General features: G+C 42.0%; 41 protein-coding genes (1 of these 41 running past the window's edge). 19 read left to right on the top strand and 22 right to left on the bottom strand.

Features of this window, described 5'->3' with window-relative positions; all coding sequences use genetic code 11:
• The 5 genes from QA601_12725 to QA601_12705 form a co-directional block, all read right to left on the bottom strand.
• Positions 1-1,039, bottom strand: the beginning of a protein-coding gene (locus tag QA601_12725) for a phosphoribosylformylglycinamidine synthase (GenBank protein ID MDG5815948.1). 2,741 nt of this gene lie to the left of the window's left edge; the window shows 1,039 of its 3,780 coding nt (coding positions 1-1,039); it begins with the start codon at positions 1,037-1,039; its stop codon lies off the left edge, out of view.
• Positions 1,040-1,307: 268 nt separating this feature from the next.
• A complete protein-coding gene (locus QA601_12720) occupies positions 1,308-2,018 on the bottom strand; it encodes a hypothetical protein (protein MDG5815947.1) in 711 nt (236 codons plus the stop codon).
• Complete coding sequence (locus QA601_12715; protein MDG5815946.1) at positions 2,011-2,562, bottom strand: hypothetical protein; 552 nt, start codon at positions 2,560-2,562, stop codon at positions 2,011-2,013. Before QA601_12715 ends, QA601_12720 begins: the two co-directional genes overlap by 8 nt.
• A 94-nt stretch (positions 2,563-2,656) precedes the next feature.
• The gene (locus QA601_12710) at positions 2,657-3,142 is read right to left on the bottom strand and encodes a hypothetical protein (protein MDG5815945.1); all 486 of its coding nucleotides are present in this window, start codon (positions 3,140-3,142) and stop codon (positions 2,657-2,659) included.
• A 132-nt stretch (positions 3,143-3,274) separates the two neighbouring features.
• On the bottom strand, positions 3,275-4,303 hold the full coding sequence (locus tag QA601_12705) for a hypothetical protein (GenBank protein ID MDG5815944.1): 1,029 nt from the start codon (positions 4,301-4,303) through the stop codon (positions 3,275-3,277).
• Between the two features lie 229 nt (positions 4,304-4,532).
• On the opposite strand from QA601_12705, the gene QA601_12700 reads away from it, so the two are divergent.
• The 13 genes from QA601_12700 (at position 4,533) to QA601_12640 (ending at position 20,021) form a co-directional block, all read left to right on the top strand.
• A complete protein-coding gene (locus tag QA601_12700) occupies positions 4,533-5,858 on the top strand; it encodes a CCA tRNA nucleotidyltransferase (GenBank protein ID MDG5815943.1) in 1,326 nt (441 codons plus the stop codon).
• A 153-nt stretch (positions 5,859-6,011) separates the two neighbouring features.
• On the top strand, positions 6,012-6,473 hold the full coding sequence (gene rimP / locus QA601_12695; GenBank protein MDG5815942.1) for a ribosome maturation factor RimP: 462 nt from the start codon (positions 6,012-6,014) through the stop codon (positions 6,471-6,473).
• A 23-nt stretch (positions 6,474-6,496) separates the two neighbouring features.
• On the top strand, positions 6,497-7,876 hold the full coding sequence (gene nusA / locus QA601_12690; GenBank protein MDG5815941.1) for a transcription termination factor NusA: 1,380 nt from the start codon (positions 6,497-6,499) through the stop codon (positions 7,874-7,876).
• Between the two features lie 170 nt (positions 7,877-8,046).
• On the top strand, positions 8,047-10,509 hold the full coding sequence (gene infB, locus QA601_12685; GenBank protein ID MDG5815940.1) for a translation initiation factor IF-2: 2,463 nt from the start codon (positions 8,047-8,049) through the stop codon (positions 10,507-10,509).
• Between the two features lie 62 nt (positions 10,510-10,571).
• A complete protein-coding gene (rbfA, locus tag QA601_12680) occupies positions 10,572-10,931 on the top strand; it encodes a 30S ribosome-binding factor RbfA (GenBank protein MDG5815939.1) in 360 nt (119 codons plus the stop codon).
• Positions 10,918-11,871 (top strand): bifunctional oligoribonuclease/PAP phosphatase NrnA, encoded by a 954-nt coding sequence (locus tag QA601_12675; GenBank protein MDG5815938.1) that lies wholly within the window; start codon positions 10,918-10,920, stop codon positions 11,869-11,871. Before rbfA ends, QA601_12675 begins: the two co-directional genes overlap by 14 nt.
• 4 nt (positions 11,872-11,875) lie before the next feature.
• Positions 11,876-12,751, top strand: coding sequence for a tRNA pseudouridine(55) synthase TruB (truB, locus tag QA601_12670; GenBank protein ID MDG5815937.1), 876 nt, complete (start codon positions 11,876-11,878; stop codon positions 12,749-12,751).
• Between the two features lie 8 nt (positions 12,752-12,759).
• A complete protein-coding gene (gene ribF / locus QA601_12665; GenBank protein MDG5815936.1) occupies positions 12,760-13,710 on the top strand; it encodes a riboflavin biosynthesis protein RibF in 951 nt (316 codons plus the stop codon).
• Positions 13,701-13,970, top strand: coding sequence for a 30S ribosomal protein S15 (gene rpsO / locus QA601_12660; GenBank protein MDG5815935.1), 270 nt, complete (start codon positions 13,701-13,703; stop codon positions 13,968-13,970). The genes ribF and rpsO overlap by 10 nt, the downstream gene beginning before the upstream one ends.
• Positions 13,971-14,166: 196 nt before the next feature.
• On the top strand, positions 14,167-16,236 hold the full coding sequence (locus QA601_12655) for a polyribonucleotide nucleotidyltransferase (protein MDG5815934.1): 2,070 nt from the start codon (positions 14,167-14,169) through the stop codon (positions 16,234-16,236).
• 103 nt (positions 16,237-16,339) lie between these two features.
• On the top strand, positions 16,340-16,792 hold the full coding sequence (gene dut, locus QA601_12650; GenBank protein ID MDG5815933.1) for a dUTP diphosphatase: 453 nt from the start codon (positions 16,340-16,342) through the stop codon (positions 16,790-16,792).
• An 18-nt stretch (positions 16,793-16,810) separates the two neighbouring features.
• Complete coding sequence (locus QA601_12645; protein MDG5815932.1) at positions 16,811-18,721, top strand: ABC-F family ATP-binding cassette domain-containing protein; 1,911 nt, start codon at positions 16,811-16,813, stop codon at positions 18,719-18,721.
• Between the two features lie 91 nt (positions 18,722-18,812).
• Entirely contained in the window at positions 18,813-20,021 is a 1,209-nt protein-coding gene (locus QA601_12640; GenBank protein ID MDG5815931.1) for an SPASM domain-containing protein, read from the top strand.
• A 432-nt stretch (positions 20,022-20,453) separates the two neighbouring features.
• On the opposite strand, the gene QA601_12635 is transcribed toward QA601_12640, so the two are convergent.
• From QA601_12635 to QA601_12600, 8 genes are all read right to left on the bottom strand, one after another.
• Positions 20,454-21,221: a hypothetical protein gene (locus QA601_12635; protein ID MDG5815930.1), complete on the bottom strand. Its 768-nt coding sequence runs from the start codon at positions 21,219-21,221 to the stop codon at positions 20,454-20,456.
• Between the two features lie 182 nt (positions 21,222-21,403).
• A complete protein-coding gene (locus tag QA601_12630; GenBank protein ID MDG5815929.1) occupies positions 21,404-22,879 on the bottom strand; it encodes a hypothetical protein in 1,476 nt (491 codons plus the stop codon).
• A gap of 13 nt (positions 22,880-22,892) precedes the next feature.
• Entirely contained in the window at positions 22,893-25,190 is a 2,298-nt protein-coding gene (locus QA601_12625; GenBank protein ID MDG5815928.1) for a hypothetical protein, read from the bottom strand.
• A gap of 25 nt (positions 25,191-25,215) precedes the next feature.
• A complete protein-coding gene (locus QA601_12620) occupies positions 25,216-28,461 on the bottom strand; it encodes a hypothetical protein (GenBank protein ID MDG5815927.1) in 3,246 nt (1,081 codons plus the stop codon).
• Positions 28,458-31,103, bottom strand: coding sequence for a hypothetical protein (locus QA601_12615; GenBank protein MDG5815926.1), 2,646 nt, complete (start codon positions 31,101-31,103; stop codon positions 28,458-28,460). The genes QA601_12620 and QA601_12615 overlap by 4 nt, the downstream gene beginning before the upstream one ends.
• 652 nt (positions 31,104-31,755) lie before the next feature.
• Positions 31,756-34,377 (bottom strand): hypothetical protein, encoded by a 2,622-nt coding sequence (locus QA601_12610; protein ID MDG5815925.1) that lies wholly within the window; start codon positions 34,375-34,377, stop codon positions 31,756-31,758.
• Between the two features lie 459 nt (positions 34,378-34,836).
• Entirely contained in the window at positions 34,837-35,121 is a 285-nt protein-coding gene (locus tag QA601_12605) for a hypothetical protein (GenBank protein MDG5815924.1), read from the bottom strand.
• Positions 35,122-35,864: 743 nt separating this feature from the next.
• Positions 35,865-39,878 (bottom strand): BspA family leucine-rich repeat surface protein, encoded by a 4,014-nt coding sequence (locus QA601_12600; protein ID MDG5815923.1) that lies wholly within the window; start codon positions 39,876-39,878, stop codon positions 35,865-35,867.
• A gap of 745 nt (positions 39,879-40,623) precedes the next feature.
• On the opposite strand from QA601_12600, the gene QA601_12595 reads away from it, so the two are divergent.
• The 6 genes from QA601_12595 to QA601_12570 all read left to right on the top strand — a co-directional run bounded on the left by QA601_12595 (position 40,624) and on the right by QA601_12570 (position 47,007).
• Positions 40,624-41,421 carry a hypothetical protein gene (locus tag QA601_12595; GenBank protein MDG5815922.1) on the top strand — a complete coding sequence of 266 codons (798 nt, stop codon included), beginning with the start codon at positions 40,624-40,626 and terminating at the stop codon, positions 41,419-41,421.
• The gene (locus QA601_12590; GenBank protein ID MDG5815921.1) at positions 41,418-43,685 is read left to right on the top strand and encodes a hypothetical protein; all 2,268 of its coding nucleotides are present in this window, start codon (positions 41,418-41,420) and stop codon (positions 43,683-43,685) included. Before QA601_12595 ends, QA601_12590 begins: the two co-directional genes overlap by 4 nt.
• 10 nt (positions 43,686-43,695) lie before the next feature.
• Positions 43,696-44,592, top strand: coding sequence for a hypothetical protein (locus tag QA601_12585; protein ID MDG5815920.1), 897 nt, complete (start codon positions 43,696-43,698; stop codon positions 44,590-44,592).
• A gap of 11 nt (positions 44,593-44,603) precedes the next feature.
• The gene (locus QA601_12580; protein ID MDG5815919.1) at positions 44,604-44,894 is read left to right on the top strand and encodes a hypothetical protein; all 291 of its coding nucleotides are present in this window, start codon (positions 44,604-44,606) and stop codon (positions 44,892-44,894) included.
• A gap of 10 nt (positions 44,895-44,904) precedes the next feature.
• A complete protein-coding gene (locus tag QA601_12575; GenBank protein ID MDG5815918.1) occupies positions 44,905-45,801 on the top strand; it encodes a hypothetical protein in 897 nt (298 codons plus the stop codon).
• Positions 45,802-46,104: 303 nt separating this feature from the next.
• Entirely contained in the window at positions 46,105-47,007 is a 903-nt protein-coding gene (locus tag QA601_12570) for a hypothetical protein (protein ID MDG5815917.1), read from the top strand.
• A 392-nt stretch (positions 47,008-47,399) separates the two neighbouring features.
• Here the strand turns inward: QA601_12570 and QA601_12565 are convergent, their stop codons facing one another.
• From QA601_12565 to QA601_12525, 9 genes are read right to left on the bottom strand one after another with little or no spacing between them, the layout of a single operon-like run.
• The gene (locus QA601_12565; protein ID MDG5815916.1) at positions 47,400-48,605 is read right to left on the bottom strand and encodes a hypothetical protein; all 1,206 of its coding nucleotides are present in this window, start codon (positions 48,603-48,605) and stop codon (positions 47,400-47,402) included.
• 13 nt (positions 48,606-48,618) lie between these two features.
• Positions 48,619-49,701 carry a glycosyl hydrolase gene (locus QA601_12560; protein ID MDG5815915.1) on the bottom strand — a complete coding sequence of 361 codons (1,083 nt, stop codon included), beginning with the start codon at positions 49,699-49,701 and terminating at the stop codon, positions 48,619-48,621.
• Positions 49,694-51,274 (bottom strand): glycosyltransferase family 2 protein, encoded by a 1,581-nt coding sequence (locus tag QA601_12555; GenBank protein MDG5815914.1) that lies wholly within the window; start codon positions 51,272-51,274, stop codon positions 49,694-49,696. The genes QA601_12560 and QA601_12555 overlap by 8 nt, the downstream gene beginning before the upstream one ends.
• Positions 51,267-51,569 (bottom strand): hypothetical protein, encoded by a 303-nt coding sequence (locus QA601_12550; GenBank protein ID MDG5815913.1) that lies wholly within the window; start codon positions 51,567-51,569, stop codon positions 51,267-51,269. Before QA601_12550 ends, QA601_12555 begins: the two co-directional genes overlap by 8 nt.
• An 11-nt stretch (positions 51,570-51,580) precedes the next feature.
• A complete protein-coding gene (locus QA601_12545; protein ID MDG5815912.1) occupies positions 51,581-52,393 on the bottom strand; it encodes a tetratricopeptide repeat protein in 813 nt (270 codons plus the stop codon).
• Between the two features lie 21 nt (positions 52,394-52,414).
• Positions 52,415-53,644 (bottom strand): hypothetical protein, encoded by a 1,230-nt coding sequence (locus QA601_12540; protein ID MDG5815911.1) that lies wholly within the window; start codon positions 53,642-53,644, stop codon positions 52,415-52,417.
• Positions 53,644-54,549 carry an NAD(P)-dependent oxidoreductase gene (locus tag QA601_12535; protein MDG5815910.1) on the bottom strand — a complete coding sequence of 302 codons (906 nt, stop codon included), beginning with the start codon at positions 54,547-54,549 and terminating at the stop codon, positions 53,644-53,646. The genes QA601_12540 and QA601_12535 overlap by 1 nt, the downstream gene beginning before the upstream one ends.
• Complete coding sequence (gene rfbG / locus QA601_12530) at positions 54,534-55,652, bottom strand: CDP-glucose 4,6-dehydratase (protein MDG5815909.1); 1,119 nt, start codon at positions 55,650-55,652, stop codon at positions 54,534-54,536. The genes QA601_12535 and rfbG overlap by 16 nt, the downstream gene beginning before the upstream one ends.
• Positions 55,653-55,654: 2 nt before the next feature.
• Complete coding sequence (locus QA601_12525) at positions 55,655-56,494, bottom strand: glucose-1-phosphate cytidylyltransferase (GenBank protein ID MDG5815908.1); 840 nt, start codon at positions 56,492-56,494, stop codon at positions 55,655-55,657.
• Positions 56,495-57,671: the final 1,177 nt, after the last annotated feature.

The raw sequence follows: 57,671 nt of genomic DNA, 5'->3' as shown, positions 1-57,671 counted from the left end.
CTAAACAGGTGGCAGCACCTCCAAAGGGTTCAATTTCGGTGGGATGGTTGTGAGTCTCATTTTTAAACATCACAAGCCACTCCTCTGTTCGCCCATCAATTTCAACCGGCACCGAAATGCTGCAGGCATTTATCTCCTCTGAAGCATCCAGATTATCAAGAACACCACGCTTTCTAAGCTCTTTCATGCCGATAGTTGCAATATCCATAAGGCAAATATCTTTATTCTTCTGCCCATACATATACGTTCTTGAGCTTTTGTAGGCTTCAAGGGCACTGCTGAGCGGTTGGTTAAATTTTCCCTGCTCAATGTGCATTTCATCTATTCGGGTAAGAAATGTGGTATGGCGACAATGATCGGACCAGTAGGTATCAAGCATCCTTACTTCAGTTATGGTCGGATCACGCTTTTCTGTATCCCTGAAGTACTGCTGGCAAAATTTAACATCCTCATCCTTCATTGCCAGTCCAAGATCAGTACGCAATTCACTCAGTTTTTCATCATCCATGGAGATAAATCCGCTGACCGTTTGGACATCAGGGGGAGTTTCAGCACAGGTTTTAAGTGATGCTGGTTTATCCAGTAAAGCTTCTCTGGAATCGACCGGATTGATACAATAGCTCTTTATCGTTTTGAACTGCTGATCTGATAGTTTCCCACTAAGCACTATCACCTGAGCGGTATTTATGGCGGGTCTGTTTCCATGAGTGAGCAACTGGATACACTGCGATGCGCTGTCAGCCCTCTGATCATACTGCCCGGGAAGGTACTCAACGGCAAACTTCCTCTCTCCCGGTGCGGTTTCAAATGTCTCATCATAAACCGTATCCACAGGTGGCTCAGAGAAAATCGACTCACGCGCTACTGAATACTCCTGATCTGAAATCCCCTCAATATCGTAGCGATTGAGAACACGTACATCTTTAAGCCCATCGATTCTTAGGTTTTCTTTTAGATCACGGTAAAGATTATCTGCGAATATGTCGTAACCTTTTTTCTTCTCTACAAAGATACGCCTGACAGTTTCATTCAAAGACATCCTGAAATCCCTTCAATTCAAATTCCAAAAAACCTTCTGATTCGTTCCGGTATGTGCAGTTATGATAAGGTGTTATATATAACTATTAACCTATCGCCCATCCACTTCAAAAAGAGGGCGAACAGCTGTGGTATACCGCAAAAGAGAGTAAAAATAAGTATTTCCCTCAATAGATAGTGCTAAATAAAGGATGATCTTAGGTCTTTAGGTATGGTGCTATAAAGAAACGGTGCAAATGGCCCTCTAAAAAGAGGGGCAGCTTTAAGCATTAAAGGCCCTGCATACGAATCAGATCCATCTGTCTGTTCACTTCTCTCTCAAGATCCAGGGAAACGGCAGAGAGTTTATAATCGAAGCGTTGCTGAGGGGCGGCTATATTAATAGAGAAGATAACCCGTGTTTTGGGAAAGTCCCATCTGGCATAAGCAGCAGTGACTATTCTCTGATAAAAGGCATAGGGGTGATATCTAAGATTCCACTGCTCCTGTCTGAGATAGGCATCAAGGCGGGTAAAAGCCAACCGCGGATCGAGGCCTCTGAAAATTGGTTTTCTTTTTCCATATTTTTTTCTTAGAAGCGAGTAGATGTCCTGGGTAAAGAGAAGTGAAGTATTTCGTATGGCGTTATAATATTCATTTACGCTTCGGTATACGTTGAAATTATAATCGAAATTTTCAAGCTCTTCAAATTCAAATACAACGGTCGCCTGGAAAAATTGCTGCTGGTAGAAATAGTAACGTACATTTGCGGGGTACCCGGCCACTTCGTTATCTACGCTAAAAACCTCGATCTCCATCTGTTGGGGAAATTCATCTGCAACAGGGTCGGGCTGCCACTGGGGTATCTGAGCGATCTGCTGAACCTCCTCCGGGGTACTTCCCCAGGGTACATCATTAAAGCCCTGGGGCGTGTTTTGTGCCTGCGGAGCATACATATTGGCAACAAGGAGAAGTATGGTGATCAGTTGAAACTTACTCATCAATTCGCCCCTTTATACTACCACTGTGAATTTCCAGCTCTCTGGCATGAGTCCCGGGTACAGAAGCAGTTCTGACATAAAACTCTTCCAGTTCAATCATTCCACCTGGTTTTGGCTGAAATGTATTTATTTTAGCCTGAATGATATTTTCCGATACCTGAGGGTAGGATGGATGTACTGTGTAAGTAGCGTTTGTGTTATGATATCTGGCCATATGCAACAGTATATGGTCATTTCCAATGATTGAACCTTCAACACCGGGCCATATATCAATCCGTAGCAGATCGCCGGAGCGCATGGTGTTTTCTTCAGAGAAGGAATCGCAGAAAAAATAGAGACGGACGGTGTCACCGGAAAGCTCAGAAGTGTTGGGCCAGCGGCAATTTCCATTAAACTCTTTGTAATACCCGTTGATATAACCGCTGAAAATTGCCGGTGGCTTGTAGAAACACAAGCTATTGGGCCCAAGGCCGTTACAGGTCCACAGAAAAGTTACTGTGGTAATAAAAATAATTGTTTTTTTATCTGATCCAGTCACGTTCATTCAGTCCAAAGCAGCCGTTATTCAATGATTTATTCTCTATATCGGCTTTTCGAACTGTTTTCTTTAGAAAGTAAGTGGATATTCAGACCCGGTTTCAGGACTTCTTTTTGCTCCCCATCTTTCTGAACTGAACAATTTTATCTTCAGTATTTTCTTCAGCACCGGTTGTTGGAGTCTCTTTTATCTCACCCTTACTAACGGTGGAAGTTTGTAAGGCATTTTGGATGCCCACTTTAACGATTCTGATTTCTCTGCTTCTGTCGGGATTTTGGAATCTCCCTTTGACTACATGCGGTGGTTGCAGTTTGATCACCTGTTGCTCGGGAGGGAAATTTTGCAGAGAGACAAAGTGCATCCAGAGCCACTTCCCTGCTGGTTTTGCATCTTCATCCAGGGTGTAGCCTGTGCAGAGGCCATAGCCACCAAATCCCCAGCCCTCTTCCTCAGACAACACCTTTTCCTCTGTTGTTTCCCGGATGAGAAGACAGAACAGATCTCCTTCATGTGGAAAATCGGTAGCTTCATCCGCTGGTATGTAGCGGGCTGCCAGATCGATAATCTCTTCTTTGGATAAACCCATATATATTCCTGTTTTTAGAGTGATAATTTTTTTAAGAAGGAAGATTTTCTAAACAATGCTTACTGCATAACAGTTGCGAGGGAAGAGGCAGACCAGAGAGTCTGGTCTGCCCTTTTTTGTGTTACTTATGTACTATCTGAAATACTTTGCTGAATAATGGTTACCATTTTCATAAGTGAGCTTCTTGATTGGTGCGCGAGGTCTTGGGAAAGTTAATGTGTACTGTTCCTCTCTCTCCTGTTTTACAAAATCGGGTTCCATCTTCATTGCCCTTGCCTTATACTCTCTTCCATCGGTATCAACCAGTGCGAAATGAGGAGCACGCATACGCAGCGGGTTATAGGAGTAGTTATAGATATTAACCATAGCAACGGTGTTGTTCCCTCTGTTCTGAATTGCAGGAACAGCCAGCAGAATATCATACTCATTCACACTTCTAAAAAGCAGTGTATCGGTATAGTGAGTGATAACGCTGGGATAGGCAGAGTAGAAGGAGATGTTTTCCTTTCTGACATCACTAAGTAGTTTTTCTGCATCGGATAAAGTACTGTCAAAATAAAGAGCAGCCTGAACATAATACTCAGCTCTTATAAGAGCCCTTTCATCTTCGTCCTTTTTACCCTGCTCAAAGTACATTTTTGCCATATCCAGATTTTCTCTGGCTACCTCACCGATGATGTTGCTTCTTTTCTGCTCTATGGGAGCGGTGTTGCTGGCAACACTCAATGCGTTATCGATGTATTCGAGTGCAAAGTTGTATTGTTCTTTTGCTATAGATGAATCAGCCATCTGCATGATAAACATAGCATAATCTTGCCTAAGCTCTGGTTCAACGTCATCTTTAAGCTGTGCTTCGATATCTTCCATGAGCAAAGGAATAGCATCAAAGTCCATTCCACCTTCAGTAAGAACCATTTGAGCACGTATCAAAGCCATCTCAATGAATCTGTTTCTTAGTCGTGTGCTTACATTGTCCGGGTTTTCCTGAATAGCCCTGCGAAAACTCATGAATGCTACCTTTTCGTGCTCCATTTGTTCTGCACCCTGAGTTCTTTGGGCCTGATTATAAGCCCTGTTTCCTCTGGACTCATGGGGCGAACCACACCCGATTAAAAGTGTCAAAGCGGTTAAACCAAGGATAAGTGAGTTAAAAAGTTTCATGACCCCTCCGTTTGCTGTATAAAATAATAGTAATTATGCCTGATTTTTGCAGGATAAATCTAAAGATGCATTTTTCGCTATGGCAATGTCAATAACTATAATATATTATTTGCCCACCCCAGTTTAGCTTAATGGTGGTATTTAGTTATAAACGGTTCGCTATGCATTAAATTTGATACAATTGCCCTTTAAAAAAGGGGTTTAAACAGTTAGAAAGAGTCCGCATTTTATGAAAAACTACTCTGCTGATGAGCAGCTCCAAGCCGCAACCCATATTTTAACCACACTTATCGAGCATGGCTATCAGGCACTGATTGCAGGAGGATATGTACGGGACCTGGTAATGCAGCAGGGTGAAAAAAGTGATATCGATATAGCCACGGATGCAACGCCGGCAACGATTACCGGCCTCTTTTCTCAGACCATAGCAGTAGGGGAACAATTTGGCGTCATAGTGGTTATTCAAAACGGTATTCCCTTTGAAGTAGCTACGTTTCGTTCAGATGTGGGTATAAAGGATGGCCGCCACCCTGTGAATGTGGTTTTTACTGACGCACAAACCGACGCACAACGACGCGACTTCACCCTTAATGGTATGTTTTACAACCCCTTCACCCAACAGATTATTGATTACGTGGATGGTAGAAGCGACATATCCCATGGACTTATACGGGCCATAGGCGATCCACCAAGTCGTTTCAGGGAAGATTATCTACGTCCCTTACGAGCCATACGCTTTGCGGCCCGTTTTTCATTTACCATAGAGGATAACACCTGGCAAGCGCTTAGGGATGCAGCTTCAGGTGTCGATTCAATCTCCCCGGAGAGAGTTTTCTCTGAAGTGGATAAAATGCTCAGGCAGCCAAATCCGCACCTCTCAGTTAAACTGCTCTATGAAAGTGGCCTCCTGGCACATATTCTTCCTGAAGTTGAATCGCTTTGGGGCATAGAGCAACCGCCCCAGTTTCATCCCGAAGGAGATGTTTTTGCTCACACGTTAAAAGCACTCAGCCTTATGCCCCCAAAACCCTCTTCAACACTTGCATGGGCTGTTCTTCTCCATGATATCGGTAAACCACCAACTATGAGTGTAAGTGATCGAATACGCTTTAATAACCATCACCATGTAGGGGCACAGATGAGCCACAAAGTGCTAAAACGTCTAAGGGCCCCCAATGTACTAATTGAGCAGGTCAGTACTATGGTCGAAAACCACATGAATTTCATGAATGTAACCAAAATGCGCCTCTCTACCTTAAAAAAGTTTCTTTCCCGGCCAACAATCACCGAAGAGCTTGAGCTTCATAGGGTCGACTGTCTTTCCAGCCATGGAGATCTGTCCAACTACTTTTTTATAAAAGAGAAGCTTTCGGACTTTGAGGTGCAGCAGATAAAACCACCCGCTCTTCTTTCCGGCAAAGATCTCATTGAGCTTGGACTGAAGCCCGGCCCCCTGTTTGGAGAGATTCTTGGGGAGCTATATGATATGCAACTGGAGGAACAACTCTTCTCTAAACAACAGGCCCTTGAAATCGTAAGGGAAAAGTGGGGTTAAGCAGATATAGTATTTGACTTTATTTCCAAACTTAATATTGTTAAATTTAGTAGCAGCTATTATTTTTCATAGATTACAGAGTTTTTCGACTCAAATCGGGCTTTTATGCCCGTTTTTGTTATCAGGTCACTTTTTTGCATCAAGGTTTTAGTTTTGGAAACAGTTGAACGCATTACTCCATTAGTTACGAGTAAGCTTGAAGAGCTTGGACTTGAGCTTTATGAGCTGCGTTTTTTCCATGCTGGCAAACGTTCGATTCTTCGAGTCACTATAGACAGCCCTGAGGGGGTAAAGATACGTGACTGTGAGCAGGTAAGCAGAGAGCTTTCAGAGCTTCTTGATGCAAACAACTTCTCTGCCAACCGGCCCTATAACCTTGAGGTCTCCTCGCCTGGTATCGATCGTCCTTTAAAAACTGAGCGGGATTTTAACAGGATTAAAGGCAGAGATGTAGTAGTGCATGTGAGCCAGCCTATTGAAGGGAAAAAGAGTATTAGGGGAAAAGTTATTGGCTGTGAGGGCAACAAATTGGTGTTGGAAAACGAACATAATACCATGGTGGAAATTCCTCTCTGCGATATATTGAGCGGCAGAGAAGAGATCCGATTCAAGTAAATTGGAAGGATGTCTGGTTTAAAATGAAAAAGAAAAGCAGAAATGAGGCTCTGAAAGCCTCCGACATTGTAAACTCAATCAGTGTGGTAACCAAAGAGAAAAGTATCAGCATGGATTTGGTTCTGGATACCATGAAAGATGCACTTGCCACCGCAGCCAAACGATATCTTGGCAAGCCTGCAAATGTCGAGGTTAAGATCGATAAGGATAAGGGGACAATAGAAGTTTTTACACGGCAGACAGTGGTAGATTTTGTCGAAGATCCTGAATTTGAGATTGGTCTTGAAGAGGCACGTAACATAGATTCTGTTCTTGAGATCGGTGATGAGCTGATTCAGGATCTTGATGTAGATCTTTTTGGTAGAACTGCTATTCAGACTGCAAAACAGGTGATTGTGCAAAGGGTTCGTGAAGCTGAGCGGGAGAAGGTGTACGCCGATTACAGTGAACGACTGGGTGAACTGGTTACCGGTACTGTTCAGCAGATTGAGAGAGGAAATATTTTAGTCAATCTTGGAAGAACCGAAGCGTTATTACCATATAGAGAGCAGATCAGAAAAGAGCATTATCGTCAGGGAGAAAATATTCGTGCCTGCATTGTAGAGGTTAAAAATAACATTAAAGGACCTCAGGTTATCATCTCCCGCACCAGCCCCGAATTTCTCGCCAGACTCTTTGAGCTTGAAGTTCCCGAAATTTATGACAAGACAGTTAGAATCATTAAGGTTGTGCGAGATCCGGGACATCGTTCAAAGATTGCTGTTACTACCAATGACAGCAGAGTGGACCCTGTTGGTGCCTGTGTAGGGATGCGTGGTAACAGAGTGCAGGCTATTGTTCGTGAACTCTCAAACGAGCGCATAGACATTATTAGCTGGACCGAGGAAATTTCACTTCTGGTTAGAAGAGTGTTTGCACCTGCGGAAGTAAAAAGGGTAATTCCGGTAGGTGATCATAAAATTGTGGTGGTTATAAGAGAAGAAGACCTTGCTCAGGCTATAGGACGTGAGGGGCAAAACATCCGTCTTGCGTCAAAAATGCTTGACCGGGAAATTGATGTCTTTGGGGATCAGGAGTTTGCGTCTCTGACAGAAGAGCAGAAAGAGGAAGCGCTTAGTGAAACCCCCTCTGCTCCTGTTGATCAAATGGGTGAGGAGGTAGAGACCGATCTACCAATTAACGAACCAGATGAAGAGGTTACCTACGACGAAGCGTATGACGATATGCGTGAGGAGGCACGCGGAGAACGGTTCGAGCAAAATGATAATGAAGAGAATCCAACTCAGGATACTATAATAGAAGGTGCTGTAAGTTCACTGTCTGAGTCAGACGAGGACGCCGATTCAGCAATTGATGAAGCAAGCGAGAACAAGGAAGGTAATGAAGCCGGCTCTTCCCTGTAATAACGATTTGCAGATGTTTAGATATGCGTGTTGTCTATACCGGCTCGCTTAACAGTTTAAAAGTGCAGGAACTGAAGCTTATGTAATTAAAAAGCAATCTGTTACGAAAAAGATGCCCGATAATTACTATTCAGACTTGCCGGCGGTCAAAAGATGAGAGGTTAAAAGGAATGGCTAAAGAGAAAGTTTACAAACTTGCACAAGAATTCAAGGTCTCAAGCGAGGCTCTGGTACAGATGTTACGAGGAATGGGAATAGCTGTAAAAAGCCACATGAGTACTGTGGATGAGAGTTTGCGTGATGAGGTAAAGAAAAAATTTGAGCAAGAACGTGCAGAAATAAAAAAACAGTACGAACGAAAAAAGAAGCTCCTTACCAAAGCAAAGGAAGAGCTGGCTGAAAAGCAGCAGGAACAGGAAAAGAAAAAGGAAGCTGCTGAGGCAAAGGCAAAAAAAGCTAAAGAAACGGCTGTAAAGAAAACCAAACCAGCTCCAGCTAAACCCTTTTCACAAAAACGGGAAAAAGATGAGCAAGCGGACAAAAGAGCCCAGACTCAACAAAAACCCCGTATTAGAAAGTATCACGAAAAAGAATCCTGGGCTAAAGGAAAATTTACCCCTTCTCCGGCCCCAGCTGCAGAGAAAGGTAAAACTGAAGTACCGGGAGTTACTAATGCACCGCCCAGTGCAAAACCTGATACTGCTAAAAAGGATAAAGGAAAGAAAAAATCCAAAAGAAGGGGTGAACGTCCCGAAATTAAAGAAGGTGAACTGAAAGCTAATGTTAAAAAGACGCTTGCGCGTATAGGCTCCGGAGCATCTAAAAAGAAATATAAAAAGGAAGAAGCACTAAAACCGGAAGCTGTGCTGCAGGAAGAGCGTCCGATTTTAAATGTTGCAGAGTTTGTTACTGCTAATGAGCTTTCGAACATGATGAATGTGCAGCCTTCTGATGTCATTGCTAAGTGCCTTGAACTCGGCCTTTTTGTGACTATCAACCAGCGCCTTGACTTTGAAACTATAGAGCTTGTTGCAGATGAGTTTGGCTACAATGCTCAACTTATGAGTGAGTATGCGGCGGAAACTGAGCTCGAAGAGGAAGCTGATAATCCCGAAGATAGAGAACCCCGTGCTCCTATAGTCACCGTAATGGGGCATGTTGACCATGGAAAGACTTCCCTACTTGATTACATTCGTAAGGAAAATGTGATTTCGGGTGAAGCCGGAGGTATTACACAACATATTGCAGCTTACGAAGTTCATACCAAAAATGGTTCTGTAACATTCCTTGATACTCCTGGTCATGAAGCCTTTACTGCTATGCGTGCACGTGGTTCACAAATAACCGATGTCATTGTTCTGGTGGTTGCTGCAGATTCAGCCGTTATGCCTCAAACAAGAGAGGCTATCGATCATGCCAAAGCGGCTAATGTACCTATCGTGATAGCAATTAACAAAACTGACCTGGCCTCAGCTAATGTGGAAAAAATCAAATCTGAACTCGCTCAGTATAACGTAATAGTCGAAGAATACGGTGGGCAGACATCGTGTATAGAGATCTCCGCAAAAACCGGTAAGGGAATCGATAAGCTTCTGGAAGTTCTTGCCCTCGAAACAGAGATACTCGAACTTAAAGCTAACCCTAAAGGCAAGGCACATGGTGTTGTGATTGAATCAGAACTAGACAGAGGAAAAGGTCCTATTGCTACAATACTGATTCAGCGGGGTACACTAAAAAAAGGTGATGCTTTCGTTACAGGAATCCACAACGGGAGAGTACGTGAGTTGTATAACGAACGTGGTAAACCTGTTGAAAAAGCGACACCAAGCCAACCAGTTCTTGTACTTGGTTTAACCGGAACACCTCAGGCTGGTGACTCCTTCAGAGTGGTGGAGGATGAAAAGGAAGCGCGTGAAATCAGCGGACGTCGTCGTCTGGCACAGAAAGAACGAGAATTAAGAAAAATTGGCTCCGTCTCATTGGATCATCTCTATGAGCAAATTAAGGCCGGGGATGTCCAGAACTTAAACCTGATTATTAAAGGTGACGTGGATGGGTCTGTTGAAGCACTTGCCGCCTCTCTTGAAAGATTAAGTACCGAAGAGATTAAGGTGAGAGTTATTCACAAAAGTGTGGGTGCCATAAAAGAAACCGACATCCTTCTGGCAGCTGCTTCAAATGCACTTATTATTGGCTTTCACCTGAGCCCTAATACAAAAATTCGTGAAATGGCTAAACGTGAAGGTGTTGAAATCAGAACCTACAGAATTATCTACGAAGTTGTGGATGATGTACATAATGCCATGGAGGGTATGCTTAAACCCGAAATTAAGGAAAACATCCTTTCTGAAGTTGAAATCAGAAAAGTGTTTAAGATATCGAAACTCGGTACTATTGCAGGGTGTTATGTTGAATCGGGAACCGTGATACGTGGAGCTAAAGCTCGCCTTATTAGGGACGATGTAGAAGTCGCAGAAAGTCGAATCGCAAGCCTTAAGAGAATTCAGGAGGATGTACGCGAAGTAAACAGCGGCTACGAATGTGGTATTACCCTTGAAAAAGTCTCTGATTATCGTGAAGGTGATAGAATTGTAACCTACGAAGAAGTGGAGATCGCCAGAAAACTTTCGTAGCACCCTGTAGCGCTCAATCTTTTTTAACCGGCTTTTTAGGGTACTATTGAAAGGAGATAATCATGGCTGCGCCTAATTTTCATAATCAAAGAATTAAAGAAGTACTTCACAGAGAAATCGGTACTGTCATTGCTCACAATCTGCGGGATCCCCGTATTCCGCAGATTGTTACCATTACCGATATAAAACTTGCACAGGACAACCGAAATGCAACTGTTCTGGTAAGTATAATGGATGAAGAGGTGGACAGGTCTGAAGCTGTAGCTGCACTTAATAAAGCTGCTCCGTTTATACAGCGCACCGTTGCCTCACGGGTAACCATGAAGAATTTTCCAAAACTTTATTTTAAAATTGACACATCTATTGAACACAGTCAGCATATCAATATGTTATTAAAAGAAATACAAGATGACCTGGAATAAACTGAATGAAACGATTGAGAGAAATTCAACCTTTTTGATTTCTTCTCACTTAAGTCTCGATGGTGATTGTGTTGGATCACAACTGGCATTTTACTGGTATTTAAACAGTATAGGAAAAACGGTGAAGATGTATTGTTCCGATCCGGTTCCATCCAAGTTTTTGTTTCTACAAAACAGCCGGTTAATTGAAGATCATAAACCAGATGATAGCTTTGATGTATTGATGATTCTTGACTGTTCTAATCCTGCTCGTACCGGATGGCAAGGACAGGAGAAGATTGCCGATACTATCATAAACATAGATCACCATAGAGACAATACACATTTTGGCGCGATTAATCATGTGAATGTAAATGCAGCTGCTACAGGGGAAATCATCTATGATTTCTTTAAAGATAACGGTATCCACTATCCACCGTTTGTCGCCCAGGCTCTTTACACAGCAATAATGACCGATACAGGAGGTTTTCGGTTTTCCAATACCTCCAGTCGTATCCTTCGCAAATGCGCCGACATTTCAGACCAGGGAGCAGATTGTTCTAAAATCTATGAACTGGTCTACTCCTCTCACTCTCAGCAGGGGCTTTTGCTTCAATCAAAAATCTGGTCCACTCTCTCTTTTCACCTTGAAGGTAAGGTGTGTAGTATGAATATGCCTCTAAAGGCAATTGAGGAGACCGGGGCCCTTTACAGTGACTCTGAAGGTATGTCTGATTATACGATCACCGCTAAGGGGGTTGAAGTGGGGATGTTATGTAAACACACTCCTTCTGAGACTCATTTCAGCCTTCGTTCGAAGGGGAAAATAGACGTTGGGCGTATTGCTCAAAAAGTTCCTGGCGGAGGTGGGCACAGTTGTGCTGCAGGGTGTACAATCAAACGTCCTTTTAAGGCTGCACTGGACTACATGCTCTCCATTCTTGAACAGGAGTTAGACTAAGAAGTTGGAAGGTTTTCTTTGTATAGACAAACCCCTCGGTCCGTCATCTTTTGCTGTAACCGCTACAGTTAAAAGAGCATTACAGCTAAAGAAGGTAGGGCACTGCGGAACACTGGACCCCTATGCATCAGGGCTGCTGGTGTTAACTCTTGAGGAGAGTACAAAACTGCTTCAGTATCTACCTTCAGACCCCAAGGTGTATGTGTTTGGGCTAAAGTTTGGTTATACAACCGACACACTGGATCTTCAGGGTAAAGAGACCGGACGAAATGATATAATCCCTCAGGAAAGTGCGCTTTTTTCATCCCTGCCCCATTTTACCGGAACAATTCTTCAAACCCCTCCCCTGTTTAGTGCAATTAAGTATAAGGGTAAACGCGCCTACAAACTTGCACGGGAGGGAGAAGATATTACCCTGCCTCCCAGAGAAGTTGAGATCTTTTCTTTAGAAGTACTTAACTATGACAGGGAGAATGGTGAAGCGCTCATTAAAACCAGTTGCTCCGGTGGGACCTATGTTCGTTCTCTGGCCCGGGATATAGCACAATCACTTGGTACCATTGGTGTAGTATCACAATTGCGTAGAATACAATCAGGTGATTTTACCATAAAAAACGCCATAAAATTAGAATCAATCCAGGATGCGCAAAACTATATTATTCCTACCAGGAGAGTGTTCAGTGATCATGCGGTCACAATAAATAATGACCATAAATCAAAGCTTCTCTTTGGCAAAGATATAGTATTGCCTGAGTTTGAAAGTAAAAAGAGAGATCGCCTTTTTGCGTTCGATGAAGGGATGGGACTTGTCTCAGTTCTTAAAAGGGTTGAGGGGGAACGTTTTCACCCCGAGAAGGTTTTTACCAAAGCGTGCAGGTAATGGATTAAATGAAACTATTGAGATTAGATGATAATTTTACTTCCCTACCCCAAAGTATCGTAACGGTTGGAAATTTTGATGGTGTTCACAGAGGGCACGCGTTACTGTTATCCGAAGTAGTAAAAAGGGCCCGTGAGGCTAATGTATGTAGTGTTGCCGTTACTTTTGATCCACATACCCGCAGTGTAGTATTTCCGGAACTCTCACAGATGACCCTTACGACTCTGGAGGAAAAGGCTGCTTTAATTGAGGGGTTTGGGATTGATTATCTTGTGGTGATTCCCTTCGATAACGAATTTCGGCAGCTAAGTGCCACACAATTTGCTGAGCAAATACTTATAAAAAAGCTCAATGCCCTTGGCTGGGTCATGGGAGAGGGGCATTCTGTAGGAAAGAATCATAGTGGCGGCAAAAATTTTTTGCACCAGGTAATGAGCAAATACCATATTAATACATTTGTCGTGAGTCTGTATAAGCAGGATGAAACCGTAATTTCATCTACCCAGATTCGCAAACTGATAATTGAGGGGAAGATACAAAAAGCTGTTGAAGGGTTAAGTCACCCTTATTTGATTACTGTATCACGTGTGGAAGGCACAAAAACCGGTACAAAGCTTGGATATCCAACTCTTAATTTCAGAAAACCGTCTTCGCAGAAAGTTATTCCACCCGCAGGGGTATATGCGGCAGAACTGGAATTCAAAGATCGGAAAGTTCAGGGGGCTCTTTATTTTGGTAATTGCCCTACTTTCTCAAACCGTGATATCCATTTTGAGTTTCATGTGTTTGAGTTTGGAGTGGATGAACCACACTATGGAGAACACTGTAACTTATGGTTACACCGTTTTATTCGCAGTGATATCTCCTTCTCTCAGGAGAGTCAACTAAGTGAACAGATTACTAAAGACATTAACGAAATCAGAGAATATTTTTCACAGGAGACACACTCATGGTCTTGACCAAGGAGCGCAAACAGGAGATAGTCCGGGAATTTGGAAACAACGAAAAAGATACCGGCAATAGTGATGTTCAGATCGCCTTTTTAACCGAACGTATTTCGCATCTTACTGCGCATATGAAAAACAATCCAAAAGATCACCACACCCGCTATGGCCTGCTTAAGCTGGTAGGTCAGAGACGTTCACTTTTAGACTATCTAAAGGCAAACGATATTGAACGATACAGAATCCTTATTAAGAAGCTAAAGATACGTAAATAAGTCCGATTCAGACGCCCGAAAAATTTTCGGGCGTCTGGTGTTTTTAAAACGTTTATAAGAACCCTTCACACATTATGATACCAGTCGGTGCGTATTTTTTTTACTCCCCTTAGTGTTATATCTTGCATTAATCATACGCAATAGAGACCGGGATCTGAATGCCAATAACAATTCTAAATATATGAGGAGTGAATTGATGCCTTACACAAAACAAGAAGCCGATATAGACGGTCTGAAGGTATCCCTGGAAACTGGTAAGCTGGCTAAACAGGCAGATGGTTCTGCTATAGCACGCCTGGGTGATACGATGGTACTTGCTACAGCATGTTCTGGTGGTGAGGTGAGCGCAGATTTTTTTCCGTTATCTGTTGAGTATATTGCAAAAACATATGCAGCTGGTAAATTCCCCGGGGGATTTATTAAACGGGAAGGACGTCCCAGTGAAAAAGAGATTCTTGCAGCACGTCTGGTTGACCGACCGATTCGTCCCCTTTTCCCCAAAGGCTACAGAAACGAAGTTCAGATAATTTGCACCGTTATTTCTGCTGATGACATTTATGATGCAGATGTACTTGCAATCACCGCCGCTTCTACTGCACTGACCATCTCTGAGATGCCGTTTCATGAACCAGTAGCGGCTGTAAGAATTGGCATGGTAGAGGGCAAACTCAAAGTCTTTCCATCGCTTGCGGAAACTGAAGCCGGTCAACTCGACCTGGTTGTGGCAGGAACACAGGATTCAATCATGATGGTTGAAGGGGGTTCTACAGAACTGCCAGAAGAAACATTTGTAGAAGCAATACTTATGGCCCATGAACATATCAAAAAACTGGTAGCCGTGCAGAAGCAAATAGCCGCCGAAACAGGCAAACAGAAGGTTGAATTTGTACCTGCAGAAAAAGATCCTGCGCTGGTAGAAGCCGTAAAGGAACAGGTTAAAGATAAAATTCATGAACCCTGCTTTATCGGCGAAAAGATGGAACGCTCTAAGGCTATGAAAAATCTGCTCAAAGAAGCAACCGAAGCCCTTAGTGAACAGTTTCCTGAATCAGAAGATCAGATCGCTTCCATCTTCTCTGACCTTGAGCGAGAGGATATAAGAAAAACTATCCTCCAAACATCTACACGTATCGCAGGCAGGGGCCTTGATGAGATTCGAAAAATAACCTGCGAATTAGATCTTCTCCCCCGTGCTCATGGAAGCGCGCTTTTTACTAGAGGTGAAACACAGGCCCTCGTTGTTTCTACACTCGGCACAAAACTCGACGAACAACATATCGATAATATTCAGGGTGAATACGATAAATCGTACATGCTCCACTATAACTTCCCGCCTTACTCTGTTGGTGAAGTTAAAAGGATGTTTTCTGTTTCCCGTCGTGAAGTCGGGCATGGACATCTTGCCGAGCGATCGATTTCACCTGTGTTACCTGATGAAAAAAGTTTTCCCTATACCATAAGAGTTGTCTCTGAAATACTTGAATCTAACGGTTCGTCATCCATGGCTTCTGTTTGCGGAGCATCGCTGTCACTTATGGCAACTGGTGTGCCGATCAAAACACATGTTGCCGGTGTAGCTATGGGGCTGATTAAAGAGGGTGATAATGTTGCAATTCTCACCGATATACTTGGCACTGAAGATCACGTGGGTGATATGGATTTTAAAGTAGCAGGTACACGGGATGGAATAACAGCTATTCAGATGGATATCAAAATTGCTGGAATTACTCCGGAAATTATGCATGATGCCCTTGCAAAAGCAAAAGAGGCACGTTTTAAAATTCTTGATACCATGGACGAAGCGATTTCATCCAACCGCAAAGAGCTCTCTATTCATGCTCCACGGATCAGTACGATTACTATCGACAAGGAGAAGATACGAGAAGTTATCGGCCCAAGTGGTAAGGTAATCCGTGATATCCAGGAAACCACCGGAACAACCATTTTTATCGAAGATGATGGTACAATCCAGATAGCGGCCACGAATCGTCAACAACGTGATGCTGCTTTAAACAGAATCAGAGGCATTGTAGCAGAACCGGAACTCAATGCTATCTATGAGGCGACGGTTAAAACAATTGTGGAATTCGGAGCATTTGTTGAGTTTCTGCCTGGTAAAGATGGACTGATCCATATTTCAGAACTTGATACAAAACGGGTAGCAAAAGTAGACGATATACTCCAGGTTGGAGATAAGGTTAAAGTGAAACTGATCGGTTTTGACCGGTTCGGCAAAGTTAAACTAAGCCGCAAAGCACTCCTTTAATACAACAGTCGTAAAGTTTTAGGGGAAGAATCGCTCAAACACGATTCTTCCCTGCTTCTTTTCAAAAGTTTTTACCTGCGTTTCCTGTAAAGAATTACCTAAAATGACCAGACAATATATCTCTGTTAAAAAACTTGATCATGCTGATGGGCTTGCTATTCCCTGTCGTATGACACCCGGCTCAAGTGGCTGTGATATTTCTGCAGCAATAGATAATGATATCTCTCTTGCACCAATGTGCCGGGCCATTGTACCAACCGGGCTGTGTTTTGAAATACCGCAGGGATTGGAGGTACAGGTTCGCCCGCGAAGTGGCCTTGCATTCAAATCGGGTGTGACAGTGCTTAACGCTCCCGGAACTATCGATTCTGACTACAGAGGAGAGGTCAAGATACTGCTGATCAACTTAGGCAATTCTGATTTTGTGATTAAAAGAGGTGATCGTATCGCGCAACTTGTACCTGTTGCTCTCCCCAATGTAGATTTTATTGAACAAGCAGAGATAACCGAAACAACCAGAGGTGCCGGTGGCTTTGGGCATACCGGGCTGCAGTAACATACAGTAAAAAACCATATGATACATTTTCAATCGATTTGCAAACAATACGGCTCTTCGGTTCTTTTCAATGCTGCGTCGTTCTCTTTTAATACTTCCCGCCGCACGGCTCTGTTGGGCAGAAACGGTGCAGGTAAAACTACCATACTCAGAATGATTTCGGGAGTAGAGGAGCCTGACAGTGGTTCTGTAATACTTCCCTCTGATTTAAAGCTGGGTTATCTTGCTCAGGAAGTTGAGATTTTCAACAAATCAACTCCAATGGACATTGTACTTAAACCCTTTCAACATCTCTTAGACTACGAAAAGAGTCTTCAAACTGTATCAGAACAGTTAGAGAGGGGGGATCAGGGTGCAATTGAGAAGCTTGAGAAGCTTGAAAATGAAATGAGCATGATGGATGGCTTTTCACTTAAATCCAGAGCAGAAATGATTCTGTCGGGATTAGGAATAAGTAATGAGCAGTGGAACAAGCCCCTAACCAGCCTTTCGGGTGGATATAAGATGAGAGCTGTTCTGGCACAGCTACTACTTAAAAACCCCGATTACCTTCTCCTTGATGAGCCCACCAACCACCTTGATTTCGATTCTTTGATATGGCTGGAAAAATTTCTCTCCAAATATAACGGGGGGATGCTGATTGTTTCTCATGACCGGGATTTTCTCAACAGAATTACCGATCACACTGCAGAGGTCCAAAACGGGAAAGTAACTGTATATAAGGGTAACTATGATGCTTATGTCAAATTTCGTTCTGAATTCGATACTGCTGAACAAAACAGAATAAAAAACATCGAGGCAAAGATTGCTCAAAAAGAACGCTTTGTGGAACGTTTTAAAGCCAAAGCGACTAAAGCTACTCAGGCACAATCAAGAGTGAAGCAAATAGAGCACCTGAGAGCAGAAATTCCCGATCAGCTGCAAAGTGATAACCAGGAAATCAATTTCTCCTTCTCGATTATAAAACAGTCCGGTTCAGTCCCTCTGAAACTTAAAAATGTTTCTGCCGGATATTCATCCACTATGGTGATTAAAAACTTAAATCTTGAGGTGTTAAGAGGTGAAAAAGTCGCCATTATCGGCCCCAATGGAGCCGGAAAATCAACTCTTCTCAAAGTACTTGCAGGCGCATTGGAAACGGCAGAGGGAAGGTTTGAATTAGGTCACAACACAGATATCAGATATTACGGCCAGCACCAGCTTGACCAGCTTAACCCTGAGATGACACTGCTTGAAACGGTTGCACAAGACACAGTATGTACGGAGAAGAGTTATATCAGAAATATACTTGGAGCGTTTCTTTTTAGTGGTGATTCGGTAGATAAAAAAACGAATGTGCTCTCTGGTGGAGAAAAATCCCGCTTAGTGCTTGCAAAAATACTTGCCAGCCCCGGCAATACACTTCTGCTGGACGAGCCTACCAACCATTTGGATGTAAGCTCAATTGAAATGCTTGCGCGCTCAATGTCACAATTTGAAGGTACCATTCTGTTTGTATCCCATGATGAATTCTTTATCTCCAAAGTAGCAAACAGAATAATTGAGGTACGTCCCAATATGATTCGGGATTTCCCCGGAACACTCCAGGATTACAGGTACTATGTAGAAAGTCTATCTTTGGACACACCAGGTAGTGAGCCACCACAACGATACAGCGCCAAATCAAAGTCCACAGAAAAAGAAAACAGAATAAAAGAGCGTGAAATCAAAAAAAAGCTTACCCGAAGAATAGAAAAACTGGAAAGAGAGATAGAGAACCAGGAAAAGATTGTGGAGAGTGTTGAATTTCACCTAAACAACCCTGAAAACTCTACTAACTTTGAATTTCTAGACTCAAAAACCAACGAGCTTAAAAGTGCCAACAAAGAGCTGGAAACGCTTTTAAAAAACTGGGAAGAAACCAATATAGAGCTGGAAAAGTACCTCTAATATCTTTTTTACCTTTTTTGGTTCTATCCCCTCCCACATTCAAGCAGAATAGAGTATATTAAAAAAAACAAAAAACAGGAGAATGATGCTTATGGCAAAGTTTCAGGGAAAAGCTCTGCTACCCTCAAAGTTTGTTTTATCTCATATTCTACCAGCTCTCTTTCAAGATATAAGGACCTGGAGCATGCTTCCCCGACAGTTACGAAAGTATCTGCCGTCGCGTGATCCTAATTTTGATCTGCCCATTGGTCAAATATCCCTGAGAGTGAATGAAATCTGTAACCTCAGGTGTTCATCCTGTGGTCAATGGGGAGAAAATGGTCATCTGAGATTAAAACTCAACAGGGGTGAGAAGTTAAACCAACTCGATTTCGATGTAGTAAAACGCATTGTGTTTGAAACTCGCAGAGACAATCCATTCTATTATATTTGGGGTGGAGAACCAACCATGTGGAAACCTCTTCTCCCCTTTTTCCAGGAGCTTGCAAAGTATAATCTCAAGGGTTCTCTTGTCACCAATGCACAGGATCTTGATAGAATACTCGAGGATTTGATTGACACCGGCTCACTTTCGGTTCTGTTTTTGAGTCTTGATGGCTGGGACTCTCAATCCCAAAATGTGATGCGATCACCAGCAAATGGAAAAGTTTCCAACAATTTTGAAAAAACTATTGCTGTGATGGAGAAGGCTGATGAGATCAAAAGGAAAAAAAATCTTGTATTCCCTATGATTGTTCCGATTACAGTAATCTCCAATCACAACTATTCTCATTTGGCCGATATACACCGTCTCGTTTTGGATAAGGCACAACTTCACCCCTATTACTATGGATGGTTTATTACCGAAGAACGTGCAAAACTACATGAGAAGGTTTTTGAAGAGCGCTTTGGATACCCGCCACAAAATCATCGTGGATATCTAAAGTCCTGTTTCAATGATGTAGACCCGGCCCAAACAGCAAAACAGATTGAAGAGATCCACAAAATGTCCAAAGGAAGAGTGTGTTATCCCCAGTTCTTTCCGGATATCGAAAGTGAAGCACAGATAAGACGGTACTATTCCGATCACTCCTGGCACTGTGGATACCCAAGATGTGAAAGTATCTACTATGCATGTGAAATTTCCCCTGATGGCAGAATGACCCCTTGCCGTGATTACCAGGACTACACTGTCGGTAATATCAACAACCAGCCCTTTTACGACGTTTGGAACAGCGAAGCTTTTAAGACGTTTCGTATTCAGATGAAAAAAGGGCTCATGCCAGTTTGTACCAGGTGCTGTGGATTGCAGGGGTTCTAAACAAACCGATCATTTTTACATTAGCAGTATTCGGGTCTGAGGTTTAACCCTCAGACTCATTACGCCTCTTAGACCTGGTTTAGGGGGCTTGAAGTGTTGGTGGAAAAAATAAGTGTAAGTGATAAGTAGTGGTTTAAAAAGATTATTTCAACTGCACTGACTATAGTAAAAATATTCCTGTACAAGTTTGTTTTAGCACTATGCTCGCTAGTATAGTGATGAGTTTTATACTACAATTTTCTCACGCTTTAATGCTCTTTTCTGTTCAATGCTCCGGGCTCATCGTTCACAACTATGCACAGATGCAGCCGTCAAAACTTGAATAGTATATTCCCCGTGTATTGGAAGGTGCCATGTATAGCACACAAAAAAAAAGAGGCTATACCTGATGGGTAGTCACCTCTTTTTATGATAAAGTAACTATTTTAGCTATTAATGCACAGGGTCAAAATCAATTGGCAGATCTTCATCGGAATCTGACGGATCATCGGAATCTGACGGATCATCGGAATCTTCATCGCCATCGGTAGGGTCATCTAAATTATCACCACCATCAGAAGAGTCTTCTGAATCCTGTTTATCTGATGGATCTTGAGGATTATTGCCAGAATCTGAATCGGTTTCCTCGTCCCTACGGATTACCTCATCTGTACCTGGTTTTTCAACAACTTCGGCATCATCTGACCATTCAAAAACGACATGACTGAGTGCATGTCGTGCACTAACACTGGTAAGAGCAATTACGAGGTAAGGATCTTCCTGAGTTGGCATTTGAATCAGATTTGCCTTGAATCCCAATTCGTCTTGATAAGCAGGATTTTCTTCTGTAAGAACATAGCTGTCGAAATTGGTCGCTGCCTTGGTAGTTGTAGTAATTGCAGTAAGCTCTCCGGATACCTTTATTCGAAAGAAATCGGTCTGAACCTTTCTATCTTCCCCAAGCCCCTCATCAGCATCTTCGAATTTAATCCATTTTTCACCTTTATACTCAATTACATAGGAAACAACTGATGCCTGAATTTCATCTGAAGACAGTGTTTGGTTGTTTTCTTCCTCCATGTTAAAAATAAATTCATTAACATAACTTAGATAATCGTTTCTGTCTCGTTCACTGTTTGTCATTGGATTATCATCCGAGGAACAGCCACTAAGAATCGCCATAGACAAAAGAGACATTATTAAGATTGAAGCTAATTTCATACACCCTCACTTGGTTTTAGGTTAATTGAGCGTTCTATAATACCTATAAGGTAAGATTACTTTTTTTTGGTTGCTCTAAGAAATTTTGTATCTTTGACACCTTGCTATTTACTGGCAAATTTATCCGTTAAGAGGTTATGCCTCAGGGGCAACAACCTCTTTCTCATGAAATAGTATTCTTATTAATGCACCGGATCAAAATCGATTGGGTCATCGTCTTTGTCATCATCATCCTCATCGTCGTCGCCATCAGACGGGTCACCTGAATCATCTCCATCATCAGACGAGTCATCATCGTCATCTGATGGAACGTGAGGATTTACAGGAAGAAGATATCTAAACGGATCATCATCACTTCCCGGCACATACTCCAAGTCATCCCTCTCCTCGATCCCAATGGTATCATCACCCTTTGCTGGCGAAGAGTGAACGTGGGTCATTTGCACATCTCTAAACCCTGATTCCCCGAATGCTTCAGGGTCTAAGGATAGGCGATATACAACAAGGTATTCCCAGTTTGGATAATCGGGGTTAGGGGTGAAGGATTCATCTGTTTGGGGAGAATTTTCAAACAAATGATAACCATGATAGTTTATGTTATCACAGGTCGATGTTCCATAGGAAAGGATATGGTCAGGGTCACCAATAATAAGATCACCATCACCACCAAAGGGGCCAAGTGCAGCATATCCCGATTCGTTGTTTACTCCTTTTTTATGAATTTGGTCAAGTTCACCATAAAAAGCAGTATCGCCATCGTTGTTTGTGGCAGCAAGCCTCACATGATTACTAGTGACAACATTGTGAAAAGGTCTGTTTCTTCCCCAGCCAACAGAACCTGTACCGTAGGTGTTATCAGTAAAATGGGGATTGAAGATGACATTTATATCGACTGCCTGTTCGGTTACAGCAGTGACAATTTTAACCAAAGGAACAAGTTCTCCGTTCAGTTCACCCCAGTAGATCTGCTCAACACCGTATCTCTCTATCCTCTCTCCCGAACCATCTTCAACTGGTGATGTACCAAGGCTTTCATCTCCCTGAGGAAGTCTTTCCAGTGCGACATCCACTATTTGAGACGCATCGTCTGAGAGCTCAACGTGTTCGCTCCTATACCCTGCTCTTGAGACCCTCATCACGTTACCACTTATTGCAGCACTTCTGTTGGGTGCATCTGTTATACCAATCGGTTTAAGTTGGGCTGTTTGCTGAAGGCTATTAACTCTTGCGGTATACACTGATTGTCCTACAGTTGCCCTTACAAGGCGAATAGTAGAAGCACTAAAAGGATCCACAGGGAAACTATGATCGCCGGCAGCTAAGTCACTATCTACCAAAAGGCGTTCCAGCCTACCGTTCAGGGAAAACACTTCAACCCTTACAGATGCAGATTTATCCATTGAAAGCATAACTCTGCCGTTTTGAAGTCGTACATTTTGCCCCTTTATAGGGTTTGATCTTTGAACACTCAAGGGGCTTATAGTTATCTCGTATTCACCTTCATCGTTGGTGTATACAAATGATTCCAATTCCGGTACAGAAACAGATGCTCCTGCAATCGGCTCACCATCGGTATTAGTTACCGTACCACTAATACTGATTTGTGCTTGAATGGTTGATACAGCCAGAAAAAGCACTGCACAAATGAGTGTAACCATACTGCCTCCCTGTTTAGTCATTGAATTCTTCCAATTCTTCCATTTTTCGTCTTAACATTTCAAGTTCCTCTTCAATTTGATCCTGCTCATTCCTTCTTCTTCTCATGTCTCTTGTTTCTGCCCCCGATCCACTGAGTCTTTTTGCCTGAGCAAGAGCGAACCGTAATTCATCAAATATTGAGCCATAACTTCTAAAAAAGAAGTTGGCTCTATTGTCATGAAATGTAAATCTGTAAAACTGAGTGAACTCTTCCCTAAGTTCATCATGTGTGGTTCTAAGCTGTTCAGTATAATCTCTGTCAACGTTAGCACCTCTTTGAGCAATACTTACAAACTGATCAGCAAGTTTTAAATGATCTGATCTGTTCTGTTTGTATTGTTGAGTTATTTTTTCCACCGAATCAGCACTGGCAAGTGTATAAGCAGCCAATTTATCATAGGCCCTCTCAAAAACTTCAACGGCATTTGAATACTGCTGCTTCATCAAATACCCATACCCTTTAATTAAACCGGCTTCACTTTTGATCACCGGATCTTCTGTTTGAGATGCTAAGCTTTGCCCGGTTCTTATGCAATCCCGCCATTGTTGTGCTTTTAGAGCAGTCCACCCCAGTCCCAGCAGCGCTTCTTCATAGTACTTGCTATTATCAGGCACCATCCTCAATGCAGTAACAGCTTTTGAATACTCCTCATTTTCATAAAACAGGTATCCGGCAAACAGACACGATCTGTTTGCTATTTCCCGCTCTATTTCAGTTGGAGTCGGTGAATTAATACTGTTTTCAAGGCTTTGGATAATAACACTGTCAGGAGCACCTGTCAAAAGAAGTGCTATAGCTTTACTGTGCGATGCAAAAATATAGTCAGGGTGTTCAGGAGAGATAAGTTTAAATTCTCTCACAGCTCTCTGCGGATCATCCATAGAGAGAAAATTCTGACCCATAAGATAGGATCCATGAGCTCGCAATGAATCAGAAACATTCGGTTGATTCAATTCTACATAATAATTTCTTAATGCACTGCTGTTGTTCTGACGATAATGAATTCTCATTAAACCAAGATTAGCATTTGGAACAATGGTGCTTTGAGAATAATTACTTCTCGTTTTTTCGTACATTTTAATAGCTTCATCCTGCATATCAAGTTTTTCAAGAGATGATCCGGCATGGTAGGTAACCAGGTCATTAAGATGAAATTCCGGGTGTTCAGTTTTTATTCGGGCAAATATTAAAAAGGCATCCCAATGATTTCCTCTGTTATAAAGGTGCATTGCCCGGTTATATAATTCATTTGGAGACATAGTAAGTAAACGAACCTGGCGTCTTGCGTACAGCTCTTCTCTATGCAGACCAAAATCGTACTTAAGATAGGCCGATTGAGTACCACTGAGATTTATGTTATTTTCATCATGGTACTGATAGGTAAATTCAAAATCTCTTCCCCTGTTTAGGTGAGGTATATTAAAAGCCGCAGCAACACCCCATGTATCCAGAGCCCTTCCTCCGGTAAATTCAAGAAATCCTTTCAGTCCTATATATTTAAGCGGCCATACTCTCCAACCGGCAACGAGATCCCATTCTGCCTGTCTGCTGCCAAGAAAATCGTCAGGGTTTGCATGAAAGTCTTTGACATTTAATGCCACATCAAATTCCAGCGCTCGACGAAGAAAAGACATAGAATAGTTTACCCTCAACATAGGAGAGAGTGTAATTCTATTAAGATTTCCCATTTCAGGCAAAGGAATATTTTTGTAAGTTAACCCAACAGTATGAGCCCCAAACAGCTGGTGTAAAAAGAGTCGATACGAAAGTCCTACATCAAGACCAAGGTTAAAATCGGGATCGAGTCCAAAATTTGATTTATAAGTGAAATTAGCATTAGCACCAAATAGCAATCCTCTCCATAGATGTGTGGCATAGGATAACATAAAATGAGAATTAGAATGGCTGCTTGATTCTCCTTCTAAAATGATTCCCATGTCATTCTCGATCCAATTCTCAACCGGTTTACCATTTTCTCCTACTACTGTTAATCCAAGAGTATGATATAATCCTAATGGTAATGTCAGTCCGATTTCATAAAGAGTCGCGATATCTTGTCCCGAAAGGGTCACAACCCCCCTTAAAGACGGGTGAGACTGTTCCTGAATGATTGAAGGATTGTTCACGGGTGATATATCAGAGAAAAAAGCTCTCCATCGTTCAGTAACCAGATACTCTCCTGGTAAACCGTCGGCCCTGACTTCCATAACGGTAAAAATTAGCGCAAATGGTAAAAACCAGATCAGTTTATTTACTATTGCTTTTTTCATATCACCTTCTGCAGTTTCTTAGTTCTCAATTATTGATCACACCGACTTTTGCTGATTTTACCGAGCTTTGTTCAAAAAGATCAGTTATTTCAACTATTATCAAATAAGTACCTGTACCTACGCTCTGTCTGTTGTTTCTTCTGGCATTCCATATATGATAAACTCTGTTTTCGGTGCCGACCGTCCCCTCTCCTTTATCAACTACATTTCCAAGCGCATCATACACAGTAAATTGCGCTTTTATGCCACTTACAATGGATGCTCTGGATAGTGGTTCAACAATCGCGACAATACCATTTCTGTTATTTAATCCATAATTCTGTCGTACAGATTCAGGGATATCGGATTTCCCTGGAAAGAAAGGATTAGGGTAAACAAGTAATCTAAAGTCCTGAGGATGAGGCTGTACAGTTAAAGGAGATATTCTGCTTGAAGAGTCCTGCACATTTTGCGCTCTATCGGTAATATTTGATGACGGGTCGATAGTTATGGAATCAGACAACGCTGGAAACGGCGTACCAATTATCTCAATAACACTGAAAACATATCCCCCTTCTGAATTTTTATACTCAAATTTCAAATCCATGGTGTATTGTTCACCTTCACTGTCAAAGAATGTGAATGGAGAAAGAGAAAAAGAGGTCTCTACTTCTTCAGAAAATTGTAAAACCAGGGTGTCTTTAAGTTCATCGTCATCATCGGAAGGGATAAAAAGAGCGTCTGTTATAATAGGCGCCATTCGATCTTTTATGCTTATATTTGCTTCACTTATTATTACACCACGTTCTGTTCTCAGTTCTGCTACAGAGAGTACATCTTTTGAATCTACCCCTGTTTGTGGTTCCACATCACCCTGTTTTACTTTTATTGTAAAACCTGAATCTGTTAAAACCACATCTTCATCTGAAAAGCTAAATTCGCGGTGAGCCGGGAGCGTAATGGAGGATATGAAATCCTGAAGCGTAAGGCTATCAAGTTTCCTATCGGTCGTAATACTTATCAGATCAATAAATCCATCTCTGCTTTGGTCATAGTAATACGCATTCACTGCACTGTGATAGATCCTGTAATCAAGCATTACGTTTCTGTTCATTGGATTACGCTGAAGGTTTTCAATTGTATCGCTTACAGGACTCTCGGTATTTATTCTCACCGAATCTCCTGCCTGAGGAGATAATGCTGCGACAGAAGAAAGCACAGTAAAAGTAACAGTTTTCCCTTCTCTTTCCCTCTGCTTAACATGCTGAATATATTGCTGAGCGTTTTGTTCAAAAACAAATGGCTGTTCTGTATCAATATCTTCTATATGCTCAGAAAAGGTAACTACAAGAGTATCAGTTGCGCCTTCGACATCATAATATATCGCTTCAACAATTACAGGAGCCATACTGTCAGCAATAGCAACTTCTGTATGCGGAAAGAAACCGCCTGAAGGCATTTCTGTTCTGCTTACAAATAATCTTTCCCCTGGATACAATCCGGTAAAAGGCACTGAATCATTGCTTGTTATATTCACAAGAAAACCATCAGGATCACTGGTTACCGATTCTATTGTTATGTTTCTATCTGTTCTAAGGGACAGAGATTCTACAATTAAAGAGCACTCCTGAGCATTTAGACGTTCTGTACTCTGAATTATCTTAATGACATCAGGATGACCATCTCCTTTTGTATCCAGATAATAGGCCTCCTTAACTTCCAAATCCCGTTGAGGTACAATGGGAAGAGCCGTTCGTATTGTATCAAGAGGTAGAACAGGGTTGCGATAAATAATAATCAGACTGTCTCCTGATTCTGTTTGGAGAATATTGTCGTCTTTAGGAGGACCATATTCCCTGGCGAATTCACCAGACCAGTAGCTTCCTCTGTTAAAAAGATTTAAGGTAAGTGAATCGGTGCTGGAAGAATTTTTAACCAATAAGTCAACACTATCCTTTTCCTCCCACAAAGGGTAGTATCGTACTTCAAGGTTTTTCATCGCTTCTTCAACGGTGTAGATTTTATTACCCCTGTGATATACCCCAATGCTGTCCCTGGACCAGCAGGTAACAGTCTCCACATCGGGATTTTCACTCTGTTTTACTACAACAGAGAATTCCCGCGTTCTTTGGAATGGAGGTGAAGTAGTCTCAAACTCGTAGGTATAACTAATATCCATTTGAGTATACTTGCCCTGCAAAGGGAAAAATGGTTGGGAAAAATGGGCATCATTGTCATCAAACGAGAGTGCGTCAACCCCGTTTATGGTCATTGCTACTGGTGTGCTTCTGTAATAGCCCATATCCGGTTCAATCCAGGGAGACAGTTCTGTGAGAAAATTGTCTATCAACCCCTCCTGATTGCTTGACTGAAGCCAAATACTGCTTCTGGGATTTGAAGAGGAGTAATCGTTTTGCCGTATGTTTTCAGTCATATCCTGAAGCGATTCAGGTATGGGTTGACGTACATTAACAAAGAAAGCGGTAAATGTAGTAGGCAATCCATCTCCGGCGATATAGTCAAAAATATATTCTTCCCTCTCGTCGTCTACATTTTGTGCTTCACCATCAGAGAGAAATATTATAAACTGTCTATCGGGTGGGTTTGCAGCAGTTTTAAAGGCCTCACGAGCTGCTTCAAAGCCCAACGTGATATCAGTGGAGCCACTGAAGACTTCTCCCAAGTAAGTAGATCTGCCGGTATTGTCATAATTACCATTTACCAGCTTAAAAAGCCCTCTGATATCCCGTTCTGTATCCGAGAGTTCGATTGATGATTTTACCTTTTCGCGACCCGTTATTTCCCCAACAGAGTCATTTAACCGGGTCAGCGGAACATAGGAATCATGCCAATCGCCTTTTTGATTAAGCTGCACATAAAAGGGATCATCCTCATGACTGTGCAGAAGCTGATTCGCAAACACTGCAACCCCTACTTCTGAAGCAGGAGAGCGCTCATAGATTGTATCTATAAGCGCTCTTGTAAGCCGGTAACGTTCATTGGTTGAATCCATAATAGCCATACTTCCCGACTGATCTATAACAAAAAACACCGAAACGGTGTCAGTTTGTCCGGGTATAAAGCCACCGCCTTCATGTATCGAATCGGGTGAACAGTGATCAAACTGTGCTGAAAGGACTACAACATCCTCTGCAACACGAACAGTGTCTCTGTCCCAGTATAATGGACAATCCACTCTTGCCTCACAGAGTTTATCAGCATTAACAACAAAAACAGCACATATACCCAACAACACACAAATAGTTACTACCTGTGTTCGTATTTGGTTCATCGTCTGACTCCGATCCTCACATTTTTCCTTTCATCCAATTCTCTATCATCACTGATTTGTAACACAGCCTGATACGTTCCGGTACCAACTACCCGACCATTACTGTTTCTTCCATCCCAAACCAGATACAGTCGTGTATTATCATTATCAGGTATAAGCCTTACATCAGATACTACAGGGTTTTTTACCACATCATAAATACTTGCTTTACCCCCAAGTGTAACTTGTCTTCTAAGAGGCTCTTCCGGTTCAATAACCACAACCTGACCATACGCAGGAAGCTCTGGATCAAGAGCTCTAATAAATTGAGGTACTTTAGATTTAGAGGGTTGGAATGGATTGTTTATCACTCTGACAACAACAGCGTACGGCTTACTTTTTACCTGCATTAAAACTCTTCTGTTTAAAGGGTTGCGCTGATAATTTCCCTCTATATCTATAACATCTGAAGAGAAATCGATCCATATAGAATCATTACTGCTTACATCCAACACATTTACAATATCAGTTACGGGGAACCTGAAAACAACATTATCTTCGGTATTAGCAGGATCGAGCAGTAAATGGTACTGCTCACCCTGAGAGGTGCTCAGTCTAAAGGGCTGATTATCTGAGGGAGTATGTATCTGCTCTGAAAAGGAAATTACCAGCGTATCCGTTATGGTACCATCTGTTAAAAATCGCGCATTTAAGATCACCGGGGCTATCATATCTTCCACATCAATAACAGCAGATTGTATCAACCCACCATTGGGGATTACACCACCTGTCACCACTATCTGATCAGCGTCCCTTACACTTGTTTTTGGTTTTTCACCCCGCATTTCCCTCACATGAAGAGCTATCCCACCCCCTACCGAAGAAACTGAGTCCAATTCAAAGTTACGAAACGAGGGTAACAGTAGTTTGGATGCAACAGAATCTGCTTCCTGATCTGTTAAAGAATGGTTAACTGAAACGAAAATGCTGTCGATGAATCCGTCGGCACTGTTGTCATAGTACGCGGCTCTGTCGATTTCAATCTGACGACTCAGATCGAAAGGAAGCGATAGCCGAATGGTGTCCAGTGGAAGATCCGGGTTACGGTAAACAACAAACAGACTGTCAGAGAATCTATGCTGAAGAATCCCATCATCAGGAACAGTCTCACTAATTTCACGTCTGAATCTAACCAACCATGTACCATCATCCTGTTCTTTAAGGTCAAAGACTTCAAGATCAACCTGTTCTTTAAAATTGCTCACCGTAACCTCTACCTGAGAGGGTTCCTGTGTTCCGGGATCAAATACCACTTCAAGGGTATCCATATACTCTCGCACCACATTGACCCTTGAGCCCTGGTACCGTACACTCATATGGGACCGGTCCCAACAATTAATACTGAAACCATTAGGCATTTCAGCATCATCTGTACGGTTTAGGTAAATAGTAGAAATATAGGTTGTATCTTTTGTCTCCCCGGTTTTAAAATGCTCCAGTTTATAACTAATTTCCAAGTTCAGCCTGGTCTTTGATGGCTCCAGCGGGTAACGACTGGCAAAAAGAAACTCACCGTACTCAGTACGACTTAAATAGGGGCTGTCATTAAGAATTAAATTTTGTGGTATACCGGATACTACATTTAGAAAGGGGCGCATGATCTGATCTTTTAACAGATTCATTAGCAGATCATATTCAGTCTGTACAGCCCAGATATCGCTAAGAACATTTTTTCTTGTATACCCGCTGTTTCTAATATTTTCTGTCATTTCTATGAGAGAAGGGGGAGCCTGTTCATCTTTAGTAAAAAAGACGGTAAATGTGGTCGGGACATCTACTCCCTGCACGTGTTCCCATTCACTTCCCCTGGGCCGGTTGGCTTCGCCATCAGATAAAAATATTACAAAACGGTCATCAAGTGGAATATCGGTATTTCCAAATGCCTCTTTAGCAGCATCAAAGCCGCTGTTAATATTAGTAGATTTGGGCATAGTAAATTCGGGTTGATAGACCAAATCCACAAATTCGTGTTCATAGTAATGAAGAATAGTATCTACTGCTTCACCATCGTCATTATAAATAATTTCACCTTGTATATAACTGGTATCCTTTACCTCTGTTTCAAGCAGTTCCATTAAAATTTCGTATCCCAGCCTGGCATGTGGGCCAGCACCATACGATTCATTCAGTCTTAAAAGAGGCATATAGGAAGCGGTAGGAAACTCCGGGGACCCCATTTGCTGTACAAAGGGATGATTGTCGGAGTCTAAGTAGAGGTGTTCACCAAATATGGCTATACCCACCTCTGCATCAGGTATGGTTCTGTGTAGTGTATCAATAAGATCCCGGGTAACGGTGTACCTGGTTCCCATTGGATCCATAGGATAATCGGGATACTGCCAGTAATGATACATCATTGAGCCGGAGTGATCTATTACAAACATGATGGCTGGTGGGTTGGTATCTCTTACCATCCCCTCCTCCACCTCGAGTAGGTCACATGCCCGTATTCCTGCCGAAAGCGCTACAACACTGGTTGGAACATCAACGGTATCACCATGGAAATCCTCAGGACACCCCTCAAAAACAATTTCGCAGAGTTCGTTTCCGGATAAAACGTTTAAACTCAGACAAAACAGAGCTAGTAATGCAGCTTTAATCATCTTTACCCTTTCAACCTTGCACGTACACTTCTGTCGGTTGCAGACTCTATACTATATTAACTATGCAATTAAAGCCTTTTAAATATCAACACCACCTACTCCCGGCATAAAGCTCCCAAACAGGCTAAAATAGGTGTTTTTACCACAAGGTGTTGTCTCAAATGACCACACAAAAATTGTTTTCTCTTACTTACCCGTAAATATATCTACTATATTCAGATAAATTATAAAAAAACAGAACAGTATTCTATGTTTAACTATGTTATGTGCACTCTTTTCGTTGAAAAAAGTATCACTATTTTTATGAACCTTAACAAGTCTGTGGTTAGTTTTGTGCTCAACTTTTCTCTTTAGGTAAAATTTTGCATAGTAAATGGTGTTTATTTAACAAGCAAATTCCTGTCCAAATTTTTATTTTATTTCATATCAACAACTTACATACATACACCCTCTTTTTTGAACTAAAATCTGAGGTGTGTACACCCCACCATCAGCTTAAAAGCATCTACAAAAAGCTTATCTCATTGATATTGTTTCAGTTAGATACATGAATTATAATGGGGTGAATAATCTACATGGAATTAAAGCAGTTTTTGTCTCCCAAAAATAAGTTATGTAAACAGCATAAATTGCCGTATGCAGCTTACATAACTTATTGCCTCACTCCGATCCGCACGGTTTTCCTTTCATTCAATCCCTGATTATCGTTGATTTGAAAAACAGCCTGGTATGTACCACTACCAACTTTGCGACCGTTACTGTTTCTTCCATCCCACACCAGATACAACCTGTTTTGACTCTCATCGGCTAACAGTTCGATATCGGTTAGTACTGGGTTTTTAACCACATCATAAATGAAAGCTTTGCCTTTGAGGGTAACATTTCTTCTAAGTGTCTCCTCAGGCTCGATAATCACCACCTGCCCGTACAGAGAAAGTGTTGGATCGAGTGCTCTGATAAATTGAGGTATTTGTGATCGCGAAGGCTCGTAGGGATTGTTGATCACCCGGGCAACCAGATTATATGGTTTTATTTTCACATTCAGCAAAACTCTTCTGTTTAAGGGGTTACGCTGATAATTTGAAGCTTCATCCCTGATATCGGAAATAAAATTGATCCATATAGAGTCGTTGTTATTCACAAATGTAACATTTCTAATGTTAGTTACAGGAAATCTGAAAACGATGTTGTCGGTAGTTGCTGCAGAATCAAGCACTAAGTAGTATTGTTGATTTTCAGAAGTACTCAACAGAAAGGGTTCATTATCAGAAATGTTTTGGACCTGTTCAGAAAAGGTGACAATTAAAGTATCTGTGATAGAGCCATCGGAAATAAACTGAGCACTTAAAATGACAGGTGCTACCATGTCTTCCACTTTTATAACAGATGATTCGATAAGCCCCCCATTTGGCATCCACCCACCTATTACAACAACCTGATCAGCTTCAGTGATACCTGTCCGTGGCATTGTACCGCCCTCTTCCCTCACATGAAGCGCTACTCCACCCCCTACAGAAGAGACAGAATCTACTTTAAATCCCCGATAAGCCGGGAGTATGAATTGAGAGGCAAAATGATCAGCCTCTTCATCTGTTAAAGAGTGACTGGTGGATATAAAAATACTATCGATAAACCCATCTGCACTGTTATCATAGTAAACGGCTCTGTTGATTTCGATTATGCGGCTGAGTTCAAAGGGAAGCGCCAGACGAATGGTGTCAAGAGGGATATCAGGGTTACGATACTCAACAATAATGCTGTCGGACAATTTGTGCTGCAGAACTCCATCATCCACCACAGGATTCTCACTTACCAAACGTCTGAATCTGACCAGCCATGTTCCATCCTCCTGCTCTACAAGGTCAAACACTTCCAGATCACTCTCAGTTTCAATTGTTTTCACCTGAACCTGAACTTGTGAGTGTTTTTCTGTTCCTGGGTCGAAAAAAAGTTCAAGTGTATCCATGTACTCTCTTACCATATTTATTCTTGAGCCTTCATATCTGACACTTAACTGAGGTCGATCCCAGCAAGTGATACTGAAACCATCGGGCATACCGATATCTTCCATACGATTCAAGTATATAGTGGATATGTAAGTAGTATCATTAATTTCCCCGGTTTCAGGGTTTTCTATTTCATAACTTATCTCTAAATTTAACGTGGTTTTTTGGGGGTGCAGTGGATACCGCTCTTCCCAGAAAAACTCCCCGTCATCAGTACGCCTTACGTAGGGCCTGTCATTATAAACGAAATCATAGGGGAAACCGGATTCTACACTAAGAAAGGGCCGCATTACCTGATCTTTCAACAGATCCATTAAAACATTATACTCAGTTTGTATAGCCCATATGTCGCTGTAGAAATTATTTGCTGTGTATTCACTGTTTCTAATATTTTCTGTCATTTCTATTAGTGAGTTTGGCGGTTGTTCATCATTAGTGAAAAATACGGTAAAGGTGGTAGGAACATCTACTCCCTCCACATGCTCCCACTCATTTCCCCATCTGGGACGGTTAGCCTCTCCATCTGAAAGAAATATTACAAACTGATTATCTGTTGGTATATCGGTATTCCTGAAGGCATCCTTGGCAGCATCAAAACCACTGTTTATATTGGTAGATTTGGGCATATCAAATTCCGGTTGATAAATTAAATCGGCAAACTGATATGAAAACCCATCATGAGCAGTATCCTTCATTTCCACCTCAATAAGATCCATCAGTATCTCATACCCAAGCATAGCAGTAGTGTCGCTACCGTAGGTTTGATCTAATCTCATTAAGGGCATATATGAGGCGGTAGGAAAACTTCTGGTTCCCATTTGCTGTACATGAGGATGGTTATCGGAATCTAAAAAGAGATGTTCACCAAATATCGCAATCCCCACCTCAGCATCAGGAATTGTTCTGTGAAGAGTATCAATTAAATCCCGGGTCACAGTGTACCTGGTACCCATTGGATCCATGGGGTAATCGGGTAACTGACTGTAGTGATACATCATCGAACCTGAGTGGTCAATAATAAACATGATAGCCGGTGGAGTTGTATCTCTGATCATTCCTTCTTCTACCTGCAAAATATCACATGCCTGTATACCGGCAGAAAGTGCCACAACACTGGCAGGAACATCGATTGTATCACCATGAAAATTTTCAGGACAACTCTCAAACACAAGCTCGCATATTTCATTTCCAGAAAAGACATTAAAATGTAGCAGTAACAGAACAATTGTTAACCTTTTCACCATTTTTGCCCCGGCATTTGAGTACATACCATACTCCCATTCTAAGTACATTACTTTTTAAATTAAACTACTACATTCACACTCAAGTTTCTAAAAAAAACATAAAACATCTTCCAAATCGGTCCAAAATGTTCAATACCTTAAAACAGTCAGTATATAAATATAGCCGAAAGATAAGAATGTAATGGTAAGAAAACGAGAGTTTAGAGTGTAAAAATCTGCGATTGTGAGAAGTTCAATGGATTGTTGAGAAAAAGCAGAGTACCAGATTTTGCACGATATATCAATGCTTGATTCGAATTTTACTCATACATTTTGCAGATTCAAAAATGGTCTTGATTTTATCTGCACAAGGAATGTATATACAGTTTTGCATAGGCAAAGAAAGCAGCAGTTTTGATAAATGTAGGATGATGTTTGCACAAGCAGGGCAAAAGGTAGCCCTCTAAAGCACCTTGGCAATCAATGAATGATCATAAATAGGTGCTATTTTACTGCTCTTATTTTTATACTTTTACTCTGTCCGGTTTTAAGAAACACACCCGAAGCACTTCTTTTATCTATCTTCCTGCCAGACAAATCATAGACAGTGTTATTTGAAATTGATCTCTGAGCGGCTGGTATGTTTCTATTGCGGTTGATAGAGATACTGCTCTGATCATTTTCAACTTCAGCTTTCCACATGTTTCTATCATTGTAGTTTTGCCACACAACTACATTTTCCCATAACTGAGGTTCCCCCATATAACCAGCCATATTTTCACTCACCACAATTTTTCCTTCCGTGTTTAAATTGAGTGCAACTATCTGAGAATTTGATGGGGGTAAAGGCGATACCAAAATTACTAATTATAGATAAAAGGAAAGATTTTTTGGGGCTAAAGGCGATAGACTGGGTCACCCCCGGGCGTCAATGATGAAAGCGTGGAAGGACCCGTTTGGGGGGACCCTTGGGCTATGATCGCGGGAGGAATTTGGAATTTGGAATGAAGGAATGTATCTACACCTCAGCTGGGTATTATTGACAATGCCCTTAAGCAGTTCCTCAAGCGTAGTCGAGAGGCGTGACTGTTCTAATATACGATAAAGATATGGAAATTCACAGATTAGTCCAGGCATCCCAAAATCCTTACTGCCTTAGAAGATACCAGATAGCCCCAAGTAGAGAAACCTGGGGCTAATATAGTAAACCCCTTTGGGGTATTATAGCGACATTTTCAGGCGTAAATTGATCGGCACTGGCATTATAATAACATGAAAGGTTTTCCTCTATCAGCGATGGGTTTCCTACCCTGGCTGATGGTGTCTTGATCTCTCCTCTTAAGCGCTGAAAGCGCGGCATATGATAGCCCGGGGTAAGCCAGTCTTCTGGCGCAGCCCCGGGTGCTGGCGCAAAAAAGATTCCAAGCGCTGAAAGTGCGGGATATTCGTTGATTTTACCGATAAGGCTGAGGAAAGAATGTGACCTCCGTAGCGATAGCTTCTGCGTATGAGGCCAGGGAAAGCTTTGTTTATTATTCCGCTAAACCACCATCTGTAATAGCCCAATTAAAATCGTTTTCAAGTATATTTCGTGCATCTGCTGCATCTGAAGAGTACTGGCTGTTTCCAACACCAAAGCGCACTCCACTCTGAAGATCTTGAGTTGCCCACCCATTAAGCAGGGCATCATAGTTTTCTACAGAAAGGGTAACTCCTTCAAACATCCAGTCCATCATGGTGACACTTGACACATCCCAATTTCCGGTATTCTGGTCAAAGGAGGTGGCACCGTAAAACATACCAGACATATCTGTGACACTTGAAACATCCCACGATCCGATATCCTGGTTAAAGGAGGTGGCACCAAAAAACACAATTCTCATATTGGTAACATTTGACACGTTCCACGACCCGATATCCTGGTTAAAGGAGGTGGCTCCTGCAAACATTTCTTCCATATCGGTGACACTTGAAACATCCCATAAACTGATATCCTGGTCAAAGGAAGAGGCATAAGAAAACATTCCCGCCATATTTGTTACACCGGAGACATTCCACTCCCCGATATCCTGGTTAAAGGAAGTGGCACTTGCAAACATAGACGCCACATTGGTAACCCTTGACACATCCCACGACGCTATATTTTGGTTAAAGGATTCAGCTCTGTTAAACATGCCAAGCATACTATTGACATTGGAAACATCCCACCGCCCGATATTCTGGTCAAAGGAGGTGGCACCACTGAACATTTCCTCCATTGTGGTAACACTGGAGACATTCCACGAGCCGATATTCTGGTTAAATGTCCAGGCACCATAAAACATATAAGCCATATTGGTTACACTGGAGACATCCCATGAGCCGATATCCTGGTTAAATGATAAGTGCCGATAAAACATATAAGCCATATTGGTTACACTGGAGACATCCCACGCCCCGATGTCCTGGTTAAATCTCCAGGCACCAGAAAACATATAAGCCATATTGGTAACACTGGAGACATCCCACGACCCGATGTCCTGGTTAAATCTCCAGGCACCAGAAAACATATAAGCCATATTGGTAACACTGGAGACATCCCACGACCCGATGTCCTGGTTAAAGGAGGTGGCTTCCGCAAACATGGACCTCATATCAGTAACACTCTCTGGCAAAAAATTCGGTACTTCCTCAAGGTTTTCTGCGCCCCGGAATGCTCCATGTAAAGAGGTAATACCAAGATCACCAAAGTTTGTTACCTTACGCAATTTACTATAACTTGGCACGTTACTTGAACCTATCCGACCATAGTGGGTCAGCTCACCTATAATTGACACTTCGTATTCATTTTCATCGTTATATGTGTGATCATAATCGCCTCTACTGCGAATTGTATCTCTATTGCCATCACCCCAATCAACTACAACATTCACATCACCATTTAGGGGAAGTGCTATAGTTGTTCCTGGCGATAGCTCTGTGTTAAAGACAAGCACCATCGGATGCCCCCATCGGGCAGTTAGTGTTCTATTCTCTGCCGGCATAGTATCAGGCAGTTCAGGTTCCCACCCTTTAAAAAAATACCCCTCACGGGTGGGCTCTTCCGGTGTGGTTATATCCGTGCCAAAGTCCTGAGTTATTGGATCGATTTCAGTGCCACCATTACTGTCAAAAGTGATCGTGTACTGGTTTATCTGCCATTGAGCATAGAGTGTTAGCCCCTCTGTTCCCATGATAAACTCTGCTCCATCCTCATAAGCATCACCGCTACCATCGGTTTCGGTATTCCAACCATCAAAAGTGTGACCTGTACGGCTAAACTGGTTTGAGTCAAGAGGTGTTGTTTGGTCGGTGGCAAGTATCTGCGGATCCATTACGCCACTTCCCCCATTAGCATTGAACGTTATGGTGTTTTCGTTTGCACTCCATTGGGCGGTATGCTTAATATTCTCAGCAGGCATGGTCTCAGGAAGCTCAGGCTCCCAACCTTCAAAGGCATAACCCGCACGTTCCGGGTCATCAGGGGCGCTAACTGCAGTACCAAAATCCTGAGTCATAGAATCGACCTCAGTACCACCCTTACTGTTAAAAGTGATCGTGTATTGCTTGACATTCCACTGGGCGTAGAGGATTACATCCTCTGCTCCCATGGTAAACTCTGCTTCATCCTCATAAGATACACCACTGCCATCGGTTTCGGTATTCCAACCATCAAAGCTATAACCTGTACGGTTAAACCGGTTGGAGTCAAGCGGTACTGTTTGGTCAGTGGCAATAATCTGCGGATCCATTACGCCGCTTCCCCCATTGGTATCGAACCTTAAAGTATTATTATTTGCATTCCATTGAGCATAGAGGATTACCCCCTCTGTTCCCATGGTAAACTCTGCTTCATCCTCATAAGATTCACCACTGCCATCAGGTTCGGTATTCCAACCGTTAAAGGTGTACCCTGCACGGCTAAACTGGTTTGAGTCAAGAGGTGCTGTTTGGTCGGTGGCAATAGTCTGAGGATCCATACTCCCTGAGCCATCATTGGCATCAAAGTTAACGGTATTGGGAAGTGGTGTCCACTTTGCATAGATTGTACGATCATGTTCTATCGCGATTTCCTGAAAATCAAATAAAGCGGTAAGGCTTCTGTCTCTGTACCATCCACTGAAACGGTACCCTTCCCTCTGCGGTACATCTGGCTCTTCTGCATTCTCTCCATGATTAACTCTCTGTGAGTCTACTTCTGAACCACCATTGCTATCAAACGAAACGGTGTACACTTTTGGCTCCCACTGCGCATGTACTATGAGGTCATCAGCTCCCATCTCAAATGTGTCATTGGGATCAAAGGAGTCGCCTTCTCCATCCGGATCGGTATTCCAGCCCACGAATTGATGTCCCGTGCGGGTAAGGCTACCTGCTCCGGCCATAGTAACCTCTGCCCCCTCTTCATAAAGTGCTGTGTCGGGAGCGCTGCCGCCAGTATTGCCGTTTCCATGATAGGCAATAAAAAATACCGGGTCTTCTGTCCACTTTGCCTCTAATGTCAGGTCACCCGTTGAACCACTCTCTATCTGTGATATCCTTACCGAATCCACAAACCACCCAAGAAAACTAAAACCCTCTCTTGATGCATTCTTTAGTGATATAGCTTCAGATTCTATAGTGTAGAACCTGGGATTATCGTCGTGGTTGCTTCCGTTGTTAAGAGTGTAAGAGATTTCGTAGGTAACAACATTCCAGTAGGCAAAAAGGGTAGTGTCGCTGATTATTACTTCTTCTTTAAAATTCCACTCCTCATTCATACTCTGATCACTGTACCACCCTTCAAAAGTATAGCCCTTTCTTTTTTGAGGCTCGGAGGGTTTTTCTAAAATCGCTCCATCAGCAACAATCTGTGTGGTGACTAACGAATCGTAATTATGGTCAAATCTTACCGTGAAACTGTCTGTTACGCTTACCTTAGCCCACCGGGCATAGAGGTATATATCCTCCTCGTCTATGATAAGCGTGTCTCCTGCTTTAACTATCGCGGAGGAGGAGTCGCTATCAGTACTCCATCCAAAAAACTCAAACCCCTCTCTTGTGAGCCCGCCGCTATTACCAAGGACTGTTGCACTCTCGCCGGCTTTGTAGCGCATGGTATTTTGAGGTACATCGCCGGAATCGTGGTCGGAGCTGTTGTATATAATACTGTAACCAGGATAAACTTTCAAATCAAGCTCTGCCTCTCTTCGCACATTGCGTAGAAATTCAACTGTTATTAAGAGTGTATAGGTATCGGCCGAATCGTAGGTGAGGGTCAGCGGTAGGTTTTCATCCCAGTCATCAGTGCTAAGCGTATCAATAGTTTCAGGGTCTCTTGAGTCCCCAAATTCAACAGTGAACCGCTCAATGTAGTTACCACCCTCCAGATCCATTATGACCGTAAAAGGTTCACCGGCAATAATCGGGCTTTCTTCATCATACAGGTATAAATTGAACGAGGCACGTTCCATGGGATCTTGAGGATTTCTACATGATATGCTAAATAAAACAAGTGAGCAGAGCAAAAACAGTAAGAGCTGTCTCATGTTGTAACTCCTCAAGGTAAGCGGTTTGGAATAAAAAAGATATCTGTGACAATATACTAAATTTACGCTCTGATATGAGAATTTCTGATTAAGGGAGGGGCCTCCTACGCTGTAGCTACGGAGGCCAGGGATCCATTTGGGGGGACCCTTGGGTTGTAATCGCGGGAGGAAGGGAAACCACAGATTGGTCAGGTATTCCAGAAATCTTCCTGCCTTAGAAGATGCCAGATCGCCCCAGGTAGAGAATCCGCCCCAGAAAACCGCCCCGGGTAGGAAACCCGGGGCTAATATAAATAACCCCTTTGGGGTATTCTATCGAAGTTCCGAATGTTTGTTTTTGGGCAGGATGTAAATGCCATGATTATAATGATTTGATCACACAGCAATTATCGCTGCCTTAACCCAAAACCTTGTGAATGTAGATATAATAACCTGAAAGGTTTTGTTATATTAGCCCAGGGTTTCTTCTACCCTGGGCTTTGGGGTATTACATCGTCGTACCGGGCTTTGGTGTTGGTAAATAAACCAAAATCCTTTCAGCTTTAGAAGATAACACGGTACTATCTCTATCATAACCTGAAGGGTTTTCCTCTATCAGTGAAGGGTTTCCTACCCTGGCTGATTGGGTCTCAAATTTATTCCTCCCCTTCTGTCTTCCTTAATTATATTACTGTTAATTCACCATAGAATCAGTCATATAACTTATTTATGCTCCCAAACACCTGAACACCACAAAGGATTACCCATGTCCTTAACCCACGCGGACCTTGACTGGAGTGTCGCGCCGCCTCCGGTAAAACGAAAAGAAAGCAAAAATGAAGACCAACCGGAAGAACCACCTAAATTTATCACCGGGGTTGAAGGTGATCAAACAAACGAGGAGCCACCCGAACCCGAGGTCCGTCTTCTTTTCGCAGAGTGGATCCCTGGACCAAATGGTTTTTGCCACAACGATCAGTGCTTTCTTAAGGTGAATGCTGAGTTTCTAATGGAGACAATCAGAGTAAAACTTAGAGGTAAACTATTTTGTACTTTTGATGGCGAGGAGGAGGATCTGTGCCAGGAGGTAACAGGCGAACTTGACAGTGATGGCACTGCGCTGATAAATATCGAACACCTGTGGTTTGTTGGCAACCGGCATTACAATGCATGGAGAAAAGATCCTATGACCCCCTGCTCCTATAGCATTAAAAACATCTCCCATACGCGGGGAGAAAATACTATAAACAGCCCGGTTTTAGAGATGCCCGCAGAGGGTGATATCAGAGGCGGGGTGTTAGTTACAGTTATCGACAACTGTAACAGAAGTGTTCAGGGAGTTAAAGCTATTCTAAAAACCGATACTGAAGAGCTGTTTAATGACACTCTCAGCGACGGAACGCTCGAGGTATCGGGGATCACTCAGACTGCCCTAAGTTTACAGTGTGAATACGAAGGACACGTTGTTACGCATACACTGAACTGGATTGCCGGAAATGGCCCTTATCCCGTTCAACCCGTTATCGTTACGGCTCCCGACACAAAAGAGGGAGGCGCACAATGACTATTAAGGTTGTTCTTAAAAAGCGCAATACTGCTAACCCGGTGGATTTCAGCGGTTTTCTTGATTCCGACCTGATCACTTCAAATGGTGATGTCATGCGACTGTTTGTTAAGCATTGCACTCCTATACCGAGAGGCGAAAAGCAAGCGGTGCGGGTAAAAATACTTGAGCTTGAAAATGATTTCAATGAAACCAACTGTATCGTTAATGAAAGTAAGGCAGACAAGACAGTCGCGGTGTTTGAGGGCGAACTTGAACACCGCGGCGGGCAATTTATCTTCTCCTCCATGAAACCGCAAAAGCCCGTAGACTGGGCTCAAACGCCACTCTATCCATTTTTTCTTATTACGTTTTGTAACGAATCTGATACTGTGCTTAACAGGGCAGACAACGACACCAAAGCTCCCACCTTTCCGGTGGTCATAGGGACCAAAACAGAACCCTCAGCAGATGGGAAGTTTCAGATTGGGTTTATACTGGAAAACCAGGACGGAACCTATCTGGGCAGCTCCCACAGTGCGGTGTCCTATTTTCTTGGAGAGTACTCTTACGAGCAGTTGCTACAGATGCTCCATACACGGACGGAACTGGATGATTTAAATCTGCTGCACTGCACCACCCTCTTAAATGGCATGTCTGATTGGGAGTCCTTTGCTCCTCCTGCCAGAACTTATGATCACAATAGTTCACTTACCGCTGTAATTGAGAGAGAGACAAAGACAGTAGAACAGGCACTGGAGAAAATAGAACATCTTGTAAAGACCTCAAATAACCCCTATTTTCAGCATATTCGTGCGGTGAACGAATATTATGAGGTACTTGCCAACTACAAGGACGCGATCCGGTATTTAGAACAGATGGAAAGTGGTCAAAGAGTTGAATGGGATCAGATTGTAACCTATACAAATACATTTATAAAGCCTTATGTAGACAAGTTAAATGACCTTGAACAAACTATAGCACAGTATTTAAAGATGGATGCCTATCCACCCGCGGAGTATATCGAACAGATAACCACCTATTCTCAGATTATAGAGCGCAACCAAAGAATAGATGAGTTTCTTAACAATCCCGCTGTTCAGATTATGGCACTGCTTCCTGGTGCTGGAGTTGTAACCGGAGCGTTGCGGCTCATTCAGGGGAATACCTTTGATGGATTGTTGCAGATATTTGGCAGTGTGGTTACCTACGGAAGTTTTCTGAGGCTTTCCCGGGTTGCACGGGCGTACCGAAATGGCTCTGCTAATACGGTAAGGATGTTGTATAGTTGCAGATACAGAAACGTAGTATCAAAAATCACCACTCCGGATGTGATGGAGGCACTGGTCAGATCATCTTCACGTCAGTCCGGTGCGGTTTTGGGGAATGTTTTTGGCACCATTAATTCATTTAAAGCGATCAGAAGCCATGTGGATTCACTCGCGGTGCTTCACCGGAACCGTAACTACATAAGAGAGATGACCCAAAGAGCCATTGCCGGAATAAACGGGGGCATGATAGGCAACACCGACCAATTTATATTGTTTTTAAACCAACTAGGGAATACCAATGCGACGATGGAGTTTTTTGCGCTGCTACGGATTCTTTGTGTGGGAGTGAAAGGCGCACGGAATGCATGCAGTGTTACTCTTGATGCCATGGATGATATCAGGAGTTTGCTAGGATACAAAGACGATGTTCCCGGTGTTCAGGATATTGATGTCGATTCAGTAAATAAAATCACAGAACTGTTTAACATTCTAAACCGTAGGGAAACTGACTTCAATATAGATGAGATTATCTTCAAAACTACCGAACATTTCAATACTGACAGCTCTATAATCACCTATTTTAATGAAGATCTAAAGACCTATGACAGGTTTGGGGTAAGAACCGATCCTGATATACGCTACCAGAATACCCTTGCCGAGATGCTCTGTGCGCTTGAAGAGATCGGTTCATTGTGGAAAGAGGAGAAGCAAAGAAGAGATCAGTGGATTCGGGAAAACAGAGATCGTTATGTTCAGATGTCAGAAGAAGCGCTTTATAGAGAATGGGCACGCAACAGGGGAATACCCCATATCTCCTTAAATAAACAATTCGATAATCTGATCGAAAAACTGAAGGGGCAGATAGAGTACAAAGAAGCACTTACCGGAAAAGGAAAACTTTTTCTGTTAGACCGGTATCCAAAATACTATAACAACACAAAAATTATATACGCTTTTGATTTTGAGACGTTTAAAGAACATGCATCAAAACTTTTACATCAATACTATTACTGAGGTACATATAATGAAGATAACTTTAATTGTTTTATTGGTAACTACGGTGGTGATGGGACAAAAAAAATTTAACCCTGAGCACTTTATTCAAAAACATAACCTACATTTGCCTGAAGTTACCGATAGTATGGTTGATATTTCTAACCATACACACAAGAGTGATAGTTGGTATTATTTCTATAAAGATGAATCTGATAATGTTGACAGTGTTTTTAGATACCTTAATATTGAAGGTTTTCCTGCAAGTAAGAGCTTCGAAAAACATCACTCGCATGAAGACACCATTATCATACAAGCAATATCAATATCGCAAACAAGTTTTGATACAACTAATAATTATCTTGAAATAAAGTACAACAATAAAATAATCTATGTCTATCCTAAGACCAATTGCTCTACTCTTGTTACCTACAATGCCTGGGGTCAGCGCAAGAGTGAAAAGAGAAAATGTCCCGATGATGAAGAATTCAGTGGTGTTAGATTTTCTTTTACCCCTAAAGAGGAATTTGTCGAATCTATACGGTTTAGAGACAACAAAATAGACTCAAGTCTAATACGCTGGTATTATTTTACCCCATTTGACAGCGTTGTTGCAGAATACACAGTTAGCCCCAATACCCCACCTCTCCTTTTAGGTCTATTCACATACACACCTTTCAATAGAAGACAATTTTCATTTGATTTTGATACCCGTACCAATATAAACCAGGTAGTTCGATTTAATTACTATACGTACAATAACAACAAACGATTGCACAGGATCTACTTTTTCAGATTAAAGCAATTCACTATTCCCGAAGACGGCTTTGTTCTTACCAACTACACCGAATACACCTACGATTCGCTTGGGCGCAAAACATCTATGATTACCCGAGTGGTTCCGGATAAAGAGGGAGAGAGTGAGTAGGTGATCTCTTGTTGATTGGACAAAACAGTGAACGTTTTGTTCCGATGCCGGATCAGGCACTTCATATTAAGTGGGCACGAAACAGGGAAATACCCAATGTATCTTTAAGTACACAGATCGATAATCTGATTGAAAAGCTGAAAGGCCAGATAGAGTACAAAGAAGCACTTACCGGAAAATCAAAACTATTTCTGTTAGACCGATATCCAAAATACTATAACAACACAAAAATCATATACGTTTTTGATTTCGAAACGTTCAAAAAACATGCATCCAAACTTATACATCAATACTATTACTGAGGTACAGATTATGAAGATAACTATAGTAATTTTCCTGCTGACTACGATTGTGATCGCGCAAAAAAAGTTTGATCCAGACCACTTTATCCAAAAGCACGACCTCAATCTGCCTAAAGTTACTGATGAGATGCTTGATGTTTCTAACCATACACATAAGAGTGATAGTTGGTTTTATTTCTATAAAGATGATTCTGATATGGTTGACAGCGTTTTTAGGTTTCTTAATATTGAAGGTTTTCCACCCAATAAACGATATGAGGACTACTTACACCGTAATGATTCAAGTTTTATAAATAGCGTCTCGATATCTAAGGAAGACCTTGATACTACCAGTAACTACCACGAAATTCGTTATGATAACAGTATATTATACATAAACCACCAAAACAGATGCTCTACTCTTGTTACCTACAATTCATGGGGTCAGCGCAAGAGTGAAAAGAGAAAATGTCCCGATGATGAAGAATTCAGTGGTGTTAGATTTTCTTTTACCCCTAAAGAGGAATTTGTCCAATCTATACGGTTTAGAGACAACAAAATAGACTCAAGTCTAATACGCTGGTATTATTTTACCCCATTTGACAGCGTTGTTGCAGAATACACAGTTAGCTCCAATACCCCACCTCTCCTTTTAGGGCTATTCACATACACACCTTTCAATAGAAGACAATTTTCATTTGATTTTGATACCCGTACCAATATAAACCAGGTAGTTCGATTTAATTACTACACCTACAATAACAACAAACAATTGCACAGGATCTACTTTTTCAGATTAAAGCAATTCACTGTTCCCGAAGACGGCTTTGTTCTCACCAACTACACCGAATACACCTACGATTCGCTTGGGCGCAAAACTTCCATGATTACCCGAGTGGTTCCGGATAAAGAGGGAGAGAGTGAGTAGGTGATCTCTTGTTGATTCGACAAAACAGTGACCGTTTTGTTCCGATGCCGGATCAGGCACTTCATATAAAATGGGCACGCAACAGAGAATACCCAATATATCCTTAAATAAACAATCTGATTGAAAAACTAAAGGGGCAGATAGAATATGTTGAAGCACTTACCGGAAAATCAAAACTTTTTCTGTTAGATCGGTATCCAAAATACTATAACAACACAAAAATCATATACGCGTTTGATTTTGAGACGTTTAAAGAACATGCATCCAAACTCATAAACCAATACTATTACTGAGGTACAGATAATGAAGATAACTTTAATTGTTTTATTGGTAACTACGATGGTGATGTCACAAAAAAAGTTTAACTCTGATCACTTTATTCAAAAACACGATCTTAATTTGCCTGAAGTTACCTATGAGATGCTTGATGTTTCTAACCATATACATAGAAGTGACAGTTGGTTTTATTTCTATAAAGATGATTCTGAAAAGATTGATAGTGTTTTTAGGTTACTGAATATTGAGGGTTTTCCATCAAACAAGCGATTTGAGAAACATTTACACCGTAATGATTCAATTTTTATAAATAGCGTTTCCATTTCTCAGGAAGATTTTGATACTACCAGCAACTATCGTATAATTGTCTCAAACGATTACCAAAGAGAAACACGCTTTGATTTAATTAGGGACTGTCAGATAGAGCTCGAAAGTACTCCCTCGGGTCAGCGCAAGAGTGAAAAGAGAAAGTGCCGCGATGATGAAGAATTCAGTGGTGTTGAATTTACCTTTACTCCTAAAGATGAATATATTGAATCTATTGAAATTCGTAATGGTAAGCCTAAATTCAATGATATTAGATGGTACTATATTACTCCTTTCGATAGCTTATGTGCTGAATACATAAAAGAACCAGATAAAGATCCATTCATAATTAAACTTTACACCTATACCCCCTTTCAGAAACGGGAATATGAATACAGTTTAGGAATCTACTCTAACCAGGGTGATGTTATACGGTTTAATTTTTACACTTATACTGAACACAACCAGGTAGAAAGAATCTACTTTTTCAGCCTTAAAAACTACCCAAACCTTGAAGACGGCTTTGTTCTCACCAACTACACCGAATACACCTACGATTCGCTTGGGCGCAAAACATCTATGATTACCCGAGTGGTTCCGGATAAAGAGGGTGAGGGTGAGTAGAGGATAAATTTTTCTTTTTTGGACGCCTTTGGATGTTAAGTGACATGGTACACTCTTGCAGGGCTGATTTGGTGAAAATTACACCAATTTCCCATCCTCCAAAAAACTACACGCAATAGCAAAATGCATCGGCACAGCAATAAAATACCCCGATAGGCCATCACGACCTTAGCATGGTGTCTCCTGCCCTATGCTAAATGAGTCCTAATGATTAAACAAGAACCTTCATTGGTAACTTTGCTTCCAAACCACCCGGTACTTTTCCCTAATACATGCAAAATCTACATGACTACCCTCTCTGACTATATTATTGAGACATAGTCATGTATTGTGTTATAAGTAACATTAGAAGGGCAAAAGGACCCCTGAAGCATTCATTATGAGTGATCAGATTATTTTACTGCTCTTATTTTTATACTTTTACTCTGTCCGGTTTTAAGAAACACACCCGAAGCACTTCTTTGATCTATCTTCCTGCCGGACAAATCATAGATAGTGTAATTTGAAATTGATCTCTGAGCGGCTGGTATGTTTCTGTTACGGTTGACAGAGATACTGCTCTGAACATTTTCAACTTCAGCTTTCCACAAATTCCCATCATTGTAGTTTTGCCACACAACTACATTTTCCCATAACCGAGGCTCTCCCATATAACCAGCCATATTTTCACTAACCAATATTTTTTCTTTTGTGTTTAGATTGAGTGCAACTATCTGAGAATTTGATGCATCATCATCTCCGTTAAGTCCAAAGTCCTGCCACACAACAAGCTGTTCTGAAATCTGTGGAGATCCCTGATACCCGCTGCCAGTGTAAATCTGATTTTCAGAGGTTGTTTCTAGGTCAAAAAGGTAGATATCGAAATTGTCGGGATCTCCTGCGCCGTTTCGATTATCCTCCCAAACAATTTTTGAGTTGTAAATAAACGGATTAGCCTGATGAAATCGATTATTTGTAATCGCAATTTCCTGATTAGTAGTTAGATCATAGAGGTAGATATCAGAGCTACCATTTCTATAATCCTGCCATACTATTCTGTTTTCATGAATGTGGGGATTTGATTTATAACCTGCAGCAGTGGTTATTCTTCGTTCTACTCCCTGATCCACATCATACATATAAATTTCAACTGTAGTATCCCCAGGAGAAAAGTGCCTGTAGTCGGTCCAGACAACCTTTTGGCCGTACACCGCGATATGTTCTTTGTAAGCCGCATCAGTAGTAACGGTAACCTCTTCACCGGTGTTGAGCTTGTGAATTTTTACATAGTATGATACATTGTTCGTTTCCCCGGGTCCCATTCCAAAACCATTTGATTCTGTATAGTCTATCCAGGCGAACATTTCTCCTCCAAAAACAAGAGGGTATAACAATTTAGTACCTTGCCTAACCTGCACAGAAGAACCTGTTTGGTGATTTAATTTAGAAATATCGTAGAAACTTCTCCAGTCCTGAAAATAGACATAGTTGCCATAAATACCAGGGACATCCTGCAAAACCATATTTTCATGAAGTACAGTATGTGTTATGTTGTTAGATGCAGCATTTGCTATAGTGAATATAAGGTAAAAAGTAACATACACTAAATTATTTTTCATATGCTCACTCCCGCTATTTTGTCAGTGAATATTTATAATTGCCCAGGAAAGTGAAACAGGTGGATGGAAGTACACCTCTGATCTCTTCAATATCGTATTCATTTAAAGCCCAGTCGATTTTTCTTCCAGAGGTCCTGTCTGCAGGGTTATCAAAGAAAATCACGGCCCTGATTTTTTTGAATTTATTGGTGATCTGTTCAAACATCTCCCTATACCATACTTCCCTGCTTCCTCCCATGGCAACCGACCCCACTTCAGCAATCATAAAAGGTTTGTCAATGTCCTCCAGTTCAAGGTATATAGGGGTAAGCAGTTGATCGAATGTAAGCCATCGTGCCCATTGATTACCCTGAATAAGATCGCCGTAGTTAAATATATCAAGAGCCACCCAGTCGACATAGTCATCCCCCGGATAATATTTTATGTCTCCAACCTTATAGGGGCTCCATACCCATATAGCGTTGGTTGCTCCAACAGAAGCGAATATTGAACGCACATGGATCCATGCATCGATAAAATCTTCTTCTGTATTTTTGTTATCTGGTGACCATGGATACTGGGGGTTTGACATCTCGTGCGCGAACCTGAGAAAAAATGGTTTTCCCCATCTCACAGCACCTTTGGCCCACTGCTCTATGTACGCATCATACACACCATCTGCAATGTCCCTCACCAATCCGATTTCTCTTTGTGGCATGGGACGAAGATAATCACTGTGAAACCTGTTAACCCAGGGCTCCCATGTGAGCATAGGCACTCTGTTGCTTTGATGAACATGCTCCATAAGAGCCATTGGAAAAGTGTGTCCTTCACCATCTCCCCAGGCCTGATAAAAGGAGATGATATTAAACTGCTCACCTATTCCTTCTTCAATCTCCTCGGTTTTTGAAAACACATAAGGCAACTCAGGCCTGTATATGCCAAGTACACATTCGTTTATATCAACTGAATTAATTTCTACAACATTTCTTCGGGTTATATTTTCAAAGTACCAGTTTCGGGCAAATTTCTCAAACTCAAGCACACCTAGAAACAGTACCGCCAAAAAGCTACAATATAAAACTGTTAAACCGGCTACAGTGTACTTTTTATTCATTGGACCCACCTTTTGATGTAAACCACTGAGAGTGAGCAATAACTACAACCGGCAGCATGAGGATTACATTACATACTGCAAAGAAAATCATGACCCAAACCCCACTCTCCATCCTATCGTAAGTTAAAATACTGTAAACAACTGCGGCAACAGAAAGGACAACTATAAAAAGGTGAGGTATCACAAGCCCGGTAAATGTTTTACACTCCTTTTTTTTAGGAGTTGGAAGATAGGGAACTTTCTGTCGTGTTATCCAGTTTATAAGCCCGATGATATAGATCGGCCAGGTTCCTTTTTTTAGTACCATACTACGCCACAAAAACCCTTTTTCGTCCGGATGTCTAAACCAACGCTGAACGTACCAACTAATAACCAGACACATGAGAGCATAGGGAGCCAAATGAATCAAAAACTCTGTAAACTCCATTTCTACAGCCCATAAACCGAAAAAGAGAAAAATGATCGGTAAAATACAGGTGATAGCGGTTGCAAGCCCTTCTAAATAATAAGAACCAGCAAAGAGGTAATGAAGCTTTTGAGAAAATTTCAGTTTTTTAAACCTGGGCAAGACTTCCTGGCTAAATGCCCCAAACATTCCGGTACACCATTTAAGCTGCTGTTTAAAATATGCCCCCAGGTCTCCAGGAGCCAAACCAGAGGTAAGTTTGTACGGGACATAAGCACTCTTCCACCCTGAAGCGTGCAGACGTATCGATGTCACCAGATCTTCTGCTAAATGTACAGCGTGACCACCAATACTTTCCAAAGCCGACCGTCTGAAAGTGCAGTTAGCCCCTATGGCAACGGTCGTACCCAGCCCCTGCATCCCCATCATTGTAGGCCCGTAAAAATCATACGTCTGCTCAGCGGATGCCCGTGCGACAAAACTTTCACTTTGATTATAATACCCCTGAACAACCTGCACAAAACCTACCTGTGGATCATCGAAATGACCAAGCACCTGATGGAAAAAGTTATCTTCCGGAATATGATCAGGGTCGATTACCAGTATATATTCCCCTGAGGATCGTTGCATGGCATAGTTTACCTTCCCAGCTTTAGCACCTTCAACCTTGCTGCAATCAAGGTGGATAACACCCAATTTTTGGCAAAGCTTTTGAAGCTTTGGATCATTTCCACCGTCAAGAAGATAACTGGTATGAGGGTATTGTATCTTTGCTATTGCACTCAATGTTTTCTCAAACATCTCGTAAGGTTCCCCGGGCATCGCGGTTGTGAACACATCAACACTTAGTCCCTCTTTCACTTTCTTATGATTGGTTCCGGTAATAAAGAATAAATAGAACCAATTGATAACAGTTCTAAATACTCCCCAACCAATCGCAAAACTGAGGAAAACAAAAAACAGATTATTTCTTCTATGCTGAGGTTCAAACCACCAGAAAAGAAAAAACAGTGCGGATTCTATTCCAAGGGTTATTAGAGCAATAAGACAAACTCTCTCTACTAACGAAACAGTATCCCTACATCCCGAAATACACTTTCTAACAGGGGTTTGAGTCTTTACATCTGTTTTACTTTCTACAACTGTGGTATCCAATACTTCACTCACCTGGTTCATCTCCTGTTACAGGAGTTTTTTTATAGTTTGTTACCTTTTTCTGGTTCCATTTCTCCTCATCCCACCAGCACTGATACACATCTCCGTTACTCTCAAATATTGTATATATGTAGTAAGAAGAACCATCTTCAAAACTGTGGTGATGCCCTACCGCGGAGATGTTTCCACTCTGTATTGTTGGGTACAGTTGTATAACGATATTAACCAGAAGTAATAAGGCTACAGTAAACAGTGCGACAGCCAATAAGTTTCGGTTCATTTGATACTGATCTTTTTCCTTTGGCAAAATTGTTCCTCCTATCTTACCCACATAAGTTGCTCAAGTTTCGCCTTCACCTCATAGTTTTGAGGATCAACCGACAGTGCTTCTTCATACTTTTTTATCGCTTCTTTATACTTGCCCTGCCACTCGTATATCGTTCCCAAACCAAGATAAGCATCAATTAATTCAGGATTGATTGAAAGAGCCTTTTTATACTCTTCTATTGCATCATCAAATCTCCTTTGCCATCCCAAAACCTCAGCCTTATTAACTTTGGCCAAAAGTTTTATATCTCCTGCATCAGGCAACTCTATAATCTTGTCGAATACCGCAACAGCTTCCCGGTACTTTCTTTCCCAACCTCTCAGTATTCCAATTTCAAGCATTACCTCATAATCGTCGGGATCACTTTCAAGCAACGATTCATAAATTTCAGTTGCCCTTCTGTACTTTCTATCCCATCCCAAAGATTTTGCTAATCCCATAAGCACCTCTCTGCTTTGGGGATACTCCTCTTTAAGGCTTGTAAATTCATCAATTGAAGCACGGAACTCCTGATTATACGCAAGTACCCGAGCATACCGTATTCGAATCTCTTTATCTGAAGGGTCAAATTCAAGCGCTTTTCTCAGGTGACCAAGAGCCTGATCAACCATAAATAGCTCAAAGTACGCTTCACCGAGAAGTTTAGAGACTTCTGGTCCTTCTTCACACTCTTGAAGCACATTGATAGCTTCAGAATACTTTTCTCTATCCATCAGCTCCTCTGCGTCACTAAAACATTCAGAAGTAGAAAAAGCAAACAGCACCTTAATAAGTATAAGAATGTATAGTGTCTTAGTCTTCACAATTACCGCACCTCCCGGTTATTAAAAAAATGTATTGATCAAAAATCTAACTGTATTCAAATAATACCTCTGGTCACTGAAATATCCCCAGGATTTGTAGGGAAATGAAAAATAGTTATATTCCACAACCATTTCTGCTGTGGACCAGGGTGAAAACTTAACTTCAACATCGAAATTCATCGGCGCTGTAAACCGCTGAGTGTAAGATGATTGATATTTGAGGTAGTTCTCTGAATGTTCCAGGTTAAAACCATCAAGATATTCGGGATAGGAATTGTACCTTCTTGATGAGTACAACGGGAACTCCACTTTGGGTGTAATATGAAATCCACTTACAGAGAATGGTACCGATATAATGATATTGTGAGCGATCTCATGCAGTGGTGTTTCATAGGGATAGTATGAGTAACTCTGTTTTCTTAATGCCTGTACTACCGGACCACCACCCCCGGGTCTGTGCTGCGAAGACTGTTCCTGTGTGTATAATGTATCACTCTCCCCGGTAAGCATGTACCGATCGTGATTGCTGTGTTCCCAGGCAAAAGAGTATCCCAGGTATAAGCCCCCAACTTTTTTGTAAATATAGGCACTTGCATTTTGTAACAGGTTTGTTTCTAATTTGAGCTGTGTATCGTAGGGATTCCAAATGCCCCTGGGTCGCTCCGAAAGATGTGTTGTATCGACCATACTTTCTTCAGGAACAAGATAGTGCTGGCCATAACTAAAAGCAGCTGCCCCTCCGTTAAAAATTTTTTGAATCGTTGCTGTAAAACCGCTGTTGGTAATTTCATTAAGTATAGCATCTGCTCTGACTATCCTACCGGTATGGTATAGTGAAAGACTTAAATCACTGCCAGCGGTAAAAGGTACAGATCTATAGTTCAAGTCAATAACCCCTGAGGGAATTGTTCTGCTTCCAGGAATTACATCTGCGCCTAATTGAGCATCAACACAAAAAATTCCCGGGATAACATTCATACCGATTCCACCCAACACACTTAAAACATTTGCATCAAGGTCTGCTACCCCTTTGTGTTCGGGTTGTGTATACTTTAAATACTGAAGAGTGCCAAGCAGTGAAAACCTGTAATTAAACTGATGGTTTATCTTTAACTCAGTATCGTAGATTTCTGTGGGAAGAAAATCTCTTGAGTATGAAGTCCTGAAATTTATATCCGTGAGTCCATAGCTCTGAGTTACGACTAACGTTAGTCCTGTAAAAAGTAGAAATATGAATCGTAGCTTCATCATTAGTACGCTTTCAGTTTTAACAGTTTCTCAAGCCCGCTTTTCAGATCAGTCTCAGCGCTCCACCCGGTTCTTCTCTTAAACTTTTCTGAATTAAGATTATACTCCCAGGACTCTTTTTCCCTGTATGGCAAAGCTCCCACTTTAAGCAGATCGTTCTTTTGGGCAATGCTCATAGCCATGTTCGCGGCATCAATCATTTTTACAGCGTTACCCGTTCCAAGATTATACAGTCCTGTAACACTGTTTCTAACCGCCATACAAAAGGCACTGACCACATCATCGATGTAAATAAAATCTCTCTTCTGCTCCCCGGCAGTCATTTTAAACTGTTCGTTATTATTTATTGCACTCACCAGAGAGGGGATAAACATAGAAGCTTTTTGATCTGGTCCATAAAGAACCGCGATTCTAAAAATGGTACTGGGAATTGAATACCTCATTGAGAAAAAACGTACCATCTCTTCTGCACAATACTTTGAAAGAGAATAATAGTCTTCAGGAGAAACCCTGGTGTCCTCAAAAAAAGGACCTGGTTGGTTACCATACACAAGTCCGGTTGAAGAGAACAGGAAGTGACTTCTGTTGGCTCGCGCGACCTGCAGCATATTGTGAGTTGATCCCTCATTGCCTTTAAATAATTCCAACTGAGATCTGACATCTTCACTCTTTGCTAAAACACCGGCAAGGTGAATCACTGTATCCGGTTTAAGATCAATGAGCTCTTTTATGCATCCGGAATCCCCTACATCAACTCTTTTATAAGTAAGGCGCGTTGGTTCACCTCTTACCTTCGCCTGTTCCTGAATATCAACTCCAATTATCTTGTCATTACCTGTACGAAGCAGCGCTTCCAATACACTATGGCCCAAAAAACCATTCACTCCGGTGATTAAAAATGTGCCCATGCGTTGCCCCCGTTACCAGCCTCTTGTATGTATGCATAGAGATCATTTACACTATCTGCTTTTCCAACTTCGTAAAAACTTTTGTACCACCTGATAGCAGTGTTTATCGCCTTTTCCGCGTCCCAGACTGTTTTCCACCCCAAGGCATTTTTAGCCTTTGAACAGTCGAGTTTAAGATATTTGGCTTCATGGGGATGATTATCGCGTTGATCGTCGATAGTGTATTTAAAAGCAGGCCAGGATTTTTCCACTTCAAGCATTACCTGCTCAACCGTAAGCGCATCTTTGTCTTCGGGGCCAAAGTTCCAACCCTGAGCGTAACCGGCATTCCCTCTGAGAAGTTTTTCACCCAAAAGAAGATAGCCACTAAGACACTCAAGCACATGCTGCCATGGTCTTATGGCGCCTGGATTGCGAATTACTACCGGCTCCTTTTTACTAACCGCCCTTACTACATCGGGTAAAAGTCTGTCCAGAGCCCAGTCACCCCCTCCTATTACATTGCCGGCCCTTGCGGTAGCGACAAGCAGATTATGACTTTGCCCATACTTGTCAGGGTTAAGAAAGGAACGACGATAACTTGCCACCGCGACTTCAGTGCACCCCTTTGAAGCGCTATAAGGATCATAACCACCGAAAGGATCGGTCTCCCTGTAACCCCAGACCCATTCTCTGTTCTCATACACTTTATCACTGGTAACTACAACGCAGGCTTGTACAGAATCACTTTTTCTGCACTCATCGAGTACATTAAGAGTACCGATCACATTGGTGGTAAATGTCTCAACCGGCTCATCGTATGATAGACGAACCAGAGGCTGTGCCGCGAGATGAAATACTATATCGGGCTTTATCCTGCTTATTGTTCTTCCCAGTTTCTCTTTATCTAAAATATCTGCTGTGGTTGAATCAATTTCCATGTCAAGAAGGGAGTAATGGTTTGGAGTGGTAGGAGAAGTAAGTGAATAGCCACTTACCTGAGCTCCCATTTCACAGAGCCATAATGAAAGCCAGGAGCCTTTAAATCCGCTATGCCCCGTAACCAACACCTTTTTTCCCTTATAAACAGAACCAAACATTTTTTCTAAATCAGTGCCGTTCATACCTACCAAATCCTCCAGGGAGCTTTACGTTTTTTCCACATAGTATTTAGTGATTCGTAATCCTTATAGGTATCCATGCAGTGCCAAAACCCCTCATGTTTAAACATACCTATCTTAGAATCACGCACAAGTATTCTAAAGGGTCTGTCTTCAAGTACCGTTGCATCACCCTCTATGTAGTCAAATATCTCCTTTTCAAAAACAAAGTATCCACCGTTAATAACCCCCGCAAGCGATGGTTTCTCTCTGAAACTGGTAACGGTGCCATCCTCTGTAGTCTCAACCACCCCAAAAGTAGTGGGAAGATGAACTCCGGTAAGAGTAGCGGTTTTACCGCTTTGAATGTGTGTACTGTACAGTTCTCTTAAATCCAAATCAGATAACCCATCACCATAGGTACAGAAAAAGCGATCGGTGTCAATATGTTTTTCTATGCGCTTTAGCCTGCCCCCGGTCATTGTTTCCTCTCCGGTATGCGCGAATGTTATCTCCCAATCATCAACATCACTGTCCTCACATTTGCAGCCATTGTAATGGAACTTCTTCTGCTCCTTGTCATTGATTTTCATAGTGAAATCATGGTTGCGGCTGTGATAATTCTCGAAGTAATCAACGATCATTTCACCTTTATACCCCAGACACAGCACAAAGCTCCTCACCCCGTAAAAGGAGTAGGTTTTCATGATATGCCAAAGTATAGGTTTTCCGCCTATATCGATAAGAGGCTTTGGCCTTTTTTCTGTTACAGAGCGAATTCTGGTGCCCTGCCCACCACAGAGTATTACAGCCTGAAGATTAGAGAGTTGTTCCATTTTGCTTACCTTTATTGAAACTGTGATCATCGAAAGGCAAACACCTTAAGCAAGATATACGCCAAGCTTACATTTTCTTTTATACCAATGACTTATAGTATTGCCTCCCATTTCTACCAAGCATACACTTGAGGTGTATTCACCCCACTTTTGAACTGTAGGTCGCCAAATCATAGATAAGTGGCTGTTATTGAGGCAGTTATACTCTCACACATAAATGGGGTTTAATGACTACTATGTGCATGGGCTACCCTTCTACTTGTTTTCAGCAGTTCTCTTTGTCTCACATGGAGACTGAGATCGTTCCTCGCTCAGAAAAGACGATTGCTAATTAGAAATAAAAGGATAGATTTTTATGGGGCTAAAGGCGATAGACTGGGTCACCCCCGGGCGTCAATGGTGAAAGCGTGTAAAGATCCGTTTGGGGGGCCCCTTCGGCTATGATTGCGGGAGGAATTTGGAATGAAGGAATGTGTCTACACCTCGGCTGGGTATTATTGACAATGCACTTAAGCAGTTCCTCGAGCATGCCCTAAGCAGTTCCTCGAGCGTAGTCGAGAGGCGTACCTGTTCTAATATAGTGTAAAGAAAATAGCAACTATCCGTCTTTCCATTTTCCTGCTCAACGCTCAAATCGCCCCAGGTAAAGAAACCATGGGGCTAAAATAGAAATCCCCTTTGGGGTATTATATCGACGTTTCCAGGCGTTGGTATAGGCAGGTATCCTGAAACTTTTCCTGCCTTGGAAAATTGAACGGGCCCCTCTCTATAAGCACCTGAAATAAACTGAAAGGTTTACCTCTGTCAGCGAAGGTTTCCTACCCTGGTTGATGGCGCCTTGACCTCTCCTCTTTAGCGCTGAAAGCGCGGGATATTATAGCCCGGGGTAAGCCAGTCTTCTGGCGCAGCCCCGGGTGTTTATGCCCAAAAAGATACCAAGCGCTGAAAGTGCGGGATATTCGTTGATTCCATCGAAAAAGCAGAGGTAAAAAGTTGGGGATGTGAATAGGAAAAATTTTTATGGGGCTAAAGACGATAGACTGGGTCACCCCCGGGCGTCAATGGTGAAAGCGTGGAAGGACCCGTTTGGGGGGACCCTTGGGCTATGATTTCGGGAGGAAGGGAAGTTGGAATTCTTGTCTCGCGGTCTTGCCGTCCCACATTTTTCCCAGGTAGGAAACCTGGGGCTAATATAAATAACCCCTTT

Source organism: Chitinispirillales bacterium ANBcel5 (assembly GCA_029688955.1).
Lineage (GTDB): Bacteria > Fibrobacterota > Chitinivibrionia > Chitinivibrionales > Chitinispirillaceae > Cellulosispirillum > Cellulosispirillum alkaliphilum.
The sequence above is the reverse complement of the archived record's forward strand: the minus strand, read 5'-3'. Positions and strand labels throughout refer to the sequence as shown.

Coding starts and splice junctions, on each gene's coding strand:
- QA601_12720 (MDG5815947.1), bottom strand. CDS start 2,018: ATGAGTAAGTTTCAACTGATCACCATACTTCTCCTTGTTGCCAATATG.
- QA601_12715 (MDG5815946.1), bottom strand. CDS start 2,562: ATGAACGTGACTGGATCAGATAAAAAAACAATTATTTTTATTACCACA.
- QA601_12710 (MDG5815945.1), bottom strand. CDS start 3,142: ATGGGTTTATCCAAAGAAGAGATTATCGATCTGGCAGCCCGCTACATA.
- QA601_12705 (MDG5815944.1), bottom strand. CDS start 4,303: ATGAAACTTTTTAACTCACTTATCCTTGGTTTAACCGCTTTGACACTT.
- QA601_12700 (MDG5815943.1), top strand. CDS start 4,533: ATGAAAAACTACTCTGCTGATGAGCAGCTCCAAGCCGCAACCCATATT.
- nusA (MDG5815941.1), top strand. CDS start 6,497: ATGAAAAAGAAAAGCAGAAATGAGGCTCTGAAAGCCTCCGACATTGTA.
- infB (MDG5815940.1), top strand. CDS start 8,047: ATGGCTAAAGAGAAAGTTTACAAACTTGCACAAGAATTCAAGGTCTCA.
- rbfA (MDG5815939.1), top strand. CDS start 10,572: ATGGCTGCGCCTAATTTTCATAATCAAAGAATTAAAGAAGTACTTCAC.
- QA601_12675 (MDG5815938.1), top strand. CDS start 10,918: ATGACCTGGAATAAACTGAATGAAACGATTGAGAGAAATTCAACCTTT.
- ribF (MDG5815936.1), top strand. CDS start 12,760: ATGAAACTATTGAGATTAGATGATAATTTTACTTCCCTACCCCAAAGT.
- rpsO (MDG5815935.1), top strand. CDS start 13,701: ATGGTCTTGACCAAGGAGCGCAAACAGGAGATAGTCCGGGAATTTGGA.
- QA601_12655 (MDG5815934.1), top strand. CDS start 14,167: ATGCCTTACACAAAACAAGAAGCCGATATAGACGGTCTGAAGGTATCC.
- dut (MDG5815933.1), top strand. CDS start 16,340: ATGACCAGACAATATATCTCTGTTAAAAAACTTGATCATGCTGATGGG.
- QA601_12645 (MDG5815932.1), top strand. CDS start 16,811: ATGATACATTTTCAATCGATTTGCAAACAATACGGCTCTTCGGTTCTT.
- QA601_12640 (MDG5815931.1), top strand. CDS start 18,813: ATGGCAAAGTTTCAGGGAAAAGCTCTGCTACCCTCAAAGTTTGTTTTA.
- QA601_12635 (MDG5815930.1), bottom strand. CDS start 21,221: ATGAAATTAGCTTCAATCTTAATAATGTCTCTTTTGTCTATGGCGATT.
- QA601_12630 (MDG5815929.1), bottom strand. CDS start 22,879: ATGGTTACACTCATTTGTGCAGTGCTTTTTCTGGCTGTATCAACCATT.
- QA601_12625 (MDG5815928.1), bottom strand. CDS start 25,190: ATGAAAAAAGCAATAGTAAATAAACTGATCTGGTTTTTACCATTTGCG.
- QA601_12620 (MDG5815927.1), bottom strand. CDS start 28,461: ATGAACCAAATACGAACACAGGTAGTAACTATTTGTGTGTTGTTGGGT.
- QA601_12615 (MDG5815926.1), bottom strand. CDS start 31,103: ATGATTAAAGCTGCATTACTAGCTCTGTTTTGTCTGAGTTTAAACGTT.
- QA601_12610 (MDG5815925.1), bottom strand. CDS start 34,377: ATGTACTCAAATGCCGGGGCAAAAATGGTGAAAAGGTTAACAATTGTT.
- QA601_12600 (MDG5815923.1), bottom strand. CDS start 39,878: ATGAGACAGCTCTTACTGTTTTTGCTCTGCTCACTTGTTTTATTTAGC.
- QA601_12595 (MDG5815922.1), top strand. CDS start 40,624: ATGTCCTTAACCCACGCGGACCTTGACTGGAGTGTCGCGCCGCCTCCG.
- QA601_12590 (MDG5815921.1), top strand. CDS start 41,418: ATGACTATTAAGGTTGTTCTTAAAAAGCGCAATACTGCTAACCCGGTG.
- QA601_12585 (MDG5815920.1), top strand. CDS start 43,696: ATGAAGATAACTTTAATTGTTTTATTGGTAACTACGGTGGTGATGGGA.
- QA601_12575 (MDG5815918.1), top strand. CDS start 44,905: ATGAAGATAACTATAGTAATTTTCCTGCTGACTACGATTGTGATCGCG.
- QA601_12570 (MDG5815917.1), top strand. CDS start 46,105: ATGAAGATAACTTTAATTGTTTTATTGGTAACTACGATGGTGATGTCA.
- QA601_12565 (MDG5815916.1), bottom strand. CDS start 48,605: ATGAAAAATAATTTAGTGTATGTTACTTTTTACCTTATATTCACTATA.
- QA601_12560 (MDG5815915.1), bottom strand. CDS start 49,701: ATGAATAAAAAGTACACTGTAGCCGGTTTAACAGTTTTATATTGTAGC.
- QA601_12540 (MDG5815911.1), bottom strand. CDS start 53,644: ATGATGAAGCTACGATTCATATTTCTACTTTTTACAGGACTAACGTTA.
- QA601_12535 (MDG5815910.1), bottom strand. CDS start 54,549: ATGGGCACATTTTTAATCACCGGAGTGAATGGTTTTTTGGGCCATAGT.
- rfbG (MDG5815909.1), bottom strand. CDS start 55,652: ATGAACGGCACTGATTTAGAAAAAATGTTTGGTTCTGTTTATAAGGGA.
- QA601_12525 (MDG5815908.1), bottom strand. CDS start 56,494: ATGATCACAGTTTCAATAAAGGTAAGCAAAATGGAACAACTCTCTAAT.